The organism is Streptomyces sp. BE303 (assembly GCF_036290945.1).
Classification (GTDB): domain Bacteria; phylum Actinomycetota; class Actinomycetes; order Streptomycetales; family Streptomycetaceae; genus Kitasatospora.
Map to the genome: position 1 here is coordinate 284,876 of NZ_JAQYWZ010000880.1, position 55,763 is coordinate 340,638.

General features: G+C 73.7%; 51 protein-coding genes (2 of these 51 running past the window's edge). 28 read left to right on the forward strand and 23 right to left on the reverse strand.

The features are described 5' to 3' along the window. The 5 genes from PUR56_RS32540 to PUR56_RS32560 all read left to right on the forward strand — a co-directional run. A protein-coding gene (locus PUR56_RS32540) for an LLM class flavin-dependent oxidoreductase (RefSeq protein ID WP_329951579.1) crosses the window boundary here: on the forward strand, positions 1–840 show its 3' portion. 267 nt of this gene lie to the left of the window's left edge; the window shows 840 of its 1,107 coding nt (coding positions 268–1,107); its start codon lies beyond the left edge, outside the window; it ends in the stop codon at positions 838–840. Positions 841–843: 3 nt separating this feature from the next. Beyond that, positions 844–2,436, forward strand: a complete 1,593-nt coding sequence (locus PUR56_RS32545) for a serine hydrolase domain-containing protein (RefSeq protein ID WP_329951580.1) — start codon at positions 844–846, stop codon at positions 2,434–2,436. Positions 2,437–2,545: 109 nt separating this feature from the next. Then, a complete protein-coding gene (locus tag PUR56_RS32550) occupies positions 2,546–3,388 on the forward strand; it encodes a methyltransferase domain-containing protein (RefSeq protein WP_329878914.1) in 843 nt (280 codons plus the stop codon). 7 nt (positions 3,389–3,395) lie between these two features. Next, positions 3,396–4,253, forward strand: a complete 858-nt coding sequence (locus PUR56_RS32555) for an SAM-dependent methyltransferase (protein WP_329951581.1) — start codon at positions 3,396–3,398, stop codon at positions 4,251–4,253. A gap of 4 nt (positions 4,254–4,257) precedes the next feature. Beyond that, positions 4,258–5,622, forward strand: coding sequence for a cytochrome P450 (locus PUR56_RS32560; protein WP_329951582.1), 1,365 nt, complete (start codon positions 4,258–4,260; stop codon positions 5,620–5,622). 106 nt (positions 5,623–5,728) lie between these two features. Here PUR56_RS32560 and PUR56_RS32565 read toward each other — a convergent pair whose 3' ends face one another. Together PUR56_RS32565 and PUR56_RS32570 are read right to left on the reverse strand one after the other, a co-directional pair. Further along, on the reverse strand, positions 5,729–6,130 hold the full coding sequence (locus PUR56_RS32565) for a PPOX class F420-dependent oxidoreductase (protein ID WP_329951583.1): 402 nt from the start codon (positions 6,128–6,130) through the stop codon (positions 5,729–5,731). 8 nt (positions 6,131–6,138) lie between these two features. After that, on the reverse strand, positions 6,139–7,173 hold the full coding sequence (locus PUR56_RS32570; RefSeq protein ID WP_329951584.1) for an aldo/keto reductase: 1,035 nt from the start codon (positions 7,171–7,173) through the stop codon (positions 6,139–6,141). Positions 7,174–7,308: 135 nt separating this feature from the next. Between PUR56_RS32570 and PUR56_RS32575 the strand changes: the two genes are divergently transcribed. Continuing rightward, a complete protein-coding gene (locus PUR56_RS32575; RefSeq protein ID WP_443034602.1) occupies positions 7,309–8,256 on the forward strand; it encodes a hypothetical protein in 948 nt (315 codons plus the stop codon). Positions 8,257–8,362: 106 nt separating this feature from the next. Here PUR56_RS32575 and PUR56_RS32580 read toward each other — a convergent pair whose 3' ends face one another. Next, positions 8,363–9,424, reverse strand: coding sequence for a 3-dehydroquinate synthase family protein (locus PUR56_RS32580; protein WP_329951586.1), 1,062 nt, complete (start codon positions 9,422–9,424; stop codon positions 8,363–8,365). Positions 9,425–9,591: 167 nt separating this feature from the next. On the opposite strand from PUR56_RS32580, the gene PUR56_RS32585 reads away from it, so the two are divergent. Beyond that, positions 9,592–12,114, forward strand: a complete 2,523-nt coding sequence (locus PUR56_RS32585; RefSeq protein WP_329951652.1) for an ATP-dependent Clp protease ATP-binding subunit — start codon at positions 9,592–9,594, stop codon at positions 12,112–12,114. A 59-nt stretch (positions 12,115–12,173) separates the two neighbouring features. On the opposite strand, the gene PUR56_RS32590 is transcribed toward PUR56_RS32585, so the two are convergent. Then, positions 12,174–13,067 (reverse strand): metallophosphoesterase family protein, encoded by an 894-nt coding sequence (locus PUR56_RS32590; protein WP_380360327.1) that lies wholly within the window; start codon positions 13,065–13,067, stop codon positions 12,174–12,176. Positions 13,068–13,576: 509 nt separating this feature from the next. Here PUR56_RS32590 and PUR56_RS32595 point away from each other — a divergent pair. The 6 genes from PUR56_RS32595 (at position 13,577) to PUR56_RS32620 (ending at position 20,041) form a co-directional block, all read left to right on the forward strand. Continuing rightward, positions 13,577–14,479 carry a S1 family peptidase gene (locus PUR56_RS32595; RefSeq protein ID WP_329951587.1) on the forward strand — a complete coding sequence of 301 codons (903 nt, stop codon included), beginning with the start codon at positions 13,577–13,579 and terminating at the stop codon, positions 14,477–14,479. A 150-nt stretch (positions 14,480–14,629) separates the two neighbouring features. Then, positions 14,630–16,087, forward strand: a complete 1,458-nt coding sequence (locus PUR56_RS32600) for a S28 family serine protease (RefSeq protein ID WP_329951588.1) — start codon at positions 14,630–14,632, stop codon at positions 16,085–16,087. 154 nt (positions 16,088–16,241) lie between these two features. Then, entirely contained in the window at positions 16,242–16,871 is a 630-nt protein-coding gene (locus PUR56_RS32605; RefSeq protein WP_329951589.1) for a TetR/AcrR family transcriptional regulator, read from the forward strand. Then, positions 16,855–18,489, forward strand: a complete 1,635-nt coding sequence (locus tag PUR56_RS32610) for an acyl-CoA dehydrogenase family protein (protein WP_329951590.1) — start codon at positions 16,855–16,857, stop codon at positions 18,487–18,489. Before PUR56_RS32605 ends, PUR56_RS32610 begins: the two co-directional genes overlap by 17 nt. Further along, positions 18,486–19,433, forward strand: a complete 948-nt coding sequence (locus PUR56_RS32615; protein WP_329951591.1) for an amidohydrolase family protein — start codon at positions 18,486–18,488, stop codon at positions 19,431–19,433. Before PUR56_RS32610 ends, PUR56_RS32615 begins: the two co-directional genes overlap by 4 nt. Before the next feature lie 182 nt (positions 19,434–19,615). After that, positions 19,616–20,041: a hypothetical protein gene (locus tag PUR56_RS32620; RefSeq protein WP_329951592.1), complete on the forward strand. Its 426-nt coding sequence runs from the start codon at positions 19,616–19,618 to the stop codon at positions 20,039–20,041. 4 nt (positions 20,042–20,045) lie between these two features. On the opposite strand, the gene PUR56_RS32625 is transcribed toward PUR56_RS32620, so the two are convergent. From PUR56_RS32625 to PUR56_RS32635, 3 genes are all read right to left on the reverse strand, one after another. Next, a complete protein-coding gene (locus PUR56_RS32625) occupies positions 20,046–20,882 on the reverse strand; it encodes an MmyB family transcriptional regulator (protein WP_329951593.1) in 837 nt (278 codons plus the stop codon). A gap of 45 nt (positions 20,883–20,927) precedes the next feature. Continuing rightward, the gene (locus PUR56_RS32630; RefSeq protein ID WP_329951594.1) at positions 20,928–21,410 is read right to left on the reverse strand and encodes a DUF2269 family protein; all 483 of its coding nucleotides are present in this window, start codon (positions 21,408–21,410) and stop codon (positions 20,928–20,930) included. 140 nt (positions 21,411–21,550) lie between these two features. After that, positions 21,551–22,327, reverse strand: a complete 777-nt coding sequence (locus tag PUR56_RS32635) for a 4'-phosphopantetheinyl transferase family protein (RefSeq protein WP_329951595.1) — start codon at positions 22,325–22,327, stop codon at positions 21,551–21,553. Between the two features lie 210 nt (positions 22,328–22,537). Between PUR56_RS32635 and PUR56_RS32640 the strand changes: the two genes are divergently transcribed. Further along, a complete protein-coding gene (locus PUR56_RS32640; RefSeq protein ID WP_329951596.1) occupies positions 22,538–24,100 on the forward strand; it encodes a choice-of-anchor A family protein in 1,563 nt (520 codons plus the stop codon). A gap of 106 nt (positions 24,101–24,206) precedes the next feature. Here PUR56_RS32640 and PUR56_RS32645 read toward each other — a convergent pair whose 3' ends face one another. After that, positions 24,207–24,836, reverse strand: a complete 630-nt coding sequence (locus PUR56_RS32645) for a TetR family transcriptional regulator (protein ID WP_329878896.1) — start codon at positions 24,834–24,836, stop codon at positions 24,207–24,209. A 62-nt stretch (positions 24,837–24,898) separates the two neighbouring features. Between PUR56_RS32645 and PUR56_RS32650 the strand changes: the two genes are divergently transcribed. Next, positions 24,899–25,852, forward strand: a complete 954-nt coding sequence (locus tag PUR56_RS32650) for a hypothetical protein (RefSeq protein ID WP_329951597.1) — start codon at positions 24,899–24,901, stop codon at positions 25,850–25,852. Between the two features lie 120 nt (positions 25,853–25,972). On the opposite strand, the gene kynU is transcribed toward PUR56_RS32650, so the two are convergent. After that, the gene (kynU, locus tag PUR56_RS32655; protein ID WP_329951598.1) at positions 25,973–27,199 is read right to left on the reverse strand and encodes a kynureninase; all 1,227 of its coding nucleotides are present in this window, start codon (positions 27,197–27,199) and stop codon (positions 25,973–25,975) included. Positions 27,200–27,243: 44 nt separating this feature from the next. Beyond that, on the reverse strand, positions 27,244–28,074 hold the full coding sequence (locus PUR56_RS32660; protein ID WP_329951599.1) for a tryptophan 2,3-dioxygenase: 831 nt from the start codon (positions 28,072–28,074) through the stop codon (positions 27,244–27,246). Between the two features lie 264 nt (positions 28,075–28,338). Between PUR56_RS32660 and PUR56_RS32665 the strand changes: the two genes are divergently transcribed. Together PUR56_RS32665 and PUR56_RS32670 are read left to right on the forward strand one after the other, a co-directional pair. After that, entirely contained in the window at positions 28,339–28,773 is a 435-nt protein-coding gene (locus tag PUR56_RS32665) for an Lrp/AsnC family transcriptional regulator (RefSeq protein ID WP_329878892.1), read from the forward strand. An 88-nt stretch (positions 28,774–28,861) separates the two neighbouring features. Continuing rightward, positions 28,862–29,413, forward strand: a complete 552-nt coding sequence (locus tag PUR56_RS32670) for an NADPH-dependent FMN reductase (RefSeq protein ID WP_329878891.1) — start codon at positions 28,862–28,864, stop codon at positions 29,411–29,413. A 109-nt stretch (positions 29,414–29,522) separates the two neighbouring features. On the opposite strand, the gene PUR56_RS32675 is transcribed toward PUR56_RS32670, so the two are convergent. Continuing rightward, complete coding sequence (locus PUR56_RS32675) at positions 29,523–30,158, reverse strand: MarC family protein (protein WP_329878890.1); 636 nt, start codon at positions 30,156–30,158, stop codon at positions 29,523–29,525. Positions 30,159–30,365: 207 nt separating this feature from the next. Between PUR56_RS32675 and PUR56_RS32680 the strand changes: the two genes are divergently transcribed. The 3 genes from PUR56_RS32680 (at position 30,366) to PUR56_RS32690 (ending at position 34,079) form a co-directional block, all read left to right on the forward strand. Continuing rightward, positions 30,366–30,926 (forward strand): DoxX family protein, encoded by a 561-nt coding sequence (locus PUR56_RS32680; protein ID WP_329878889.1) that lies wholly within the window; start codon positions 30,366–30,368, stop codon positions 30,924–30,926. Positions 30,927–31,212: 286 nt separating this feature from the next. Continuing rightward, the gene (locus PUR56_RS32685; protein WP_329951600.1) at positions 31,213–31,911 is read left to right on the forward strand and encodes a hypothetical protein; all 699 of its coding nucleotides are present in this window, start codon (positions 31,213–31,215) and stop codon (positions 31,909–31,911) included. Between the two features lie 347 nt (positions 31,912–32,258). Beyond that, on the forward strand, positions 32,259–34,079 hold the full coding sequence (locus PUR56_RS32690; protein WP_329951601.1) for a glycosyl hydrolase family 18 protein: 1,821 nt from the start codon (positions 32,259–32,261) through the stop codon (positions 34,077–34,079). Between the two features lie 195 nt (positions 34,080–34,274). Here PUR56_RS32690 and PUR56_RS32695 read toward each other — a convergent pair whose 3' ends face one another. Further along, positions 34,275–34,835: a MarR family winged helix-turn-helix transcriptional regulator gene (locus PUR56_RS32695; protein WP_329951602.1), complete on the reverse strand. Its 561-nt coding sequence runs from the start codon at positions 34,833–34,835 to the stop codon at positions 34,275–34,277. A 193-nt stretch (positions 34,836–35,028) separates the two neighbouring features. On the opposite strand from PUR56_RS32695, the gene PUR56_RS32700 reads away from it, so the two are divergent. The 4 genes from PUR56_RS32700 (at position 35,029) to PUR56_RS32715 (ending at position 39,977) form a co-directional block, all read left to right on the forward strand. Then, on the forward strand, positions 35,029–36,327 hold the full coding sequence (locus tag PUR56_RS32700; RefSeq protein WP_380354221.1) for an MFS transporter: 1,299 nt from the start codon (positions 35,029–35,031) through the stop codon (positions 36,325–36,327). A 284-nt stretch (positions 36,328–36,611) separates the two neighbouring features. Continuing rightward, positions 36,612–38,240, forward strand: a complete 1,629-nt coding sequence (locus PUR56_RS32705; protein WP_380354139.1) for a dolichyl-phosphate-mannose--protein mannosyltransferase — start codon at positions 36,612–36,614, stop codon at positions 38,238–38,240. 3 nt (positions 38,241–38,243) lie between these two features. Next, positions 38,244–39,182, forward strand: a complete 939-nt coding sequence (locus PUR56_RS32710) for an ABC transporter permease (protein WP_329951604.1) — start codon at positions 38,244–38,246, stop codon at positions 39,180–39,182. 210 nt (positions 39,183–39,392) lie between these two features. Further along, the gene (locus tag PUR56_RS32715) at positions 39,393–39,977 is read left to right on the forward strand and encodes a TMEM165/GDT1 family protein (protein ID WP_329951605.1); all 585 of its coding nucleotides are present in this window, start codon (positions 39,393–39,395) and stop codon (positions 39,975–39,977) included. A 57-nt stretch (positions 39,978–40,034) separates the two neighbouring features. On the opposite strand, the gene PUR56_RS32720 is transcribed toward PUR56_RS32715, so the two are convergent. Then, positions 40,035–41,258 carry a peptidoglycan-binding protein gene (locus PUR56_RS32720; RefSeq protein WP_329951606.1) on the reverse strand — a complete coding sequence of 408 codons (1,224 nt, stop codon included), beginning with the start codon at positions 41,256–41,258 and terminating at the stop codon, positions 40,035–40,037. Between the two features lie 412 nt (positions 41,259–41,670). Here PUR56_RS32720 and PUR56_RS32725 point away from each other — a divergent pair, with 412 nt between their 5' ends. After that, on the forward strand, positions 41,671–43,755 hold the full coding sequence (locus PUR56_RS32725; protein ID WP_380354149.1) for an MDR family MFS transporter: 2,085 nt from the start codon (positions 41,671–41,673) through the stop codon (positions 43,753–43,755). 59 nt (positions 43,756–43,814) lie between these two features. On the opposite strand, the gene PUR56_RS32730 is transcribed toward PUR56_RS32725, so the two are convergent. Next, positions 43,815–44,339, reverse strand: a complete 525-nt coding sequence (locus PUR56_RS32730) for a MarR family winged helix-turn-helix transcriptional regulator (RefSeq protein ID WP_380354223.1) — start codon at positions 44,337–44,339, stop codon at positions 43,815–43,817. A gap of 62 nt (positions 44,340–44,401) precedes the next feature. Between PUR56_RS32730 and PUR56_RS32735 the strand changes: the two genes are divergently transcribed. Beyond that, on the forward strand, positions 44,402–44,773 hold the full coding sequence (locus PUR56_RS32735) for a cupin domain-containing protein (protein WP_329951607.1): 372 nt from the start codon (positions 44,402–44,404) through the stop codon (positions 44,771–44,773). A gap of 119 nt (positions 44,774–44,892) precedes the next feature. Here the strand turns inward: PUR56_RS32735 and PUR56_RS32740 are convergent, their stop codons facing one another. The 4 genes from PUR56_RS32740 to PUR56_RS32755 form a co-directional block, all read right to left on the reverse strand. Next, positions 44,893–45,774: a phosphotransferase gene (locus PUR56_RS32740; protein ID WP_329878879.1), complete on the reverse strand. Its 882-nt coding sequence runs from the start codon at positions 45,772–45,774 to the stop codon at positions 44,893–44,895. A gap of 69 nt (positions 45,775–45,843) precedes the next feature. Then, on the reverse strand, positions 45,844–46,329 hold the full coding sequence (locus PUR56_RS32745) for a glycine-rich domain-containing protein (protein ID WP_329951608.1): 486 nt from the start codon (positions 46,327–46,329) through the stop codon (positions 45,844–45,846). A 339-nt stretch (positions 46,330–46,668) separates the two neighbouring features. Next, the gene (locus tag PUR56_RS32750) at positions 46,669–47,511 is read right to left on the reverse strand and encodes a helix-turn-helix domain-containing protein (RefSeq protein WP_329951609.1); all 843 of its coding nucleotides are present in this window, start codon (positions 47,509–47,511) and stop codon (positions 46,669–46,671) included. Further along, complete coding sequence (locus PUR56_RS32755; protein WP_329951610.1) at positions 47,508–47,963, reverse strand: DUF6879 family protein; 456 nt, start codon at positions 47,961–47,963, stop codon at positions 47,508–47,510. The genes PUR56_RS32750 and PUR56_RS32755 overlap by 4 nt, the downstream gene beginning before the upstream one ends. 322 nt (positions 47,964–48,285) lie before the next feature. Between PUR56_RS32755 and PUR56_RS32760 the strand changes: the two genes are divergently transcribed. After that, on the forward strand, positions 48,286–48,618 hold the full coding sequence (locus PUR56_RS32760) for an antibiotic biosynthesis monooxygenase family protein (RefSeq protein ID WP_329951611.1): 333 nt from the start codon (positions 48,286–48,288) through the stop codon (positions 48,616–48,618). Between the two features lie 304 nt (positions 48,619–48,922). Continuing rightward, positions 48,923–49,813 carry a helix-turn-helix domain-containing protein gene (locus tag PUR56_RS32765; RefSeq protein WP_329951612.1) on the forward strand — a complete coding sequence of 297 codons (891 nt, stop codon included), beginning with the start codon at positions 48,923–48,925 and terminating at the stop codon, positions 49,811–49,813. A gap of 46 nt (positions 49,814–49,859) precedes the next feature. On the opposite strand, the gene PUR56_RS32770 is transcribed toward PUR56_RS32765, so the two are convergent. The 5 genes from PUR56_RS32770 to PUR56_RS32790 form a co-directional block, all read right to left on the reverse strand. Next, a complete protein-coding gene (locus PUR56_RS32770; RefSeq protein WP_329951613.1) occupies positions 49,860–50,711 on the reverse strand; it encodes an ECF transporter S component in 852 nt (283 codons plus the stop codon). Further along, the gene (locus PUR56_RS32775; protein ID WP_329951614.1) at positions 50,708–52,318 is read right to left on the reverse strand and encodes an ABC transporter ATP-binding protein; all 1,611 of its coding nucleotides are present in this window, start codon (positions 52,316–52,318) and stop codon (positions 50,708–50,710) included. Before PUR56_RS32775 ends, PUR56_RS32770 begins: the two co-directional genes overlap by 4 nt. Next, positions 52,315–53,601, reverse strand: a complete 1,287-nt coding sequence (locus PUR56_RS32780; RefSeq protein WP_329951615.1) for a CbiQ family ECF transporter T component — start codon at positions 53,599–53,601, stop codon at positions 52,315–52,317. The genes PUR56_RS32775 and PUR56_RS32780 overlap by 4 nt, the downstream gene beginning before the upstream one ends. A gap of 181 nt (positions 53,602–53,782) precedes the next feature. Beyond that, positions 53,783–54,685 carry an SCO2322 family protein gene (locus tag PUR56_RS32785; RefSeq protein ID WP_329951616.1) on the reverse strand — a complete coding sequence of 301 codons (903 nt, stop codon included), beginning with the start codon at positions 54,683–54,685 and terminating at the stop codon, positions 53,783–53,785. Further along, positions 54,682–55,763, reverse strand: the 3' portion of a protein-coding gene (locus PUR56_RS32790) for a hypothetical protein (protein WP_329951617.1). The gene runs 196 nt beyond the window's last position; the window shows 1,082 of its 1,278 coding nt (coding positions 197–1,278); its start codon lies off the right edge, out of view — the gene reads right to left on this strand; its stop codon occupies positions 54,682–54,684. Before PUR56_RS32790 ends, PUR56_RS32785 begins: the two co-directional genes overlap by 4 nt.

The window sequence follows — 55,763 nt, forward strand, 5'->3', positions numbered from 1 at the left end:
GCCGCGGGCCCGCCGCACCGCAACGCGGTGGTCCTCGCCAAACAGGCCGCCTGCGCCGACGTCATCTCCGGGGGGCGGCTGTCGCTCGCTCTGACCACCGCCGGACCCCTCCCCGAGCACGTCGCGGCCGGCACCGTGCCCGGCACCGCCCTGGCCGCGGCCGATCCCGCGGCCGACCTCGTGGCGCACCCCGGGACCGACCTCGCGGCTGATCCCGCGCCCGTGCTCGCCGAGACCATCGGGGCCCTGCGGGCCCTGTGGTCCGGCACCCGGACCGACGCGCCCGGCCCCGCCGTCCCGCTCGCCGGTGCGCACGCGGTACCGGTCCCGGTCCAGCCCCGGCTCCCGCTGGCCGTCCGGGTGGACGCCGCCGCACCGGACGCGGCCGCCCGGCTGCCCGAGGCCGCGGTCCGCGAGTGCGCCGCCGTCCAGTGGCAGGGCGAACCCGAGCAGGTCGCCGCCGCGATCCGGGCCTTCGGCCGCCGCCGGGAGGAGCTCGGCCTGGCCCCGGAACAGGTCCGGCACGCGCTGGTCGCCGAGGGCCGGGTCTTCGACGACCGGGTGGCGCGCGACCGCTGGCTCTCCACCCCGCACGTCGTGGTGTTCTGGAGCCACCACCCCGATCTGCTCGCCCGCCGCAGCCTGTACGGGACACCGGACCAGCTGGTCGAGCGGGCCGCCCGGTACACCGAGGCCGGGGTGGGCGAGTTCCTGCTCTGGTTCCGCGACTACCCCGCGACGGAGAGCCTGCGCAGGTTCGCCGCGGAGGTCGCCCCCCGGGTGCCCGCGCCGCCCGCCCCGGTCCCCGTCCGCGTCCCCGTCCCCGTCCGCGAGGGGTGACCGATGCCGACCGCCGCCCCCGCCCTGCTCACCCCGGACTGGCTCGCCGCCGCCGGCCGGCTCGCCGCCCCCGACCCGGCCCCGCGCAGCACGGTCGCCCTGCGCCTGGCGATCACCGACCCGCCGCCCGGCACCGCCCCGGCCGCCGACCTCCTGGTGGACCTCGCCGGCGGACGGCTCGCGGTGACCGCGGCGGCCGGCGATCCGCCCGGACTCCTGCTCACCCTGCCCTACGCCGCCGCCCACACCCTGCTGCTCGGCCCGGCCCGGGCCCGCGCGGAGATCCTGGAACGCGGCGACGTCACCGTCCTCGGCAACTTCAGCCTGCTGTTCTTCGTCGACGCCGCGCTGCAGCGCGACCGGGCCGGCCAGGTCGCAGCCCTGCGGGCCGGCACCGCCGCACTGCCGCCGGGCGCCGCCCCCGCCGCCGGTCCGGAACCCGTCCCGGTGGGCACCGCCGACCCCGCCCCGGCCGACGTCGACGCCGTCGCCCGGGCCGCCGACGTCCTCCCGCGCACCCTGCGCGAACTGGGCCGCGAGGTCGGCACCTCGACGCCCGGCGCGCAGTTCTACGCATCGCTGCACGGCAAGCCGCTGGCCGACGTCGGACTCGGCCTGGCCCGCCCCGGGGTCGCCATGTCGGCCGGCTCGGCGCCGCTCTGGTACTGCTGCGCCAAGCCGCTGCTCTCGGTCGCGCTCGGCCGGCTCTGGGAGGCGGGCGACTTCGACCCCCACCTCCCGGTGGCCCACTACCTGCCCGAGTTCGGGACCGCCGGCAAGTCCGCGATCACCTCGATGGACCTGCTCACCCACACCGGCCCGGTGCCCACCGGCGCGGACCCGCTGCACGGCGTGGTCACCGGCCCGGACGACGAGCGGCTCCGCCGCGCCCTCGCCACCGTCGTGGAACCGGGCCCCGCCGGCGCCGGGCCCGGCATCAACTACAGCCAGTGGTGGGCCTGGTACGTGCTGGCCCGGCTGCTGCCCGCCATCGACGGGCGGGACTACCCGGCGTACGTCGAACAGGAGATCCTGCGCCCCTGCGGGATGGACCGCACCAGGGTCCACCTCTCCCCGGAGGACTACGACGCGTACGGCGACCGGCTGCCGCTGATCCACGTCAGCAACCTCGGCGACACCCCGCAGCCCACGTACTTCTGGTCGACCCGCGGTGCCACCACCCGTTGCGTGCCCGGGGTGAACACCCGCGGCCCGCTGGGCGATCTCGGGCTGCTGCTGGAGATGCTGCTGGCCGGCGGTGCCGCGCCCGGCGGCCGGATCCTCGCGCCGACCACGGTGGCCGCGCTGACCGCCCGCCACCGCACCGGGCTGCACGACCGCTACGGCAACGCCGACTGGGGCTTCGGCCTGCGGCTCGAATGCCGCACCCTCGGTCCCGCGTACACCAGCTTCGGCACCCACGCCTCGCCCCGCTCCTTCGGCCACGACGGGCTGTGGACCGCCGTCGCGTTCGCCGACCCGGACGCCGGCCTGGTACTGGCCGTCCACCTGAACGGCAAGGTCGAGCACGAGCGGCACCGCGAACGCATCGTCCGGATCGCCGACGCGGTCTACCAGGATCTCGGGCTCACCTGACGCCCCGCCCCCGAAGCCCCGCCCCCCGACGCCCTGCACCCGACGCTCCGCCCCCGCTCTCCCGTCCCGGCCCCGCACTCCGGCCGGCCCCCAGCCAGGAAGGCGCCCGATGGCACAGCAGCCCGCGCTCCCGTTCCTCCCCGACCCCGCCGAGGTGGGCAGGCTCTACGACCGCTACACCGACCTGGGCAGCGCCACCCTGGGCGAGAGCCTGCACTTCGGCTACTGGGACTCCCCGGACAGCCTCGTCCCGCTCGCCGAGGCGACCGACCGGCTGACCGACCTCATGACCGACCGGCTGAACATCGGCCACGGCTCCCGCGTCCTCGACCTCGGCTGCGGCACCGGCGCGCCCGGCAACAGGATCGCCCTGCGCACCGGCGCCCAGGTGACCGGCATCTCGGTGAGCGGACGCCAGGTCGAGCGGGCCAACGCCCTGGCCGACAGGCTCGGCCTGGCCGACCGGGCCCGCTTCGAACACGCCGATGCGACGGACCTGCCGTTCGCCGAGGCCTCCTTCGACGCCGTGATCGCCCTGGAGTCGATCATCCACATGCCGGACCGCGCCCATGTGCTGGGGCAGGTGGCCCGGGTGCTGCGCCCGGGCGGGCGCCTGGTGCTCACCGACTTCTTCGAGCGGGAGCCGATCCCGGAGAACGGCCGGGCCGCCGTGGACCGGTACCTGCGGGAGTTCCTGATGACGATGATCCAGGCCGAGGACTACCCGCCGATGCTGCGCCGGGCCGGCTTCCGGTTCGAGGAGCTGACCGACATCAGCGAGCCCACCCTGCGCCGCACCTTCGTCGAGCTGTCCGAGCGGATCAGCGGCGCGGCCACCGACCTGTCCGCCGCCCACGGCCCGGAGCTGGTCGACCGGTTCAACCCGCACGACATGATCGACGTGGCCGGGTTCGGCCACCTCCTCGTGGTCGCGACCCGGACGGAGAAGTGAGCCGGCGATGACCACCGACCCCCGCGCCGACGACGACCTCGGCACCTTCTACGACCGGGTCAACGACGCCATGGCCGACGCCATGGGCGGCTACCTGCACGGCGGTTACTGGGACGGCCCGGTCGACCCCGAGGAGGTCGAACGGGCCGCCGACCGGCTGACCGACTTCGTCTCCGACCGCCTCCTCCTCGCCCCCGGTCAGCGCGTGCTGGACATCGGCTCCGGCAACGGCAAGGCCACCGCCCGGATCGCCCGCCGCCACGGCGTGCGCGTCACCGGCATCACGCTCAGCCCGCGCCAGGTCCGCCAGTCGACCGAGCTGGCCGCCGAGCTGGCGCTGTCCGACACGGTGGACTTCGAGGTCCACGACATGCTCGGACTCTCCTTCCCGGACGCCGCGTTCGACGCGGCCTACGCGATCGAGTCGATCTGCCACGCCGAGGACCGCACCGGGGCCTTCAGCGGGCTCGCCCGGGTGCTGCGCCCCGGCGCCCTGCTGGTGGCGACCGACTTCGTGCTGCTGCGCCCGCTGGAGACCGACGAGCACCGCAGGCTGGTGGACGGCGCCATGAAGAACTACCAGCAGGGTCCGATGCTCACCCAGGAGCAGTACGAGACCTGTGTGCGGGACGCCGGCCTGGAGGTCGTGGACTTCACCGACATCGGCGAGTACGTCCGGCCGTCCTACCAGGTGGTCGGGCACAACCTCCTCCGCGGCGGGGAGAAGCTGCGGGATCAGGTCACCGAGGAGGAGTTCCGTTACATGGTCGAGGACCTCGCCGGTTTCGGCGACATCACCGAGCTCGGCTACGCCGTGGTCACCGTCCGGAAGCCGTCCGGCACCGCCGCCCGGCAAGGGGGCTGAGCCGATGTCGTCCACCGCGACCAGGCCCGGCGCCGCCGCCGCCGACTGGACGGCGGCCACCGCGCCGGGTGCGCTGCCGCTGCTGGGCCACCTGGTGCCGCTGCGCCGCCGGCCGCTGGAGTTCCTGACCGGGCTGCCCCGCCACGGCGACGTGGTCGAACTGAGGATGGGCCGCCGGACCGTCCACATGGTCTGCCACCCCGAGCTCGTCGGCCAGGTGCTCAAGGACCCGCGGACCTTCGACCGCGGCGGGCCGTTCTACGAGAAGACCAAGCTGCTGATGGGCAACAGCCTCGGCAACTGCCCCTACGCCGACCACCGGCGGCAGCGGCTGCTGGTCCAGCCGTCGTTCCGGCGGGAGCGGATCGCCACCTACCCGCAGGTGATGCGGGAGGAGATGGCCGCCGAGACGGCCGGCTGGCGCCCCGGGGGCACCATCGAGGCCAACGACCGGATGCACGCCGTGACGGCCCGGATCGGCGCGCGGGTGCTGCTCTCGACCGAGATCGGGACCGATCACGTGGACCGGATCCTGCGCTGCCTGCCGATCGTGCTCAAGGGCATGTACAAGCGGATGGTCGCCCCGGTCGGTCTGGTGTACCGGGTGCCCGGGCCCGAGTCGCGGCGCTTCGAGGGCGCCCTGGCGGACCTCCGGGAGCTGATCGACTCGATCATCCGGAACTACCGGGGAGCCGACCAGGACCACGGCGACCTGTTGTCCGGCCTGCTCGGCGCGCGCGACGAGGACGGCCGGGGACTCTCCGACCAGGAGATCCACGACCAGGTGATGAACTTCCTCACCGCGTCCACCGAGACCACCGCGACCGCCCTCGCCTGGGCGCTCCAACTGCTCGGCCGGCACCCCGAGTACGAGCGCCGGCTCCAGGAGGAGGCGGACGCCTTCGCCGCGTCGGGCGGAGCCGACGCGCACGGCCGGGACGGGCTGGACTACACCCGCCAGGTGGTGAACGAGGTGCTCCGGCTCTACCCGCCGGGGTGGCTGGTCACCCGGGTCGTCACCGCCGACACCGAACTGGGCGGCGTCCGGCTGCCGGTGGGCTCGGTCGTCTTCTACAGCTCGTACGCGCTGCACCGCAACGGCGAGCTCTTCCCGGACCCGGAGCGCTTCGACCCGGACCGCTGGTCGCCCGAGCGGGTGGGCGACGTGCCGCGCGGCGCGATGATCCCGTTCGGCGCGGGCAGCCGCAAGTGCATCGGCGACGACTTCGCGATGATGGAGACCACGCTGGCGCTCGCCACGATCGCCGCGCGCTGGCGGCTGCGGCCCACGTCGGACACGCCCGTCCACCCCAAGCCGCGGGCTCTGGTGGGCATGGGCGAGCTGCCGATGGTGACCGAACTGCGCTGACCGGGCTGCGCGTCGGGCCGGGCTGCGTTGACCGGTCTGCGGCGGGCCGGCTGTGGCGGGCCTGCTGCGGCGGGCGCGGGGGAACACCCCGGCGCCCGCCGCCTCCTCACCGGTCCAGCAGGTACTCCACGGCGACCCGCACGACCAGCAGGTCCTCCTCGGCGGGCAGCAGCTCGCCGAGGAATTCCGCGTGCGACTTCCCGGTGTACCGGCGCGACATCTCGTCCATCAGCCCGTCGTGCAGCTTCACCGGCTCGATCGACGCCGTCCCGCGCACCGCCAGGTAGGTGTACGGGGCGTCGGCCGGGTGCAGCAGCACCGAGATCCGCGGATCGCGCCGCAGGTTGCGCTCCTTGTGGCTGCCCCGCTCGATCCCGAAGAGCAGGTCGGTGCCGTCGTGGCCGACCCAGACGACGGACTGGTGCACCGTGCCGTCCGCGCGGAGGGTCGCCACCACGGCGAACACCGGCGCCGCCAGCACGGCCCTGGCGTGTTCGGTCAACGGCACGCGGGCCATCACGCCTCCCGCCGGGGAGCGGTGCGCCGACGGCGCAGCGAGGGGTCGGTCAGCGACTGCGGCACCCAGTGGTGGTCGGCGCGGTTGAGGTCGACGCCGGGCGGCACGATCGCGTCGATCCGGTCGAGCACCTCGTCGTCGAGTTCCACCCCGGCCGCGCCCAGCAGGTCGGTCAACTGCCCCGGCGTGCGCGGGCCGAGGAGGACGGAGGTGACGGCGGGATGGGACTGGACGAAGGCCAGCGCGAGGTGCGCCGGCGACAGCCCCGCGTCGGCGGCCACCTTGCGCAGCTCGGCCACCGCCTTCGCCTTGGCGGCGTTCTCCGGGACGGAGAGGTCGAACTTGCGCTGTTCCAGCACGGCCCGCCCGACGCCCGGCCGGATCTCCCGGCCGGTGAGCCAGCCCGCCCCCAGGGGCCCCCAGGGCAGGACGCCCATGCCGTGCCGCTGTGCGGTCGGCAGGACGTGGGTCTCCACGGAGCGGGCGAGGGCGGAGTACTGCGGCTGCTCGCTGCGGAACCGGACGTGTCCGCGCCGTTCGGAGACCCACTGGGCCTCGACGATCTGGTCCGCGGGGAAGTTGGAGGTGCCGACCGCGCGGACCTTGCCGGAGCGGACGAGGTCGGAGAGCGCGGAGAGCGTCTCGTCGATGTCGGTGTCCGGGTCGATCCGGTGCACCTGGTAGAGGTCGATGTGGTCGGTGTCGAGGCGGCGCAGCGATCCCTCCACCGCCCGCGTGATCCAGCGCCGGGAGTTCCCGCGGTGGTTGGCGTCCGGGCCCATCGGGCTGTGGAACTTGGTGGCGAGGACGACGTCGTCCCGGCGGCCCCGGATCGCCCGGCCGACGATCCGCTCCGATCCGCCGTCGCCGTAGATGTCGGCGGTGTCCACGAGGTTGATGCCCGCGTCCAGGGCCAGCCGGATCGTCCGGACGCCCTCCTCCTCGTCGGTGTTGCCCCAGGAGCCGAACATCATGGCCCCGAGGGCGAATTCGCTGACCGATATGCCGGTGCCGCCCAGAATCCTGTGTCTCATGCGACGTGTGCCCTCCGTCGTCGGACCGGTCGGATGAACGGTTCCACTCTGACCCAGCGGCCACGGGCACGCCAGGGGACGTGTGCGAGATGTCCGTTTTCTCTCCAGGTCGGCTGGTATGGTACTTCTCGCCCGATGGCTGACGCTCCGTCAGTACCCTTTCTGCACAACCTCGGGAGGCCCCGCGTGCGTACCGTCCTCGAACGCGCCGAATGGTTCGTCTGGCTCTCCGCCCGTCCGCTGGAGCAGCACCGCTTCGCCCACCACTTCCTCGGCGGCGGCGCCGACGCCGTGGAGACCGCGCTCGCCGCCTACGTCCGCCCCGACGGCGGCTACGCGTACGCGCTGGAGGCGGACGTGCGCGGGCCGTCCTCGCAGCCGCTGGCCGCGGCCGCGGCGCTCAACGTCCTGGACGAGATCGGCCGGTGCGACGCCGCCCGCACGGCTCGGCTCCGCAGTCACCTGCCGAGTCTGACCTCGCCCGACGGGGGCCTGCCGACGCTCCATCCCGGCATCGCCGGCTACCCGTCCTCGGCCGTCCTCACGGTGCGGCCTAACCCGCCCGGCAGCCTGCTGGCCACCGGTGTGATCGTCGGCCGGCTGCACCGCAACGGCATCGAGGACCCGTGGCTGGACGCCGCGACCGAGTTCTGCTGGCAGGCCGTCGACGGTCTGACCTCCTCCCACCCGTACGAGGTGGAGGCCGCCCTCGCCTTCCTGGACGGCGTTCCGGACCGGGGGCGGGCCGCCAAGTCCGCCCAGCGGCTCGGCGAACTCGTCCGCGACCAGCGGCTGGTGGTGACCGACCCGGCGCGGGCCGAGGAGTTTCCGGTCCACCCCGCGTACGCGGCGGGGGAGTACCACTACGTCACCGACGTCCTGCGGAGCCCCCGTTCGCTCGCCCGGGAGTGGTTCACCGAGCAGGAAGTGGCGCGTTGCCTGGACCACCTGGCCGCCGTGCAGCAGGAGGACGGCGGCTGGCCCGTGCTGTGGCGGCTCTGGGCCCCGGGCTCGGCGGCCGAGTGGCGCCCGATCGTCACCCTGGACGCCCTGCGCACCCTGCGGGCCCACGGCCGGCTCTGACCGTTCCCGCCGGACGGACCCCGGACCCGGACCCCGGATCTCGGATCCCTGATCCCGGACGCCGCCGGGTTCGCCGGTGTCCGGGGTCCGCCGGGTCCGCGGGCGCCTAGGGTCCGTCGGGCGCGGCCGGGCGGCTCCCCTCCGGCTCGCGCTCCATCGCGTCCAGGGTGCGGGCCACCACCTGCTCGGGCACGTCCGGCACCAGCTCGACACCGCGCGGCCCGTCCAGCACGAACGCGAGCGCCGTGCCCGACAGGGCCTTCTTGTCCTGCCGCATGAGGGCGATCAGGGCCGCCGTCCCCACTCCGGCCGGCAGCCGCTCGCGCAGCCCGTACGCGCGCACCGTCGCCAGGTGCTCGGCCACCCGCTCCGGGCCGATCCGGCCCAGCGCACCGGCCAGCCGCCCGGCGAACACCGTGCCGATCGCGACGCCCTCGCCGTGCCGCAACGCGAAGTCGGTGGCCCGTTCCAGGGCGTGGCCCAGGGTGTGTCCGTAGTTGAGGATGTGCCGCAGCCCGCCGTCCCGTTCGTCGGCGGCCACCACCGAGGCCTTCAGGGCGACGCTCGCGGCGATCTGCTCGTGGACGGGCAGCCCGCGCAGGTCGCCGGCGCCGATGAAGTGGCAGCGGGCGATCTCGCCGTACCCGTTCGCCCACTCCACCGGCGGGAGGGTGCGCAGGTGGTCGGTGTCGCACAGCACGGCCCGGGGCTGCCAGTAGGCGCCGACCAGGTTCTTCGCCTCGGGCAGGTTGACCGCGGTCTTCCCGCCGACCGCCGCGTCCACCTGCGCCAGCAGGGTGGTCGGCAGATGGATCACGGCCACCCCGCGGTGGTACAGCGCCGCGGCCAGGCCGACCGCGTCGGTCGTGGTGCCGCCCCCGCAGGAGACCACCACGTCGTGGCGGGTCAGGCCGTATCCGGCGAAGGCCCGGCAGAGCTCCTCCACCGTGGCCAGGGTCTTGCGGTGCTCGCCGTCCTGGGCCGGGACGAGCAGGGACGGCACGCCCGGGTCCGGGACCTCCTCCGGCGGGCGGGCCGACACCACCACGGCCCGGGCCGCGCCGGTGGCGGCCACGACGGAGGGGAGCAGGTGCCGGACCCCGGGGCCGATGTGCACGGGGTAGGAGCGGTCACCCAGCCGTACGTCGATCCGTCGAGGAGTCGTCATGTCCACAGGGTGCCGACTCCGGATGCCCGTGAACAGAGCGCCTCCCGGGCCCCTTCCGAGCCCCTTCCGAGCCCCTCGCCCGACCGCCCGCGCTCGGGAGGCGGGGCCGCACGGCCTGTGTTTGTGTGGGGGCGCAGCCCGCTCGGGAGAGGTGAACCACCGTGACCATGCCGCCGTTCGGATCGAACGACCCGTTCTCCGACCTGCTCAGCCGGTTCTTCGGCATGAGCCCGATGGCGTCCCCACCCAACGTGCAGCGGGTGCCGATCGGTCGGCTGCTCAGCGAGTCGGCGCAGGAGCTGCTCGGCCTGGCCGCGCAGCGTGCCGCCGAGGACGGGAGCAGCGATCTCGACACCGCGCACCTGGTGTGGGCGTCCACCCGGGTGGATCCGTCGCGCCGGATGCTGGAGCGGGCCGGGATCGACCCGGACCGGCTGGCCGGCGACCTGGCGGAGGCGCTGCCGGTCGGCGCGGAGACGCCCACCGGGGACGGCCGGCCCGCGTTGACGCCGGCCGCCAAGCGGGCGCTGCTCGCCGCGCACGCCCGTTCGCAGGCGGCGGGTGCCTCGTACATCGGGCCCGAGCACATCCTCGGGGCGCTGCTGGAGGAGGAACGGTCGGGCGCGGGGGCGGCCCTGCGGAACGTGGCCCCCTCGCAGGAGGCGCTGCGCACGGTGCTGGACGGCCGCAGCTCCGGTGGCGAGCGCAGCTCCGGCGGTGCGCAGCCGAGCCGGACGCCCACCCTGGACGAGTACGGCCAGGACCTCACCGAGGAGGCGCGGGCGGGCCGGCTGGACGCGGTGGTCGGCCGGGCCGAGGAGATCGAGCAGACCGTCGAGATCCTGTCCCGCCGGACCAAGAACAATCCGGTGCTGATCGGCGAGCCGGGCGTCGGCAAGACGGCGATCGTGGAGGGGCTGGCGCAGCGGATCGTCTCCGGTGACGTGCCGCAGAGCCTGAAGGAGAAGCGGGTCGTCACCCTGGACCTCACCGGGCTGGTGGCCGGCTCCAAGTACCGCGGCGAGTTCGAGGAACGGCTGAAGAGCGTGATCGACGAGGTCACGGCGGCCGAGCAGAGCGTGATCCTGTTCCTCGACGAGCTGCACACGGTGGTCGGGGCGGGCTCCGGCGGCGAGGGTTCGATGGACGCGGGCAACATCCTCAAGCCGGCCCTGGCCCGCGGCGAGCTGAGCGTGGTCGGCGCCACCACCCTGGACGAGTACCGCCGGCACATCGAGAAGGACGCCGCCCTGGAGCGTCGCTTCCAGCCGGTGCTGGTGCCCGAGCCGACCGTCGAGGAGACCGTCGAGATCCTGCGCGGCCTGCGCGACGCGTACGAGGCGCACCACCAAGTGCGCTTCACCGACGAGGCGTTGGACGCCGCCGCGACGCTCTCCGACCGCTACGTCAGCGACCGCTTCCTGCCGGACAAGGCGATCGACCTGCTGGACCAGGCGGGCGCGCGGGTCCGGCTGCGCAGCCTGAGCGGATCGACGACGGCGATGCCGGTGCAGGACCGGATCACCAAGCTGCGACGCGAGCTGGAGGAGGCGGTGGCGGACGAGGAGTTCGTCCGGGCCGCCAACCTGAAGGCCGAGCTGCGCCAGACCGAGGACGAGCTGGCCGCGCTCGCCGAGGACCGGGAGGAGGTCGTCGCCGTCACCGCCGAGGACATCGCGCAGGTGCTCTCCCGCCGTACCGGCATCCCGGTGGCCGAGTTGAACGCCACCGAGCGTGAGCGGCTCCTGCGGCTGGAGGAGCACCTGCACGAGAAGGTGATCGGGCAGGACCAGGCGGTCACGGCCGTCGCCCAGGCGGTGCGCCGCGGTCGGGCCGGCATGGGCGACCCGGACCGGCCGACCGGCTCGTTCCTCTTCCTCGGGCCGACCGGTGTCGGCAAGACCGAGCTGGCCAAGGCCCTGGCCGCGCTGCTCTTCGGCGACCCGGACCGGATGATCCGCTTCGACATGAGCGAGTTCCAGGAGAAGCACACGGTCTCCCGGCTGGTCGGCTCCCCGCCCGGGTACGTCGGCTACGACGAGGCGGGCCAGCTGACCGAGGCGGTGCGCCGCAAGCCGTACAGCGTGCTGCTCTTCGACGAGGTGGAGAAGGCCCACCCGGACGTCTTCAACCTGCTGCTCCAGGTCCTGGACGACGGACGGCTGACGGACGCGCAGGGCCGCACGGTCGACTTCCGCAACACCGTGGTGATCATGACCAGCAACATCGGGTCGCAACGGATCCTCGACCACGCCGGCGACGTCGACGAGATCAAGGACGAGCTGATGCGGGACCTGCGGACGCAGTTCCGGCCGGAGTTCCTCAACCGGATCGACGAGGTGATCGTCTTCCACGGGCTCACCCGCAAGGACCTGCTCCAGGTGGTGGGCCTGCTGCTGGACCGCAGCCGGCGCCGCCTGAAGGCGCAGGACGTCCGGCTGGAGGTGACGGACGACGCCAAGGAGTGGCTGGTGAACCGGGGTTACCAGCCGGAGTTCGGGGCCCGGCCGCTGCGCCGGACGATCCAGCACGAGCTGGACAACCGGATCTCCAACCTGCTGCTGGACGGCAGCGTGCAGGAGGGCGACACGCTGGTGGCGAAGGTGTCGGGCGGCGAACTGGTGGTGGTGACGGAACGGCCGGAGCCCTCGGCGACCTTCGCGGAGGCCGAGGAGAAGGCGCCGGAGTAGTAGGGGCGGCAGGGCCGGGAGGCGGCGCGTCGGGAGTGACCGGCGCGCCGCCCGGGCGTTCAGGACTGCGGGAAGACCTCGCGCAGCAGCGGGTCCGGCAGGCCGCGCTTGCCCCACTCGCGCGGGTAGCCGAGCGAGACCTCCTCGAACCTGACGCCGTCGTAGCTGGTCCGCCGGGGGATGTGCAGGTGGCCGTAGATCATCGCGGCGGTGTTGAAGCGGCGGTGCCAGTCGGCGGTCAGCTCCGTGCCGCACCACTGGGCGAACTCGGGGTACCAGAGGATCTCGGTGGGTTCCCGGACCAGCGGGTAGTGGTTGACCAGGACGAGCGGCAGCTCCGGGTCGTGCCCGGCCAGCCGCTTCTCGGTGAGCCGGACGCGCTCGCGGCACCAGGAGTCGCGGTCCGGGAACGGGTCCGGGTGGAGGAACCGCTCGTCGGCGCAGACCACGCCGGACTCGTAGGCGGCGGCCAGCGACTCCTCCTTGGTCGTGGTGCCGGGGGCCCGGAAGGAGTAGTCGTACAGCACGAAGAGCGGCGCGACGGCGACCGGGCCGCCGGCGCCGGTCCAGACCGGGTACGGGTCCTCGGGGGTCACCACGCCGAGTTCGCGGCAGAGCCGGACCAGGTACTCGTACCGGGCGACGCCGCGTAGTTGGACCGGGTCGTTGGGGTGCGTCCACAGCTCGTGGTTGCCGGGCGCCCAGATCACCTTGGCGAAGCGCTCGGCGAGCAGGCCCAGCGCCCAGCGGATGGTGGTGGTGGACTCGGCGACGTCACCGGCGACGATCAGCCAGTCGTCGGGGGATTCCGGGCGTAGCTGCTCCACCAGGTCGCGGTTCTGCTGGTAGGAGACGTGCAGGTCGCTCACGGCGAGCAGGCGGCCGGCCCGCCCGGGCCCGGTGTCGCCGCGCCCGGCGGTGGTCCTGTCGGTCGCTCCGGTCACTTCGGTCACTTCAGCCCCCATGTCGTCACCCGGCCTCCGGCCAACAGTACGGGGGGCGGACGGGTGTGTGCCCGCAGAGTGGCCGGATCTCGACCACCGGAGGCGGGGACCGGACCCCGGAGGACCCCGGTCGGCGCCGGGTCGGACCCCGGAGGACCCCGGCCCGGCGCCGACCCGAGCCCGGTCGACCCCGGCCCGGCGCCGGAGGCCGAACCGCCGGAGCACGCCGTGGTCGGCCGACCCGGGGCGCGAGCCGGCGGGTTGCGGCCACGGCCCCGCCTCCAGCCGCGGCTGATCAGCGTCGGCCGCCGGCACTGGCCGGTGGACGGTGCCGAGGCCAATAGCCCTCAGGGGTAGGCGAGTTGATGCTCCGGCCATTCGGCCGGTGCGTCGGGATCGGTCGGGGCGGCCGAAATCGTCGCCCCGGTCGGGGCGTCCGGATCCGGACGCGGCGCGACTCTTGACAACACGTCATGTCCGCGACAGCTTTGGTGCACCCCCACACCGAGAGGTCTCTCATGAAGAAGCCGCTCATAGGCACGCTCGCCACGCTCCTGTTCGCCGGGGCCACCGCCCTGGCCGGAGCCCCCGTGGCGACCGCCGCCCCCTCCGTGACCGCCCCGACCGCCGCGACCGCCGAAGCCGCGGCCCGGACCGTCGCGGCGGCGCCCGAGGGTCAACAGGCGCTCGCCGCGGTCACCTTCGCCGGTACCGTCGCGCTCAACAACTGTTCCGGCTCGCTCGTCCGGCTCCCCAACTCCACCGCCAACGACCCGGCCCTCGTGCTCTCCAACGGCCACTGCCTGGAGACCGGCATGCCCGGCCCCGGCCAGGTGGTCGTCAACCGGGCGTCCAGCCGCACCTTCACGCTGCTCAACGCGAGCGGCGGATCGCTCGGCACGCTCCGTGCCACCAAGATCGTGTACGGCGCCATGACCGACACCGACGTGTCGATCTACCAGCTGAACACCACCTACGCCGCGATCCAGTCGCAGTACCGGATCGCCCCGCTGACCGTCGCGGCCACCCACCCGGTCCAGGGCACCCCGATCAAGGTCGTCTCCGGGTACTGGAAGAAGATCTACTCCTGCTCCGTCGACGGGTTCGCCTACCGGCTGAAGGAAGCCGAGTGGACGTTCAAGGACTCCGTCCGCTACACGTCCAGCTGCAACGTCATCGGCGGCACCTCGGGCTCGCCGGTCGTCGACGCCAACGGCACCGTCGTCGCCGTCAACAACACGATCAACGAGTCCGGCCAGCGGTGCACCCTGAACAACCCCTGCGAGGTCGACCAGAACGGCGCGGTCACCGTCCGCCGGGGGATCGGCTACGCCCAGGAGACCTACACCATCCCGGCCTGCTTCGCCTCCGGGAACCGGCTCGACCTGACCCTGCCCGGCTGCACCCTGCCGCGCCCCTGACCAGCACGTTCACCCCGATGGGCCATCCGCGACCTGCGGGTGGCCCATTCGGCCGTCTACCGGACGGCCGGTCCGTACGGCAGCCGCCCGCCGGCTGTCGGAGAGTACGGACAGAGCATCGAACAGTTCCGTTGACCCGATGGAGAGTTGATGACCAAGAAGCTCAGAGGGCTGCTGGTGGCCGTCCTGCTGATACCGCTGTTCGGCCTCGGCCTGGCCACCCCGGCGCTCGCCGAGGGTGCCGCCGCGGGCGCGTCCTCCGTCGCCGACGACCCGTCGGCCGACATCAAGGACCGCCTGGCGGCGATCCGCGGACTGACCGTGACCGAGGAACGGCCCACCACCACCGGCCACCGCTACTTCCTGCTCACCTACACCCAGCCGATCGACCACGACCGCCCCTGGCTGGGCAGCTTCCAGCAGCGGCTGAGCGTGCTGCACCGCGGCTACGACCGCCCGACCGTCTACTTCACCAACGGCTACGCGCTGCGCACCACGCCCTCGCGCACCGAGCCGGCCCGGCTGGTCGACGGCAACCAGGTCTCCGTCGAGTACCGCTACTTCACGCCGTCCCGTCCCGTGCCCGCCGACTGGAGCAAGGCCGGCATCCGTCAGGGGGCCACGGACTCGCACCGGATCATCACCGCGCTGAAGCGGATCTACCAGGAGGAGTGGCTCTCCACCGGCGGTTCCAAGGGCGGCATGTCGTCGACCTACCACCGCCGCTTCTTCCCGGACGACGTGGCCGGCACCATCGCCTACGTCGCGCCGAACGACGTCGACGACCGTGAGGACTCCGCCTACTCCCGGTTCTTCCGGAACGTCGGCACGCCCGAGTGCCGGGCCGCGCTGACCGCCGCCCAGCGCGAACTGCTGGTCCGCCGCGACCGGCTGTTCGCCCGCTACACCGCCGACAACGCCGCCGCCGGCTCCACCTTCACCACCACCGGCAGCGCCGACCGGGCGTACGAGTCCGGCGTGCTCGACACGGTCTGGGCGTTCTGGCAGTACAGCCTGGCCGCCGACTGCGCCAAGGTCCCGGCCGCCACCGCCACCGACGACGAGCTGTACGCCTGGTTCGACGCCCAGTCCGGCATCACCGGCAACAGCGACCAGTCGCTCGCCAACTACACGGCGTACTACTACCAGGCCGGCACCGAGCTGGGCGCGCCCAGCTTCGACGTGTCGCACCTGAAGGGCCTGCTGCACTACGACTACAAGGAGCTGTACTCGCCGCGCACCTACGTGCCGAAGAACATCGCGATGCGGTTCGACCCGTCCGCGATGCGCGACATCGACCGCTGGGTGCGGAACTCCGCCGAGCGGATCATCTACGTCTACGGCCAGAACGACCCGTGGGGTGCCGAGCCGTTCCGGCTGGGCCGGGGCAGCGAGGACAGCTACGTCTACACCGTGCCCGGCGGCAACCACGGCGCCAACATCGAGAAGCTGCCGGCCGCCGAGTCGGCGGCGGCCACCGCCAAGGTGCTGGAGTGGGCCGGACTCGGCGGGGACGCCGCGGCCCGTTCGCTGAGCGGGCAGTACCGCGTCCCGCCGATCGGCCCGCTCGACGAGGAGGGGCTGAAGCAGGACCGCGTCCGCCTGTAGGGCACGCGCCTGCCCGCGCCCGCCTGTAGGGCGCGGTGGCCGAGCACCACCCCCGGGGGCCACCCGCCGACCGCGCGTCGGCGGGTGGCCCCCGGTCCGTTCCCGGGGCCGCGCGCCTCTCCCCGAAGCAGTGAATCGGTGCTTCAATTCTTTCATGGCCTACCGACGCACGCCCGCCGTACAAGCCCGCCTGGACGCCCAGCGCGAGGCGGTGCTCCAGGCCGCGGTCGGGCTGCTCGCCGAGCGCGGCTACGGCGGCTGCACCATGGCCGCGGTCGCGGACCGCGCCGGGATCGCCACCGGGTCGATGTACCAGCACTTCGCGAGCAAGGCCGAGCTCTCGGTCGAGCTGTTCCGCCGGGTCGTCACCCGGGAGGTGGCCGCCGTGCACGAGGCCGTCGCCCGGCACGACACCCCCCGGACGCGCATCGCGGCCGTGGTCGAGACCTTCGCCGCCCGCGCCCTGCGTGCGCCACGGCTCGCCCACGCGCTCCTGGTCGAGCCGGCCGACACCGTGGTGGACGCGGAACGCCTGGTGTTCCGGCGGGCCTTCCGCGACGTGATCGCCGCCGAGATCACCGCCGCCCTCGCCACCGGCGACGTGCCCGGCCAGGACCCGGAACTGACCGCCGCCGCGATCGTCGGCGCGGTCGGCGAGGCGCTCGCAGGTCCGCTCGCGGCGGCCCGTCCGCCGGACACCCGGACCGCCCCGCCCGAGGTGGTCCCCGCCCTGGTCTCCTTCACCCTGCGTGCCCTGGGAGGACGCGATGACAGCGACGCATGAGGTCACCAACCAGGTACCCCTGCCGTACGGACACGACACCGCGGCCGATCCGGCCCTGCTCGCCGCCCTGCACCGGGCCGGCGCGGGCTGGGCCGAGCCGGAGCTGCACGAACTCGGCCGGCTGGCCGGCTCCGAACAGGCCGCCGAGTGGGGCCGGCTGGCCAACGAGCACCCGCCGGTGCTCCGCACCCACGACCGTTTCGGCCACCGGATCGACGAGGTCGAGTTCCACCCGTCCTGGCACGAGCTGATGCGCACCGCCGTCGGCCACGGCCTGCACGCCGCGCCGTGGCGGGACGACCGGCCCGGCGCGCACGCCGCCCGCGCCGCCAAGTTCCTCGTCTGGGGCCAGGTCGAGGCCGGTCACACCTGCCCGGTCTCGATGACCTACGCCGCCGTGGCCGCCCTGCGCGCCGCCCCGGCGCTGGCCGCCGAGTTCGAGCCGCTGCTGACCTCCACCACGTACGACTTCGGGCTGCGGGCACCGCAGGGCAAGCGGGGCCTGATCGCCGGCATGTCGATGACCGAGAAGCAGGGCGGCTCGGACGTCCGCACCAACACCACGGCCGCCGCCCCGCGGCCGGACGGCAGCTACCGCCTCACCGGCCACAAGTGGTTCACCTCGGCGCCGATGTCCGACCTCTTCCTGACCCTCGCCCGGGCGCCCGGCGGGCTCAGCTGCTTCCTGCTGCCGCGGGTCCTGCCCGACGGCACCCGCAACCGGATCCACCTCCAGCGGCTCAAGGACAAGCTGGGCAACAAGTCCAACGCCTCCGCCGAGATCGAGTACGACGACGCGGTCGGGTGGCTGGTCGGCGAGGAGGGCCGGGGCGTCCCGACCATCATCGAGATGGTCAACATGACCCGCCTCGACTGCACCACCGGTGCCGCCTCCGGCATGCGGCTCGGCGCCACCCGGGCCGTCCACCACGCCCTGCACCGGCGGGCGTTCGGCAGGGCACTGGTCGACCAGCCGCTGATGCGCAACGTGCTCGCCGACCTCGTCGTCGAGTCCGAGGCGGCCACCACGGTGGCGATGCGCCTCGCCCAGGCCACCGACGCGGCGCTCGCCGGGGACACGGGCGAGGCGCTGGTCCGCCGGCTCGGCCTGGCGGTGGCCAAGTACTGGGTCTGCAAGCGCGGTCCGGCGCACGCCGCCGAGGCGCTGGAGTGCCTCGGCGGCAACGGCTACGTCGAGGAGTCCGCGATGCCCCGGCTCTACCGCGAGGCGCCGCTGGTCTCGATCTGGGAGGGATCCGGCAACGTCGCCGCCCTGGACGCGCTGCGCGCCATGGCCCGGCGCCCGGAGACCGTCGAGGCCCTCCTCGGCGAGCTGGACGCCGCCGCCGGCGCGGACCGCAGGCTGGACGCCGCCGTCGCCGGGCTGCGCAAGGAGCTGGCCGGCCCGGACGACCCGGAGTTCGGCGCCCGCCGGCTGGTCGAGTCGATGGCACTGGCCTTCCAGGGTTCGCTCCTGGTCCGGTACGGGGACCGGGCGGTGGCCGACGCGTTCTGCGCCTCCCGTCTCGGCGGCGACCACGGAGCGGCCTTCGGCACGCTGCCGGCCGGCGTCGACGCGGGCGCGATCATCGACCGCGCCCGCCCGGTGCCGGCATGACGGGTCCGGCCGAGCAGGCCGTGCAGGCCGCCCGGGAGGCCCGGGAGGCCCGGGAGGCCCGGGAGGCCCGGGACGCCGAGACGGCCGGGGTCCGCGCCTTCTGGCAGGGCCTCGGCCTGCCCGGACTGATCGACGTGCACACGCACTTCATGCCGCAGAACGTCCTCGACAAGGTGTGGGCGTACTTCGACGCGGCCGGTCCGCTGGTCGACCGGCCGTGGCCGATCACCTACCGCGAGGCCGAGGACCGGCGGGTCGGGTGGCTGCGGGAGTTCGGTGTCCGGGCGTTCACCGCGATGCTCTACCCGCACAAGCCCGGCATGGCCGGGTGGCTCAACGGCTGGGCCGCCGAATTCGCCGCCCGCACCCCGGACTGCCTGCACACCGCCACGTTCTTCCCCGAGCCCGGGGCACCCGGGTACGTGGCCCGGGCGATCGAGGGCGGCGCCCGGGTCTTCAAGGCGCACCTCCAGGTCGGCGGCTACCACCCGGCGGACGAGCGGCTCGACGAGGTCTGGGGCCTTCTCGCCGAGACCGGTACGCCGGTGGTGACGCACTGCGGATCGGGGCCGGTCCCCGGCAAGCACACCGGTGCCGGGCCGATCGGCGAGGTGCTCGCCAGGCACCCCCGGCTCGTCCTGGTGGTCGCCCACCTCGGCCTGCCCGAGTACACCGACTTCCTCGACCTCGCCGAGCGGTACCCGGAGGTCCGGCTCGACACCACCATCGCGTTCACCGACTTCGTCGAGCGGGACACCCCCTTCCCGCCCGCCGAACTGCCGCGCCTGGCCGGGCTCCGGGACCGCGTCCTGCTCGGCAGCGACTTCCCCAACATCCCCTACCGGTACGTGCACCAGCTGGACGCGCTGGAGCGGACCGGGCTGGGGGAGGACTGGCTGCGCGCGGTCTGTCACGACAACGCGGCCCGCCTCTTCGGCATCTGACGATACGTCAATGCATGGCGCGGGCTGCGGCGCGGCCCTCCCCGGGCGGCCGGGCCCGACCGGCGGGGAGGCCATGACCTCGGAGGTAATCGACGCCTTCCGGGCGGCCCGCCAGAGTGGGCGGCACCGGGTCGCGGGACCGCGGCCCGGGATCCGTTCCGACCACCGGAGGCCGATCCGCCATGTCCGCGAACACCCTTGCCGCCGCCCGTCCGACCGCCCCCGCCTCCCCGAAGGCCCTGCGCGGCTACCTCGCGCTGGACGCCGTCGTGACCGGCGGCAACGGCCTCGCCTACCTGGCCTTCTCCGGCCCGCTCGGTGACCTGCTCGGCGTCGGCCGCTCGACGCTGGTCGAAATCGGTGTGCTGCTCACGGTGGTCGGCCTCGCCGTCGGCCTGCTGGCAGCCCGTCCGCAGCCGCCGCGGCTCGCCGTGCAGGCGGTGATCGAGGTCAACCTGGCCTGGACGGTGCTCAGCGTCCTGGCGATGGAGCTCTGGCTGGAGCCGACCACCGCCGGCCTCGTCTGGATCCCGCTTCAGGCCGGCACGGTGCTCCTCTTCGCCGTCCTCCAGTTCACCGCGCTGCGCCGCCGGGCCGTCGCCCGCTGAGGGGTCACCGCTCCGGTCCCACGGCGGCCTGGAGGAACGCGACCGTCTCCGCGTCGGCCGGGAGGAAGGCCTCCAGGGCGAGTTCGGAGACGGTCACGTCCATCGGGGTGTTGAACGTCGTGATCGTCGACAGGAACGACAGCACCCGCCCCCCGAAGGCGATCCGCAGCGGCAGCGCGAAGGGGAACAGGGCGGTGGCGTCGTCGTCCGCGCCGTCGTCCGCCGCGCCGCCCACCGGGTCCGGATAGGCGCCGACCTCGTCGAGCAGCGCCCGCAGCGGCTCGGAGCGGATCAGTCCGACCTGCCGCTCCATCCGCTCCAGCAGGTGCTGCCGCCACTGCCGCAGGTTGACGATGAGCGGGGCCAGTCCCTCGGGGTGCAGGGTGATCCGCATCGCGTTGAGCGGCGGTTCCAGCAGGTGCGGGGCGACCCCGGCGAGCAGCATCCCGAGCGAGCGGTTGGCCGCCAGGACGCGGAAGGTGCCGTCGACCACCAGCGCCGGGTACGGGTCGTGCGAGGCCAGCAGCCGCTCCATGCCGGAGCGCAGCGCGTCCATCGCGGGGTCGTCCAGCTGCTTCTCGGGGTAGTGCGGCGCGTACCCGGCGGCCAGCAGCAGGGTGTTGCGCTCGCGGACCGGGACGTCGAGGTGCTCGGCGAGCCGGAGCACCATCTCCTGGCTGGGCCGGGCGCGTCCGTTCTCGACGAAGCTGATGTGCCGGGCCGAGGAGTCGGCCAGCAGGGCCAGTTGCAGCTGGCTGAGCCGGCGCCGCTCCCGCCAGCCGCGCAGCAGGACGCCCACGCCCGAACCGGTCTCCGGCCCCATCCCCGCGATGATCGTCATGGGCGGGACAGTAGTACGGAGGCCGTACCGGCGGGGGTGGCGGGGTCAGGCGCCGGTGGTCGATCCCGGTCGGATGATCATCAGGACCACGACCACCGCCCAGAGCAGGTTGAACACGCCGGCGGTCATCGGAAGCAGCTTCAGTCCCCGGACGGCCCTGCCGTGCTCGGCCGTCTCGGCGTCGAGGTCGAGCGCGTCCACCGCGGCCTGCTGCGCGGGCAGGACGAACAGCAGCAGGGACAGCGCCGCGACCGCGGTGAGCACCATCGAGACGATCAGCCAGGACTGGTCCAGCACGTCCATCACCTGGGCGACCCCGATGCCGAGCACCGGGACGGCTATCCCGAGCAGCGCGTAGACCTGGGTGATCCGGTGCAGCATCCGGAGCATGCCGGCGTCGGCCGCCTTGTCCGGGCCGCCGGCGAGTGCCGCCGACGCCCGGCGGGGGAACATGCTGACGGCCACGGCCACCGGACCGATGAACAGCACCGAGGCGAGGACGTGCAGGCTCAGCAGGAACTTGGCCATGGCGGGGCACCCTAGGGACTCAACGGGGGCTGCGCGGGCGATCGCGGCGCGGACAGCCGGGGCGTCCGGTTCCTCCGCCCTGGTCAGGACGCTAACACCGCTTATCCGGAGCCCCTCCGGGCGGGTGGATCCGCGGCCGGTCAGCCGGCCGGCGGCGCCAGCACCACCACGCGGGGCGGCACGGCGCTCACCGCCGCGACGGCCGCGCCGTGCGCGTCGTCCACCCAGTCGAGCAGGTACAGCTCCTCGAATCGGCTGAGCAGCGGCCCGCCGGCGGGCAGGTCCAGGGCGAGGCCGGAGAGGTCGACGCCGGCGAGTTCGTCCAGGCTGGTGCGGCCGATCTTGATCAGCGACTCCTTCCGGACCCAGAACCGCAGGAAGGCCGACGCCGGGTCGGCGTGCGCCTCGACCTGCCGCAGCTCGGCGGCGGTGAGCACCCGCCCGGCCACGTCGAGCAGGCTGCCGCTGCGGGCGTTCAGCTCGACGTCGACCCCGATCGGCCGGTGTCCGGCGGCGGCGGCGACCACGCCCTTGGTGTGCGAGAGGCTGACCGAGACGTCCGGGTGGTCGGGCAGGTACGGCTTGCCGTGGTCGCCCTTGCCGCAGTCGGGGCAGTTCTGCGCCAGGGTCAGCCCGGCGGCCGGGACGCCGAGCAGCCGGGCGGCGCAGAGCCGGACCAGGATGTGCGCGGCGGTGAAGTCGACGCGCGCGGCCTCGTGGCGGAACCGGGCGGCGCGCTCCTTCTCGACGGCGGTGAGCAGGTGCTCGCCGGCCTCGGGGTGGCGCAGCACGTCGGCGCTGGCCGCGACGGTGGCGAGTGCGGCGTCCGTGCCCGTGTCCGCCCCCGTGCCCGTGCCCGTGTCCGCGTCCGGGCGGGTGTCCGGGTTCTCGTGCGTCTGCTGGGGCTCGGAAGTCATGGTCTCAACCTAGCGGGGAGGGGCGGCCCACGGGGCCGGTCGGCCGTTCGACGGATTGTCGGATCGCTGCTGATGGTCTGTAGGGTGTGGATCGTCCGATTTGATATTTGATGTCCCGGATCTGAGGGAATCAGGTGGGATGATCCTGTATCAAACGGAACGAGGCAGGTTGTGCAACCTGCCCTTTTCTCTGCGCGGAGGAATGTGTCGATGGATCAGGGCACCGGTACGCCGGATCACAGAAGAACCGCCGTGGAGCGCGCGCCGGCCGCCGGCCGGCGACGGACCGTCCGGGTCGCGGTGGCGACCGCCGTCGCGGCACTGCCGCTGGCGGCGGTGCTGACGGTCGGCTCCGCCGCGCCGCTGGCTCCGCCGCTGGGCGCCTGCAGCGGGCCGGACTGCCCGGCCACCTGGCCGCCGCCGAACAACGGCGACTTCCCCGGCCGGGACGCCACGATCAACGTCTTCACCGGCGGCGACTACACCGTGAACGGGCGGGCCGCCGAGGCCGAGGGCAAGATCGTCGCGCTCGGTGACTTCACCGTCGACAAGAGCGAGGGCGGTGGCGCCTACAACGCGGGCGTGGTCGGCGTCGGCTCCCGCGTCGTGCCGCCGAACGGCAGCGACTTCCTCACCGTCGGCGGCAACGTGACCATGCTGCCCGGCAACTCGCTGCTGATCGGCGGCAGCGACTCGCAGGGCCAGGCCTTCGGCAACCTGCGCTACGCGGGCACGCTCACCGGCACGGTCTCCATCGACCCGACCGGTCAGGCGATCCAGGACGCGAACGCCGCCGCGCCGTACCAGTCGGTGCTCACCCAGATCGAGGACGTCTCCGCCTGTGTCGGGCGGGCGACGGCCACCGGCACCGTGGCGGTCACCATGACCGAGGCGACCTTCACCGGTGACGGCACCAGCATGAAGCAGGTCTTCAACGTCACCGGGAGCCTGGGCGCGGCGGCCCGGCAGATCGGCCTGGTGTTCAACAACATCCCGGCCGGTGCCACCGTCGTGGTCAACATGCTGTCCGACGACGCGAACATCAACACCTACACCGGGACGGGCCTGCCGGGCGACCCGACCACCGAGATGCGCTCCAAGCTGTTGTGGAACTTCCCCACGGCCACCTCGGCGCAGATCCTCGGCAGCGCGCAGTTCCAGGGCTCGGTGATGGCCGGCAACCCGGCCGGCACCACCACCATCGCCATGCCGGGCATGAACGGCCGGGTCTACCTGGCGGGCAACCTGATCCAGACCGGCAACGGCGGCTACGAGATCCACAGTTACCCGTTCGACGGGGACCTGCCGGACTGTGAGGTGACGCCGAGCCCGTCGCCCACCTCGCCGACCTCCTCGCCGACGTCGCCGACCGCGAGCCCGACCTCCCCGACCGCGAGCCCGACCTCGCCGACGGCCTCGCCCACGTCCCCCACCGCGAGCCCGACGTCCCCGACGGCCTCGCCCACGTCCCCCACCGCGAGCCCGACCTCGCCGACGGCCTCGCCGACCTCGCCCACCTCCTCGCCGAGCTCGTCCAGCGCGGCGCCGACCAGCCACGGGCCGACGAGCCACGGGCCGGGCGGCCACGGATCGGGCAGCCACGGTCCGACCGGCCACCACCCGGCCCCCGGCAAGCCGGGCGGCGGGGGCGGTGAACTGCCGTCGACCGGCGCGGGCAACGGCCCGGTCGTCCTCGGCCTGGCCGGCGTGGGCCTGCTGGGCCTCGGCGGCCTCGCCGTGCTCGCCGCCCGCCGTCGCGGACGCCACAGCTAGCCGCGTCCCGCAGTCGGCCCCGGGCCGCCCGGTCACCTCGACCGGGCGGCCCGGTCCGTTCCCGCCGGGACCGGCGCCCACCCGGGGTGCGCGGCCCGGCGGCCGTTCACCGGGCGGGCGGCCACCCCGCGAGGCCCGACCCCAGCAGGCCGAACCCCGCGGTCACCGCGGCTTCCACCCTCGTGCGGACCGCGTCCACCGGCTCGCCCGCCACCATGCCCCGCCGGATCTCCGCGAACACCGCCCGGTGCGCCCCGGCGATCGCGCCCGCGACCAGCCGGGGGAGCGGGGCGTCCGCGGGTGTCCCGGCCTCCTCGGCCAGTGCCGCCGCCAGCGCCCGCTCGGCGCGCTCGCCCAGATCGAGCAGCCGTGCGCGGAGCGCCGGGCTCTCCGCGACCAACCGCCAGAACACCGCCGCCTGCGGGCTCAGCCCGTACGTCGGCTCGCCCGCGTCCAGCCCGGCCAGCAGGTCCGTCCGGACGGCGTCCACGACGGACGCGCCCGCCGGACGCTCCCGCACCACTCGCGCCAGGTGACCCTCCACCTCGTCCTGCCGGTCGAAGAAGAGGTCCTCCTTGGTGGGGAAGTAGTTGAACACCGTGTTGGGCGAGACCCCGGCGGCCCGGGCCACCTCGACCACGGTCACCTGCTCGAACCCGCGCTCGGCGAACAGCCCCATGGCGGTGTCGGCCAGCAGGGCGCGGGTCCGGTGCTTCTTGTCCTCGCGAAGTCCCATGCCGAAATCATAGTGCCGCACCAAACTTGCAGTGACACCAATAATGTCGGCTACGGTGAGGCATGACCTTCACCTTCGGCATCTATCCCGGCGGCCTGCTCGGCGACGACACCGGCACGGTCGCACCCGTGAGCCCCGACGACCCGGACCGGATCACGGCCGCACTGCGTGACCTCCAGGGCGGGGCGCCCACCCTGCTCGTCCGCGCCTACCGCTCGTACCCGGAGGGGCCGGCCACCCCGCCCACCCCGGCCGGGCCGGAGCGCTACGCCGTCGAGGGCCGCCGGCTCGACCTCGTCCTGCAGTTCCGCGAGCCGACCGGACGGCTGGACGGCTGGCTCGACTTCGTCCGGCGGACCGTCCGCACCGAGGGCCACCGGATCGGCGTGCTCCAGATCTGCGAGGAGCCGAACGCCGACTCGCCGGTGCTCGACGGCTCCGTCCCGAACGTCCGGCAGGCCCTGGTCCAGGGGGTGGTGGCGGCCAAGGAGGAGGCACTGGCCTGCGGCCTCGACCTCGCGGTGGGGTTCAACGCGGTGCTGACCTTCGACCCCGCCGACACGTTCTGGCCGGACCTCGGCGCGCTCGCCGACGAGCGGTTCCACCGCGCGCTCGACTACGTCGGTCTGGACTTCTTCCCCGACGTCTTCCGCCCCGTCCCGGCCGAGCGGCTCGCCGAGGTGGTCGCGGCGGTGCTCGCCGGCTTCCGGAAGGAGAGCGTCGCCGCGGCCGGCATCGGCCCGGCGGTGCCGATCCGGATCTGCGAGCACGGCTGGCCGACCGGGCCGGACCGCTCGGAGGGGCGGCAGGCCGAGGTGGTGGAGGAGGTGGTCCGGACGGTCGCGGGCCTCGCCGCCGAGCTGAACGTCACCGGCTACGGGCACTTCGGCCTCCGGGACGCGGACAGCGCCGGCCCCGGTCCCTTCCACCACTTCGGCCTGCTCCGGGACGACTACACGCCCAAGCCGGCCTTCGGGGTCTACCGGCGGCTGATCGCCGAACTGACGGTGGTCTGAAGCCGGCCCGACGACGGCCTGAAGCCGGCCCGACGACGGTCCCGACGGAGGTCCGGCGGCGGCCCCGGACGGGCGGCGGCCCCTCGCCCGGTCCTGCGGGGGAGGGGCCGCCCGGGCCGGTCAGGTCACCTCGCCGCGGCGGGCGAAGCGCTCGTCCTTCCACTCGCCGCTCTCCAGCACCTCCGCCAGGTGCCGCGCGGCGTCCCACACGTCGGTGTACGAGAGGTAGAGCGGGGTGAAGCCGAACCGCATGAGGTCCGGCGCCCGGAAGTCCCCGATCACCCCGCGCGCGATCAGCGCCTGCACCACCGGGTAGCCGTCGGCGTGCCGCAGCGCGACCTGGCTGCCCCGCCGGGCGTGCTCCCGCGGGGTCGCCACCTCGATCCCGTCCAGCCCCTCCACGAGCGAGACGAACAGGTCGGTCAGCGCCAGGCTCTTGGCCCGGACGGCGGCCCGGTCGACCCGCTCCCAGACGTCCAGCGAGGACTCCAGCGCGGCCTGTCCGAGCAGCGAGGGCGAGCTCGTCAGGAAGCGGCCGATGCCGTCCTTCGGCGCGTAGCCCGGCTCGAAGGCGAACGGGCGGGCGTGTCCGAACCAGCCGCTCAGGGGCTGCTCCGGGCCGGCCTCCAGGTGCCGGCCGGCCACGTAGAGGAAGGCCGGCGAACCGGGTCCGCCGTTCAGGTACTTGTAGGTGCAGCCGACCGCGAAGTCCGCGCCGCTCGCGCCGAGTTCGACCGGGAGCGCGCCGACCGAGTGGCAGACGTCCCAGATCATCAGCGCCCCGGCGGCCTGCACCCGGGCGGTGATCCCGGGCATGTCCAGCAGCTCGCCGGTGCGGTAGTCGACGTGCGAGAGGACGACCGCGGCGACGTCCGCGTCCAGGTGGGCGTCCAGCTCCGCCGGGTCCACCAGCACGCTGCGGGCGCCGGGGACGAGCCCGGTCACGCCCTCGGCGATGTACAGGTCGGTCGGGAAGGCCGCGCCGTCGCCGAGCACCGTCCCCCGCCCGGGGCGCAGCCGCAGGGCGGCGGTCAGCACCTTGAACAGGTTCACCGAGGTGGTGTCGCAGACCACCACCTCCTCCGCAGCGGCTCCGACCAGCGGCGCGATCCGCCGGCCCAGCCGGTACGGCTGCTCGAACCAGCCCGCGTCGTTCCAGCTGCGGATCAGCTCCCGGCCCCACTCCTCCTCGACGACCTGCCGCACCCGCCCGGGGGTGCGGACCGGCAGCGCGCCGAGCGAGTTGCCGTCGAGGTAGACCACCCCCGGCGGGAGGGCGAACTCCCCGCGGAACGCCGCCAGCGGGTCGGCGGCGTCCAGCGCCCCGCACTCCTCGCGCGTGATCATGCCCAGCCTCTCGTTCGTTCTGCCCGTGCCGCCGGCCGCGCCGGTCACAGCTCGTTCCGGACGGTCCACAGCTCCGGGAAGACGTCCTGCTCGGCCGCGCGGCGCAGCCAGGTCAGGCCGCTCGAACCGCCCGAGCCGGGCTTGGCGCCCATCGACCGCTTCACCGACGCCAGGTGGCGCTGACGCCAGCGGGTCACCCGTTCGGCGACGTCCAGCAGCGCCTCGGCGAGCGGCAGCAGCCCGGCGAACTCCGGCTCCGTGTAGACCCGCCGCCAGGCCGCCGTCACCGCCTCGTCCTCCTGGTACCGCTGGTCGGACGCCTCGTGCGGCACCACCAGGCCGCGCCGGGCCAGCAGCGCCAGCGCGTCGTCGTACAGACCGGGAGCGTGCAGCGCGCCGGTCAGTTCGGCGAGCGTCTCCGGGGTGTCCCGGTACATCCGCAGCAGCGCGGCGTTCTTGTTGCCGATCAGGAACTCCAGGTGCAGGAAGGCCGACGACTGGAAGCCCGAGGCCTCGCCGAACACCGAGCGGAAGGCGTTGAACTCCTGCGGGGTCAGTGCGGCCAGCAGGTCCCAGGACTCCACCAGCACGTCCTGGGCGTGCGTGCCGCGCCGCAGCGCGGCCAGCGCGGTCGGCAGGTCGTCCTCGCGCATCGCCTGCTGGGCGAGGGTCCACTCGTGCCGCAACAGGTCGAAGAGCAGCTCCATCACCTGGGTGGTGACGATGAACGACAGTTCCGCCGGGACCTTGCTGAGCGGGTGCTGCAGGCTGTGCAGTTCCTCCAGCCGGGCGTAGCGGGCGTACGGGGTGCCCCGACCCGGCTCCCCGCCCCGACCGAACGACAGGCTGGGTGTCTCCACCGTGTCGTGCCCCATGCGGATCCCTTCTGGTTCTGCGGCGACGGACATCCAGGGGTCCGACAGCCGGACGGCCGATAACCGGACGGGCCCGGAATTCGGTCCTGCCGCCCCGGGCGTCGCCGCGGCCCCATTGTGCGGCGGCCCCGGCCCGCATTTGAATGGGTGGCGGGCACGGCAACCGCGACCGGGCCTGTCGTACGAGAGGCGTTTTCCCGATTCTCCTCACGATCGCAAAGCAGCGGGATCCAGCCACTCGAAACCGATCCGCGAGGAGCCGTGATGGACGCCGTCGACCGCCGTCTGCTGGCCGAGCTGCAGGCCGACGCCCGGCTCTCGTACAACGAACTCTCCCGCCGTGTGAGCCTCTCCGCACCCGCCGTCGCCGAACGCGTGCGCCGTCTGGAGGCCGACGGGGTGATCACCGGCTACCACGCCCACGTGGACCTGACCCGCTCCGGGCTGCCGATCACCGCCCTGGTGCAGATCCAGTGCTACGGACCGCGCTGCCTGCTGCGCGACCCCGCGGTGGCGGCCTGGCCGGAGGTGCTCCAACTGCACCGGGTGACCGGAGGGGCCTGCTGCGTCCTGCTGGTCGCGGTGCCGACGATGGCCGACTTCGAGGCGCTGACCGACCGGCTCGGCGGTTACGGGCAGCCGTCCAGCTCGATGATCCTCTCCAGCCCGGTGCCCTGGCGGCCGGTGGAGGTGCCGTAGCCCGGGGCGGAAGCGGTGCGCAGGCGGCCGGGCGGCGTGGACGGCCCGGCGGCGGACCGGGGCCGGCGGAGGGAGTAGGTTCCTCGCCATGCCGAACGACCCGAACGACCGTCACATCCTGCTGCTCCCGGGCAGCCTGCGCGCCGGATCCGCCAACGAGACGGTGCTGCGCACGGCCGCCGCCGTCGCGCGCTTCACCGAGGGCATCACCGCCACCTACTACACGGGTCTGGGCGGGCTGCCGCACTTCAACCCGGATCTGGACACCGACCCGCTGCCGGAGCCGGTCACCGGGCTGCGGGCCGCGATCGAGGCCGCCGACGCGCTGCTGATCTGCGCCCCCGAGTACGCGGGCACCCTGCCGGGCGCCTTCAAGAACCTGCTGGACTGGACGGTGGGCGGCATCGAGATCGCGGAGAAGCCGGCTGCCTGGATCAGCACGGCCGGGCCGGGCCGGGGGCTCGGTGCGGAGGAGGCGCTCCGGACCGTGCTCCGGTACACCGGGGCGGTCGTGGTGGAGGAGGCCTGCGTGCGGGTCCCGCTGGCGCGCGGGGACGTCGGGCCGGACGGGCTGGTCGCGGACCCGCTGGTGCGGGACCGGATCGGCGAGGTGATGGTCCGGCTGACCACGGCCGGCTGAGCGGGGCGGGCCGACCGCGGCCCCGCCCGCCCGCCCGGCCGGCGCCGTGCCGGCCGCCTCCCACGCCGGGCCGCTTCCCACGCCTGGCCGCCGCCCTGCCCGTCGGGGCTCAGTGCCCGTCGGGCAGGTGCAGGCCCAGCCCGGCCAGTCCGTTCAGGAACAGTTCGACGCCGACCGCCGCCAGCAGCAGGCCGAGCAGCCGGGAGACCACCTCCAGCGAGGTGCGGTGGGTGTGGCGCATCAGCGGGGCGAGGACGGACACGCAGACGTAGTTGATCAGCACGACGGCGAGGTACGCGCCGGCCACGGTGACCCGCCAGCCCCAGTCGTCCTTGGTGAGCGAGCCGACCAGCACCGCGGTGACCGCCAGCGGGCTGGCGATGTAGGGCAGCAGCAGTTCGCGGATGCCGTCCACCATCGGGTTGGCGAGGTGCTCGTCCTCCTCGTCGGTGCCCCCGCCCAGGTGGACGCCGAAGACCAGTGCCATCGCGTAGGTGAAGAAGATCGTCCCGCCGGCCAGCTGCAACGACTGGTCGCTGATGTGGAACAGCGACGTGACGAAGTCGGCGCTGAAGGCGAGCACCACGCCGATCACCGCCGAGATGATCGTGCTCCAGGCGGCCAGCCGACGCAGCTCCGCGGTGGACCGGGTGCCGGCCAGCCGGGCGAAGGACAGCAGGACCTTCGGCGGGCCCACGACGGCGAAGAAGGCGATGAAGGCGCTGCTCAGGTTGAAGACGAACATGGGCCAAGCATCCCTTCGGCGGTCGGCGCGGCCCGGCCGCCACGCCCCCGGGCACGGTGTCGTCCGGCGCCGGCCACGCCGGTGGCGGTTCATTCCCGGCCGGGCCTGAAATCGCCCGGATGGCGGTCCCGAGTCGAGCCGTCGGGCGTCGTCCGGTGCTATGGAAACCGGATCGTCCCTCCGCTGGTGACTGGAAGAGGATGCGACATGGCTCTGAACCGTATCGACCTGGGCCTGCTGGCCCTGCGCGGTGCCGTCGGCGGGGTGTTGATCGCCCACGGCACCCAGAAGCTGTTCGGCTGGTTCGGCGGCGGTGGCCTGGACGGCACCGCCAAGGCGATGGAGGCGATGGGCTTCCACCCGGCCCGGCAGAGCGCCCTGGCGGCGGGGCTCGGCGAGGCGGGCGGCGGCGCGCTGCTGGTCGCCGGTCTGGCCACGCCCGCGGCCGGCGCCGTGGTCGCCGGCACCATGGCTGGCGCGGTCGCCGTGCACGCCCCGGCCGGGTTCTTCATGACCTCGGGCGGCTACGAGTACCCGGCCTTCCTGGGGGCGGCCGGTCTGGCGCTGGGGCTGGCCGGCCCCGGCCGGTACTCGCTGGACCACCTGACCGGGCACGTCTTCAACCGGCCGTGGGTCGGCGTGCTGGCCTTCGCCGGCAGCGCGGCCTCGGCGTACGGGGTGGTGGCGCGGCGCCGGCACGTCGTCCGGTTGCAGGAGGAGCGGGCGGCGGTGGAGGCGCAGGAGCAGGAGGGCGCGGGGCTCTCCTGAGCACCTGCGGGCGCTCCCCGGGGGTGTGCCGGGCCGACCCCCGGCCGCCCTCCGGGGCGCGCCGGGCGCCGTTCCGGCCTCCCGCCCGGGCACCGCGGCCCCGGGTCTGCGGCCCCGGGTACCGCGGCTCCGGGCACCGCCGGGCTCCCGCCCGGGTGCCCCGGGGGCGGCTCCGGAGGGTGCTCACCCGAACGCACCAGCCCTGATGGCAGGCCCGCCCCGGCCCCCGGAGGGTGGGCGGGAGGCGTGCCGGGCCCTCCGGCGCAGGCCAGAATCGAGGACCCCGATGGATCGCCAGCCGCTCAGCCGCACTGCGGCTCCGTCCCGCCGGACCGTCGCCCGGCCCGGGCCGACCGCGCGGGACCGGGCCGCCCCGCCCCGGCCCACCGTCCAGGACCAGGCCGCGCCGGCCGTCCGCCGTCCGCGCCGGGCGCTGGCGGCGGTGCTGGGCGCCGCGGTGCTCGGCGGGGCCGCACTGGCCGGCTGCTCCTCGGACTCCGCGCCGAGCAGCGCCGTCTCCTCGGCCGCCGCCGCGGTGCAGTCGGGGATCGCGGGCGCCGCCTCGGCCGCCGCGTCGGCGGCGAGCTCGGCGCTGTCCTCGGCGGCGGGTGGGCTCTCCTCGGCGGCCGCGTCGGTGGCGGGCGGGCTCTCGTCGTCCGCCGCGTCGGCGCAGGCCGCGGCGTCCTCGGCGATCGCCGGGATCAAGGGCGGCCTGGATGCCAAGGGGGACACGTCGCTGGGTGCGGTGACCACCGCCTCGGACGGCAAGGTCGAGGTGCCGGTCACCGTGAACAACCACGAGCAGCAGGCCAACCGGTACGTGGTCCAGGTCAACTTCACCGACGACTCCGGCAACGTGCTGGACGCGGCGGTGGTCAACATCTCGGACGTGGCGGCCGGACAGAGCGGCCAGGGGACCGCGCGCAGCAACCGGGACCTCACGGGCTCGGTCAAGGCCGTAGTCGCCAATGCCGTGCGGTACTGAGCCGCCGGCGGCCGGTACCGGTCGCCTGCTCCGGCCCGGCCGACCCCGCTGACCCGCAGGTCAGCGGGGTCGGCCCGGTCACGGGGGAACCTTAAGGGCGGCTCAAGCCTCAACATCACCCCTTGACGGGGTAGTTGGTCTAGTCCATTTTAGTGCCCAGGTGCAGGGAGCCCCTGAACCGGCGTCAGTGGTTCGCCACTGGCGCCGGTTCGGCTTCTCCCGGCGTCCGTCGAAGGCATGCTCTCGCTCGATTCCCCATCCCGTTCTGTCATGTCCTGGTCGTACGGCCCCACCCCGTACGAGCGCCCGGGACGGACGGAATCCCCCACACCAGGAGTCACGCACCCATGCTCCGTTCACGCATCGAAAGGGCCGGGGCCCCGGTTCAGGAGGGCGGCCGTCGTCGGCGGTCCAAGAGCCTGACCGCGATCGCCGCCGGTACCACGGCCTCCCTGCTGCTCGGCGCGGGCCTCGCCCTCTCCGGCGGGACCGCGGCCAACGCCGCCGTCACCAACACCACCGGCGCGCCCGCCACCAGCGGCGGCATCAAGGTCGCCTACTTCGACCAGTGGTCGATCTACGCGAACGCGTACTACCCCAAGACGATCCAGGACACCGGCGTGGCCGGGAAGCTGGACTACCTGGTCTACTCGTTCGCCAACATCCACCCGACCAACCTCTCCTGTTTCCAGGCCACCAAGGCGGCCAACCAGGACGACAACAACCCGAACGCCGGTGACGGCGCGGGCGACGCGTTCGCGGACTACCAGAAGAGCTTCGGTCCGGACATCTCGGTCGACGGCGTCGGCGACGCCTGGGGCCAGCCGATCGCGGGCAACTTCAACCAGCTGAAGAAGCTGAAGGCGAAGAACCCCAACCTCAAGATCCTGATCTCGCTGGGCGGCTGGACCTACTCCAAGTTCTTCTCGGCGGCGGCGGCCACGGACGCCTCCCGCAAGAAGCTGGTCTCGTCCTGCATCGACATGTTCATCAAGGGCAACCTGCCGGTCGACGCCGGCTACGGCGGCCCGGGCTCGGCGGCCGGCATCTTCGACGGCATCGACATCGACTGGGAGTACCCGGGCGGTGGCGGTCACGCCGGCAACCTGGAGAGCCCGAACGACAAGCAGAACTTCACCCTGCTGCTGAAGGAGCTGCGTGAGCAGCTCGACGCCCAGGGCAAGGCCGACAACAAGACCTACGCCACCGCGGCGGCGGTCGGCGCCGGCCAGGACAAGATCCGGAACGTCGAGACCGACAAGATCGGTCAGTACCTGACGTTCCTGGACATCATGACCTACGACATGCACGGTGCGTGGGACGCCAAGGGCCCGACCAACCACCAGGCCCCGATCTACTCCGGTCCGAACGACCCGATGACCCCGGCCAAGCCGGGCAACGGCAAGTACTCGGTCGACGCGGCGATCAAGGCGTACACCGCGGGTGACCCGGACTACGGCATCCCCGGCGGCTTCCCCGCCAAGAAGATCAACGTGGGTGTCCCGTTCTACTACCGTGGCTGGACCGGCGTCCAGAACAACGGCAAGAACGGCCTCTTCCAGCCCGCCACCGGCCCCGCCGCGGGTGCCGCGCTCTCGGGCAACGTCCCCGGCATCCAGATGTACAAGGAGCTGGCCGGCTTCGTCGACAACCCGGCGAAGACCTTCTGGGACGACACCGCGAAGACCACGTACTTCTACGACGGTTCGACGTTCTGGTCGGGTGAGGACGCCCGTTCGATCCAGGCGAAGATCGACTACGCCCACTGCAACGGCCTCGGCGGCTCCTTCGCCTTCTCGCTGTACGACCTGGGCACCAAGACCGCGCTGTTCGACAAGATGGTCGAGGCCACCAACGGTTCCGCCGCCGCCTGCCCGGCCGCGCCGACCACGCCGCCCACCACGCCTCCGACCACCCCGCCGACCACGCCGCCGACGACGCCTCCGACCACCCCGCCGACGACTCCTCCGACGACGCCGCCGACCACTCCGCCGACCACCCCGCCGGGTTGCGCCGCTGCCCCGAGCTGGGACTCGGCCACCACCTACGCCACCCCGACCAAGGTCTCCTGGAAGGGTCGCTACTACACCAACAAGTGGTGGACCAAGGGCGACGACCCGTCGCTGGCCGGCCAGTGGGGCGTCTGGACCGACAACGGTCCCTGCTGAACCCCCCGGTTCGACCACCTGAGCACCTGAGCACCTGAACGCCCGTGCACCTGGAGATCCGCGGAGCGGAGACCCGAGTGCCCGAGTGTTCGAGGGCCTGACGGACCCTCGCACCGCAGTGCACCGCAGTACACAGCAGTCCGGCCCGCCGGGGGAGTCTCCCCGGCGGGCCGGACTGCTGTCGTTCGCGGGCCGTCAGCCCAGGTCGGCGGTGCGGCCGAGGGCGTCCGGCTGGCTCTCCTCGATCCGGCGGAGCATCCGCGCCAGGATCCCGGAGAGGACGGTGCGGTCCTCGCCCACGACGTCCTGGAGCAGTTCCTCCTCGAAGCCGGCGGCCATCCGCATCGACTCCAGCCACTTGTCGCGGCCGAGGTCGGTCAGCTCGATGATCACCCGGACCCGGTTGGCCTCGTCCCGTTCCCGGGTGACCAGGCCCTCGGTGACCATCCGGTCGATCCGGTGGGTCATCGCGGCCGGCGTGAGTCCGAGCCGCTTGGCCAGCTCGCCGGGCCCCAGCTGGTACGGACTGCCCGAGACCACCAGCGCCTTGAGCACCTCCCACTCCGCCGAGGTGATTCCCAGCACAGTGAGCTGCCGGTCGTAGGCGACGGTCATCCGCCGGGCGACCCGGGAGAGCGTCTGCACGATGGTCTCCACCTGCGGATCCACCATGGGGAATTCCCGCTGGTAGACGGCCACCTGCTCGGCGATGCCCAACTCGCGGTCGGTGGCCGGCGCGGGCTTCTCTGCAGTCATGCCGACCAGTGTCGCATGAAGAGGTGCACTCCTTAAGCCTTTGACTCAGCACTCTTCCAGTGCTAAGACTTTAGGGTCAAACTTTAGCTCTTAAGTCTTCCGGCCTTAAGAGTATCCAGTGAAAGCCAACGGACCCTTGACGGATCCGGCCTTGGCGGAGCTCGACGAAGGGGTGTGCACGGTGACCGGCACGGTGAAGCAGCAGAGGCAGCAGCGTCGCGGGGCGGGCGGCCCGCTGCGCCGCGTCCAGATCGGCAACGCGCTCAGCGCGTTCGGCAGCGGGTTCACGATGCCGTACATGTTCGTGTACGTGGACCAGGTGCGGGGACTGGGGTCGCTGGCCGCCGGGATGGTGTTCACCGTCTTCGCGCTGGCCGCGCTCGCCGTCCTGCCGTTCACCGGCCGCGGCATCGACCGGTACGGCCCGCGTCCGGTGCTGCTCGCCGGTGCCGCGCTCGCCGCCACCGGCGCGTTCGCCTTCGGTCACGCCACCGACACCCCGGCCCTGCTGGTCTCCTCCTTCCTGTTCGGCGCGGGTGTCACCACCTGCCAGCCGGCGCTCGCCACGATGATCGTCCGCTGCTCGACGGCCGCGACCCGTTCGCACGCCTTCGCTCTGCAGTTCACGCTGATCAACCTGGGCATGGGCATCGGCGCGCTGGTCGGTGGGCAGATCGTGGACGTCGCCGACCCGGCCAGCCTGACCCGGCTCTTCACCATCGAGGCCGCGACCTTCCTCGGCCTCGCCCTGGTGACCGGCACCGCCCGGATCCCGAACGCCGCGCCGGTGGCGGTCCAGGAGAAGGCCGGCGGTCCGCAGGGCCTGCGCGCCCTGGTCGCCGACAAGGCGATGTTCCGGCTCTGCCTGCTCGCCGGGCTGATCTTCTTCACCTGCTACGGCCAGTTCGAGTCCGGCGTCGCGGCGTTCGCCACCGACACCGTCGGCACCGCCCCCTCCACCCTGGGCATCGCGATCGGCGCCAACGCGCTGACCATCGTGGTGCTGCAGATGTTCGTGGTGCGGATCACCGCCCGCCGCCGGCGGACCACCGCGATGGCCGCCGCCGGAGTGGTCTGGCTGGGCGCCTGGACGATGGCCCTGGTCGCCGGTCTGATCCGGACCGAGACGATGGCGGCCACCGTCGCGATCGTCTCGATCTACGCCCTGTTCGGCGTCGGCGAGTCGCTGCTCGCGCCCACCCTGGGCCCGATCGTCGCGGACCTCGCCCCGGCCCGGCTGCTCGGCACCTACAACTCCGGCTACGCCCTCGTGAAGCAGATCGCGATCGCCGTCGGCCCGGCCGTGGGCGTGCTGCTGGTCGGCTCCGGCACCTGGCCGCTCTACCTGGCGGCGATGGCCGGCTGCACCGTGCTGATCGTGGTGATGGCGCTGCGCCTGCGGCCGTACCTCACCGCGGCCCAGGACAACGCGGCCCCGGCCGTGGTCCGCACGCCGGTCCCGGTGGTCCGGGAGCTCCAGACCGCGGCGTGACGCCGGGCGCGCGACCGGCGTCCCGACCGCGGGGCGCGGGCCGCGCGCGACGGCAGCGGCGACGGGGGCGGGCGACGGCAGCGGGCGATCACGACGGGTGACCGCCGGGGGAGCCCGCCACCGGGTGGGACAGGTGTACGAAACGGGCGCCGGACCAGGATCGAGCAGGTCACCTGGACGGCGCCCGTCGCGCTTGGCTTCGCGACCACCGGCACATAGTGTCAGTGGCTGTTGACCGCCCGGCCCCGGCCGGCACAGGCGAGACAGGCGAAATCGGCGAGGCTATGACGCAAGTGGCGCTCACGCACCCACCCGCACCACCAGCCCCCGCAGCCCCGGAACCGGGGCGGCGGGGGCTGCTGCGCAAGGCGGCCGACCGGGCCGACTGGCTCGGCCCGATCGGTGTGGCGCTCTTCGCCGGACTCCTGCGGTTCTGGAACCTCGGGTACCCCAACGCCTTCGTCTTCGACGAGACCTACTACCCCAAGGACGCCTGGTCGCTGCTGCGACAGGGCTACGAGGGCACCTGGCCGGAGAACGCCAACTCCGAGATCCTGGGCGTCCCGCAGCACATCCCGCTCACCGCGGCCCCCGAGTTCATCGCCCACCCCCCGCTCGGCAAGTGGGTCATCGCCCTCGGCGAGTGGGCCTTCGGCCTGCACCCCTTCGGCTGGCGGTTCATGACCGCGCTGCTGGGCACGGTCGCCGTGCTGATGCTGGCCCGGATCGGCCGCCGGCTCTTCGGCTCGACCCTGATCGGCTGCACCGCCGCCCTGCTGATGGCGGTCGACGGCCTCCAGCTGGTGATGAGCAGGGTCGGCCTGCTGGACGGCGTCCAGATGTTCCTGGTGCTCGCCGCCTTCGGTTCGCTGCTCGTCGACCGCGACCACGCCCGGGTCCGGTTGGCCGCCGTCCGGGACACCTACGGCGGTGACGCCGTCCGGCTCGGCCTGCGCCCGTGGCGGATCGCCGCCGGCGTGTTCCTCGGCGCCGCCTGCGGGGTCAAGTGGAACGGCGCCATGGTGCTCGCCGCCTTCGGCCTGCTCACCGTCCTCTGGGACCAGTCCGGTCGGCGCTGGGCCGGCGCCCGCCGTCCCTGGCGCTCGATGCTCCGCCGCGACGCGCTGCCCGCCTTCCTCTCCACGGTCGGTGTCGCCTTCGTCGTCTACGTCGGCGGCTGGGCCGGCTGGCTGTTCACCGGCGGTGGCAGGGGCGGCACCGGCGGAGGTTTCGACCGGCACTGGGCCGACGACCGGGCCGGGCTCTCCGCGGACAGCTTCCTCGGCGTCCCCCTCCCGCAGGTCCCGATGAGCTGGGTGCCGGCGCCACTGCGCAGCCTCTGGCACTACCACGCCCAGATGTACGACTTCAATACCGGCCTGAGCACCCCGCACACCTACCAGTCCAACCCGTTCAGCTGGCTGGTCCAGGGCCGTCCGGTCTCCATGTACTGGGAGCAGGTGCCGAACGGGCAGCGCGGGTGCACCGCGTCCGGCGGCTGCGCGTCGCAGATCCTCGGCCTGGGCACGCCGCTGCTCTGGTGGGCGGCCTGCTTCGCGCTCCTCTACCTGCTGTGGCGCTGGTTCTTCCGCCGCGACTGGCGGTCGGGCGCGGTGCTCTGCGGCGTCGCCGGCGTCTACCTGCCGTGGTTCCAGTACCAGGAGCGGACCGTCTTCTCCTTCTACATGGTGGTGCTCGTCCCTTTCCTCTGCCTGGCCGTCGCCCAGATGCTCGGAGCGATGCTCGGACCGGAGGGGTGCACGCCCGAGCGGCGACGGATCGGTGCGGCCGGGGCCGGGGTGATCGTGCTGGCGATCATGGCCTGCTTCGCCTTCTTCCACCCGCTGTACACGGCGGAGGTGATCCCGATGACGTCCTGGCAGGACCGGATGTGGTTCACCAGCTGGATCTGATCCGTGGCGGCGCTCGCGGCCGCGCAGGACCAACTGCTCCCGGTCACCCCGGTGCTCGGGGTGGTCACCGCGCTGCTGCTGGCCGCGGCCGTCGCGGTCGCGGGGTGGGGTCGGCTCGGGCACGGGTCCGCGGTGCTCCGGGCCGGGCTGCGCGCGGTGGTGCAGCTGGCTGCCGTCGCCGTGGTGATCAGCTGGGTGGCCGGCTCGCTCGGGTGGTCGGTGCTCTTCGTGCTGTTGATGTTCGCGGTCGCGGTGCGGACCGCCGGGCAGCGGATGGTGGACGGCCCGCGCACGGGCGGCGGGCGGCGCGTGCGGAGCGGTCCGCGGGCGGCCGTCGGTCGGGGGATGCCCGGCGGTCGGCGCACGGCGGGCGCGGGCGCCGAGGAAGCGGCGGGCGGAGAGGGGGCGGCCGGTGGAGAGGGGATGCCCGGCGGGGGCGGTCGCGCCTGGATGTGGGCGGCCGCGCCGATCGGGGCCGGGGTGCTGCCGGTGCTCGCGCTGCTGCTCGGCACCGGGCTCCTGCCGCCCGAGGGCCTCTCCGTCATCCCGGTCTCCGGCATCCTGATCGGCGGTGCGCTCACCGCCACCTCGCTCTCCGGCCGGCGCGCCCTGGACGAGCTCCGGCAGCGGCACGGCGAGGTGGAGGCCGCGCTGGCGCTCGGTTTCGAGGAACGGGACGCCCGGCTGGAGATCTGCCGCAGCGCGGCCGCCACCTCACTCGTCCCGGCGCTCGACCAGACCCGGACGGTCGGCCTGGTCACGCTGCCCGGCGCCTTCGTCGGCATGCTGCTCGGCGGGGCGTCACCGGTCCAGGCGGGCGCCGTGCAGCTGTTCGTGCTGGTCGGGCTGCTGGTGGTGGAGGCGGTGGCGGTCGTGGCGGTGCTGGAGCTGGTGGGCCGCGGTCTGGTCCGCGCCGGGCGGCCGGGGGAGGGGATCGGGTAGGGTGGGTGCCGTTGAAGGGGAGTAGCCCTCCACCGGACCGTCGACATACTGGCCCCCTGCGGGGCCCGGCGCCCGGGGCACACCGCACAGGGGTGCCGGCGAGACCTTCGGCCGCAGTGCTGTGATGTTCCAACCAGCGCTGTCGGGCCGAAGCGTCCCCTGACGGAGCTGCGGGAGTCCGGCGGCCCGACCCGAGGGACCGAACCCCCGATGAGCCTGACCGTAGCCGCGATCACCTTCGGCATCGTCTTCCTGTCCGAACTGCCGGACAAGACCGCCCTGGCCAGTCTGATGCTCGGCGCCAAGTACCGCGCCGGCTACGTCTTCGCCGGCATCGCCGCCGCCTTCGCCCTCCAGGTGGGCATCGCCCTGGTCGCCGGGCACCTGCTCTCGCTGCTGCCGCACCGCTGGGTGGAGGGCGTCACCGGCGTGCTGTTCCTGGCCGGCGCGGCGATGCTGCTCTTCCACGGCGGTGGCGACGAGGACGGGCACGAGACCAAGGAGCCCACCGCCAACAGCTTCTGGAAGGTCGCCGGAGCCAGCTTCGTGGTCGTGGCGATCGCCGAGTTCGGCGACCTCACCCAGATCATGACCGCCAACCTTGCCGCCAAGTACGCCGACCCGCTCGCGGTGGGTCTGGGCGCCTGGCTGGCGCTCTGCGCCGTCGCCGGGATCGCGATCCTGGGCGGGCAGAAGCTGCTGAAGCACGTCCCGATGAAGATGATCATCCGCGTGGCGGCGGGTGTGATGGTGCTGATGGCCGGGTTCAGCATCTTCCAGGCGATCACCGGCTGACGCCCGGAGTCCTGCCGCAGCCGGCCCGGCCCCCGACCGACGGGGTGCCGGGCCGGTTCAGCAGGTGGTGCGCTTCGCCAGGGCGGCGGCCGTGTGGGGCCCGTAGACCCCGCTCTCGTCGCCCTGGACCCCCTGCAGCACCTGGAAGTAGGCGACGGAGCTCTCGGTTCGACGGTCGAAGTTGCTGGTCGTCGGGACGCTCATCCAGCACATGACGACGGCCAGCTTCTTCTGCAGGGTGAGGACCTCCGGCCCGTTCATCCCGTACTTCAGTGGCTGGAAGGTGGGCGTCGGGGTCGAGGTGGCCGTCGAAGCGGGCGTCGGGGTGGGGGTGGGCGTCGTGGCCGGCGGCGTCTCGGCGGAGGGGCTCGGCGCCGGGGCGACCGGGTCGGGAGCCGGTGCCGGAGCCGGGGGAGCGGCGCTCACGGGCGGGGTGATCGGCGCGGGCGCCGCGGTGGTGGCCGTCGACCGGGTCGGGCTCGGCTTGGCGGTCGTCCTGGTCGGGCTCGGGGAACTGCTGGTGGGCGCCGGCGCGCTCGGGCTCGGCTGGGCCGGGGTGGTCGGGTCGACCGGGGCCGGCACCGCTGTCGTGGTGGGGACGGGCACCGCCAGACGCTCCGGCTCGGCGGAGGGCGTCACCGCGTACGCGATGCCGACGGTGACCGCCAGCAGCGCGGCGCCGGCCGCGACCAGCACCCCCCTGCGCCGGGCGAGCGGGACCGGACCCGCGTCCTGCTCGGCCGCGCGCCGGGCGGCCCGGCCGCCGGGGGCGGGCGCGGCGCCGTCGGCCGCGGCGGAGTGGGACGCGGAGCCGTGGGCGTCGTGGGCGAACGGGAAGACACCGAGTTCGCCGGTCTCGGGAGCGGCGGGCTCGGCGGGCGGGAGCCCCTCGGGCGGCGACGCGGCGTACGGCTGGTGCTGCGGGGGGAACGGCGGGGGGAACTGGGGGGCCGACGCGAGCGGCGGGAGCACCGTCGTCGCGTAGGCGTCGGCGTCCGGGCCCAGCGGTGGGGCGACCGGAGGACGGTCCGGCGGCGGGGGCGTCGGGGCCGTCCGGGGCCGGGCGGCCGACGGCGGCACCGTGGTGGCGAACGGATCGCCGGCGGTCCCGTCCGACGGGCCGTCCGAGACCTGCCCGACCGCCTGCGGCACGTACGGGCGGACCAGCGGCGGGCCCTCCATGTGCGGCAGGACGGTGGTCTCGTCGAGGGCGCGGTCCGGGAAGCACCTGCACCCGGCGGAGCGCACGGTGCCGCACGTCGGGCAGTGCTGGTCCGGCATCGGCCGGCCCTCCTCGGTTCTCGCTCGGTCTCCCGGACTCGGACTCGTGTTCCAGGTGGCGGACGGGCCTGATTATGCAGGACGTCCCTGAGACGGGACAGGGGCGTCCGGCCCGGTGTGGGGGCCTTGTGCCGGTTGGTGTCGGTTGGGAACTGATGAACGGTCGGTGTGGCAGGCCCGGCGTCCACATGTCGGGCGCATGGCGGTGCCGCTTACGTTCGGCTCAACTGAACGGAGCAAATCCGGGCATTTCTGACAGCATGGTGAATCGGGAGTGATCATCCGAACGGCGCCCCCGGGCGCACCGGGCTGCCGTGACCGCCGCCACCGCTGCCCCCGGCACCACCACTGCCGCCGACACCGCCGACACCGCCGACACCGCTGACACCGCTGACACCGCTACGGAGACGCCATGACGGATCCGATCGCCGCGTCCGACCGAGGCCCCGACCGGGCCCCGGTGAGCGAGCCGGGCCCTCCGGAGGCCAACGCCCCCAACCTCTGGGTGCCGATCGGCGCCCTGCTGCTGGCGATGCTCCTCGCCGCGCTCGACCAGACCATCGTCTCGACCGCCCTGCCCACCATCGTCAGCGACCTCGGCGGCCTCGAACACCTCTCCTGGGTGGTCACCGCCTACATGCTGGCCTCCACCGCGGCCACCCCGCTCTGGGGCAAGCTCGGCGACATGTACGGCCGGAAGGTCTTCTTCCAGGCCTCCATCGTGATCTTCCTGCTGGGCTCGGTGCTCTGCGGCATCGCCCAGAACATGGGCGAGCTGATCGCCTTCCGCGCGCTCCAGGGGTTGGGCGGCGGCGGCCTGATGGTGCTCTCCCAGGCCATCGTCGGCGACCTGGTCGCCCCCCGGGACCGCGGAAAGTACCAGGGCCTCTTCGGCGCGGTCTTCGGCGTCACCAGCGTGCTCGGTCCACTGCTCGGCGGGCTCTTCGTCGACAACCTCAGCTGGCGCTGGGTCTTCTACATCAACGTGCCGGTCGGCGTGGTCGCCCTGGTGGTGATCGCCACCGTGCTGCACGGCTCGGAGGTGAAGCGGAGTCACCGGATCGACTACCTGGGCACGGTACTGATCGCGTCCGTCGCGACCTGTCTGGTGCTGATGACCTCGCTCGGCGGCACCACCTGGGCGTGGGGCTCGTGGCAGATCGTCGGGCTGGGCGTGCTCGGCGTGCTGCTGCTGGTCGCCTTCGTCCTGGCCGAGCGGGCGGCGGCCGAACCCGTCCTGCCGCTGCGCCTCTTCAGGTCCCGGACGTTCAGCCTGGTGGCCGTCATCTCCTTCGTCATCGGCTTCGCGATGTTCGGCGCGCTGACCTACCTGCCCACGTTCCTCCAGGTGGTCATGCAGGTCTCGCCGACCATGTCGGGCATCCACATGCTGCCGATGGTGCTCGGCATGCTCGCCACGTCGATCGGTTCCGGTCAGATCGTGGCCCGCACCGGCCACTACCGGGCGTTCCCGATCGCCGGGACGGCTGTCACCGTCGTCGGCCTGCTGCTGCTCTCCCGGCTGGACGAGCACAGCAGCACCTTCGAGATGAGCTGCTACTTCCTGGTCTTCGGCCTCGGACTGGGCCTGGTGATGCAGGTCCTGGTGCTGATCGTGCAGAACTCGGTCGGGTACGAGGACCTGGGCGTCGCGACCGCGGGCGCCACCTTCTTCCGCTCGATCGGCGCCTCCTTCGGCGTCTCGATCTTCGGAACGATCTTCGCGTCCGGGCTGAACGACCGGCTGCGGACCGCCCTGGCGGGCGCCACGCTCCCACCCGGTTTCAACCCCGACGCGATCACCTCGGACCCGCGCGTCATCAGCGGCCTGCCGGCCGCGACGCAGGCCGACATCTACCACGCGTACGCGGAGTCGATCACCCGGGTCTTCCTCTACGCGGTGCCGGTCGCCGTGGTGGCGTTCGTGCTCTCGCTGTTCCTGAAGGAGCAGAAGCTGCGGACCACCGTGACCGCCCCCGACCTCAGCGAGTCGATCGGCCTCAACCCGGTGCAGCGCTCCTCGCTGGACGAGATCAGCCGGGCGCTGTCCGTGCTGAGCAGCCGGGAGGCCCGGCGCGACCTGTTCAAACGGATCACCGCCACTGCGGGGCTCGACCTGAAACCCGCGTCCAGCTGGCTGCTGCTCCAGATGCACCACCAGGGGTCGGTCGAGCCCGCTGAACTGGCGGAGCGTCGGATCGTGCCGTTCGCGGTGGTCGAGGAGGCGGTGCGGGAGGTCGAGGGCAACGGCCTGGCGTCCCGCACCGGCGGCCTCCCGCTGCGGCTCACCGAGCCGGGCGAGGAGGTGGCGCTCAAGCTGGTCGCCGCCCGCCGGGAGCAGCTCGCGGACCTGTTGGGCGACTGGGACGAGAAGCAGTTCGACGACCTCGCCGCACTGCTCACCCGGCTCTCCTCGACGCTCTGCGCCGACCGCCGCGACCGCCCGGACCCGGTCGGGCACGAGCTGCCCTACCACGGCGAGGGCCGCTCCTTCTGACGCTCCCTCTCCTCTCTCTTCTTCCTCCCCTCCTTCCCCTCTCTCCCCGTCGCCCCTCGCTACGGGGCCCCGAACCAGCGCGGGGTGTCCAGCCGGAACGGGTCCCCGGGCGCGAGGGTGCGCAGGGCCGCCTCCAGGGCGCGCAGGTGTTCCTCGCCGCCGAGGGTCGCGGACCACTGTCCGCGCAGCTCCTCGAAGATCCGGGCGGAGCGGACGAGGCAGTCGACACCGCGGGGGGTCAACCTGACCACCTTGCGCCGGGCGTCGGCCGGATCGGTCCCGCGTTCGACGTAGCCGAGCTGTTCGAGGTGCTCGACGGTCTTGCCGGCGGCCTGCTTGGAGACGCCGAGGCGCCGTCCCAGCTCGACCGCCGTGGTGCCTTCCGGCCCGATCGCCTGGAAGACGAAGCCGTGCATCGGCCGGAGGTCCGGGTGGCCTTCGCGGGCGATGCGCTCGTGCAGCTCGTCGATGATCACCCGGAAGGCGAGCAGCAGGCGGAGCGGCAGCTCGTAGCCGGGCTGCGCCCGGGATTCGGGCGTGGTCCGGGGGGCCTCGTCCTGCTGCGGGTCGTTCTCCCTTGACACGATCGACAACCTCATTGACCATATAGACAACTTGATTGTCCATTGTAGGGGGTCAACCGCTCTTGTCCGTCATCCGCAGTACCGAGGCCCGTCGTACCGAGACGCCCAACGCCGTCATGACCACCTTCGCCTCGCCCGCCCAGGGCGGTACGGGCCTCGCGCTCTGGAAGGTCGAGATGGCACCCGGGAGCTCGGGCCCCCGCCACGCCATGGACACCGAGCAGGTGTGGACCTTCCTCACCGGCTCCGCCGCCGTCGACCTGGCGGGTGAAGCCCTGGCGGTCGCCGCCGGGGACACCCTCGTCCTGCCGGCCGAGGTCGTCCGCCGGATGAGCTCCGAGGGCGGCTTCACCGCCGTGGTCGCCTCCCCGACCCCGTCACGGGCCGTCAACCCGGAGACCGGCGACCACGTCGTCCCGCCGTGGATCGCCTGACCTGCGACGGCGATCGACCGGGGTGCTCGCCTGCCGTGCTCGGCCCGCCTTCCCCGACTGAGGGTGCGGAGGTCCGGCTGCTGCGCGGAGGCGTCGGCGGCCGGACCTGTTCCGGGCGGCTACCCGAGACGGTGGCGAAGCCAGGCGAGTCCGTGAGCGCCCAGGGCGTCCCACTGCCGCCCGGGCGTCTCGGCGGCGCGGAGGGTCCACAAGCCGGTGAGGATCGCGACGAAGGCCGTGACGGACCGGTGGGGCGCGGCACGCCACAGGGAGACGCCGTCGGCCCACCGCTCGGCGCGCTCGGGAGTGTGCCCTGCCTCGATCAGCCGGACGACCACGTAAGCCGTGTCGGCCCATGCGGCGCCGGGGGCGGGGAAGGCCCAGTCGACGACGCGCACGGCTGCGCCGTCCACGAGGAGGTTCGGGCCGGTCAGATCGGTGTGGACCAGGGTCCTGCCGTCGATCAGGTCGGGTGCTTCGCGTTCGGCCAGGACCAGCGTGTCCAGCCGTGCCACGGTCCACGGATCGAGTCGGTCCCGGTGCCGGTTACCGAGGTGGTGCCAGAAGTCCTGTCCCGACCACCGATCGGCCAGGCTGAAGGCGCGCAGGGGCGGCGCCGGGGTCAGTGTTCCGGCGAGCGTCTCCAGCGTCCGGGCGACCAACGGCAGGTCGGCGGACCCCGGAGAAAGATCCGCGTGCCTGCCGGGAACGTGCTCGAACCCCAGGGCCAGCCACCCGCCGGCCTCGACCTTCCAGAGCATGCGGGGCGCGATGTGCGGCGGCAGCACGGAGTTCACGACGGACTCCAGGCGGTGCATCCACGCCTTCGGGTTGTCCTCGCGCACTGCCTTGCAGAAGACCGGCCCGCCGGTCGTCTCCAGCGTGGCGGCGAAGTCGGACACCGTTCCCGCCGTGGGAGGCACGGCGGCGGTCACCGTGCCGGTCCGCCCTTCGATGCTGATGCGCAGGGCGTCCGGTAGCTGCTTCCAGATGTCGGCCATCGGGGGTTCCTCGGGGTCGGGCCCGCCCGGTCCCGGACCGCAGGGCTGGGCGGGCGATCTGATCGGCTCCTAGCTGCTGTGGCAACCGCGGTGGCACTGCGAGCAGTTACCGCTGCCGCTGGTGTCGCTTCCGTCTCCTCCGCTGCCCTCGGAACACTCGGCGGACATGCTCCACAGTTCGGGGTCCACGGCGTACCCGCTCGCCCCGATGACGGCCACCGTGGTGGCGATGCCGACGCCTTCGGCGGACTCGCCCGCGCCCTCGGTCGGCACGTGGTGGAGGAACCGGCCGGACAGCGAGCGGCAGAACTCGGCGTAGTCGGTGGTGTGCAGGATGAACGTGTGCCATCCGATGTCCACCAGGCTCGACGGGGCGAGCCTGGCGCCGGGGTTGACTGCGCACGCTCCCAGGAAGGCGAGGGCCTGGTCCATGACTCGCTCGGCGAGAGCGAGGTCCATCTCCTCCTCTCCGGCGATCCGGGTGACCATCCGCTCGAACAGGGCCGGGTCGACGAGGGACCGGCCCGTGATCCGCTCCGTGCTGATCGACATCATGTGGACTCTCCTGACTCTGAGGTCGGACCCGATCCGCTTCTGCGGCCATGGATCCTGCAGTCCGCCATCGGGGACGGACGGGCGGGGCTCTGCGCGGCGGCGGTCCGAGCGGGTCGGCAGTGCCGCCCGCCGTTGACGCTGCTCGGTCGTCAACGGCGCATCGCCGAGCCCTTCGTGGGTGAGGACCGGCCGGGGGCGGCGGGTCCTTCAGGGGGGTACGGGTGGGCCTTCCGCGTCGGTCGAAGCTCCTTGGCCGGCACGCTATGCCTGCGGGAACCACCGATGGGCCTGTGATTCTCGAATATTCCAGGGCTCGCGGGCCGGATGCGCGAGGATTCCTCAGACGGCTCCGAGTGCCCTACGGCACCGCGCCAGAACCCTGTGGGCGTCCGGTCCGAAGACGGCTGCGCCGGCCATCGTTTCCCAGGCGCGCGCGTACAGGGCCACGTTCTCCGCCTGGTCCAGCCACAGTTCCGCGTGCCAGTCCTCGACAATGACAAGCCGTTCGTCATATATCCAGAAACCGTTGGCGGGCGGAAGGGCGAGCTGGGCCTCGAACGGCACGATGCCCAGGGTGACGGTGTCCAGACCGATCACGCCGCTGAGCCGGTCCAACTGAGCGGCCATGACGGCGGGCGGGCAGAGCCGGGCACGCAGCGCGGCCTCCCACATGACGATGCGGTACTGCTTGCCCGGCCGGTAGAGGGTTTCCTGCCGTCGAACGCGGGCTCGTACCGCCTCCTCGACATCGCGCGGCGACCAGTGGAGGTCCACGTACGCGTTGAACACGTGTCGGGCGTAGTCGGCCGTCTGGAGCATGCCGACGATCATGGAGCCTTCCCAGGCGCGCATGACCGTCGACCGCTCGTACTCGATCGTCAGCGTGTCCTGCACCGGCCGGTGTCCGGCCGCGAGGTGCCGTCGCCATGACCGGGACTGCGACTCGAACGCCCGCAACCTGGCCGTCAGTTCGGGCCCCGCGCCAGGCCGGCCGACACCCGTTGCCCAAGCCCTGAGGTCGTCGTGGGTGGCGGTCTGTCGGCCGGTCTCCAGCTTGCTGACCTTGGACTGGGTCCAGCCCAGGTGCTCGGCCAGTTGCCGGCCCGTGAGACCGCCCTCGGTGCGCAGCTCGCGGAGCCGTAGGCCGAGGGCGATTCTCGCTTGTCGGAAGTCGGTGGTCACACGCCGGACGGTACCCCGGCGACGAACGCCCGATGCGGCGTGGCGAAGTGCCGGGCAGCGTCCCGGACCTGGCAGGCGCGAGCCACCTGGACCGGGTCGGTGATCAGCTCCACGCCGGTCAGATCGTCGTCGGGGTCGAAGCGCAGCAGGGCGATCACGCGCGAGTCGAACAGCCAGGTGTCCTCCGCCGGAAGGCCGAGACGATCGGCGTCGGCGCGCCAGAGGTACCGGATGTCCTCGCCCACGGCACTGTTCCGTTCGGCGTTGTCGAGCAGGTACCGCTGCCCCGGGGTGGGCGGGCTGTCCATGACGTTGCGGAGCTGGGCCACTTCGTCGGGGTCGGTGACGGCGTCGCCCTGCACCAGCACCTCTCCGGTCTCGACATCCTCGTAGAGCGTCGGGCATCCGTTGTTCCCCGAGTTGCTTCCGATGTACCGCAGTCGTCGGCTCACAGCCGCTCCCCTCGCTGTCGGTCAGGCCGAATCAGGATGCCGTGGAATCGGTCCGAGGACGGCGTTGATTCTCGAATATTCCCCTGAGGCGACAGAAGACCCCGTCCGGCCGGTGAAGGCCGGACGGGCACGGGCCGCTGCTCGTCGGCGATCCATGGAGACAAGACCGGTGGCGCGCGCCGAACCGGCGACCACGTCGTCCCGCCGTGGATCGCCTGACCTGCGACGCTTCGTCCGCGTGAGGTGTAGCAGACTGCCTTCTCAGTGAACAGGGCCCGCACCCCGACCTTGCTTCGGGGGCGGGCGGACGAGGAGGTACGGCGTGTCCGTCGTCAAGATCAATGTCCTGACCGTCCCCGCTGAGCAGCGGGAGGTGCTGGAGAAGCGCTTCGCCGCCCGGGCCGGTGCGGTGGAGAACTCGGACGGCTTCGAGTACTTCGAGCTGCTCCGCCCGGTCGAGGGCACCGACCAGTACCTCGTCTACACCCGCTGGCGCGACGAGGAGTCCTTCCAGGCCTGGCTCGCCGGGCCCATGCAGGCGGCCCACCGCCAGGGCCCGCCGGCCGCCGAGGGCGAGGCCCCGCAGCGCCCGGCCGCCAGCGGCTCCACCCTGTGGTCCTTCGACGTGGTGCAGTCCGCCGGCCCGAAGGTCTGAGGCCGGCTGCTCCTGACGGTGCGCCCCGGACGGCTCGTCCGGGGCGCACCGTCGTCGGGTCCCGCTTCGCGGCTGCGGGCGAGGTGCGTGTCGAGCCGGTCGGTGCCGGGGCAGGGCGCGTTGTGGGGTGTCGGCGTGCGCCGGGGTGAGTGCGCGTGCGCCGCCCGATCGGGTGATCCGGATGGGGTTTCCGGGGCGGTCTGCTGGATTAGCGTGATCATTGCGCTCAGCAGCAGCGTTCCAAGGAAAACCCCGGCGGTGCGCCAACACCCCGGGGAACGGCACCAGGAGAAAGCGCTCCACGATGCAGATCAATCGTATCCCCAAGCACGCGCCCGGGTACACGATCCTCGACAACGGGCATGTCGTGCGCAAGCACTCGCTCAGCTGGGCGGCCCGTGGGCTGCTCGGGTACCTCCTCAGCCTGCCCGACGGGGCGCGGGAGGACGTCCGGACCCTGGCCGCGAAGAGCGTCGAGGGCCGGGCGACGGTGGCCCGGGCGTTGCGCGAGTTGGAGGAGGCCGGGCACTACGTCCGCCGGACCTCGCGCGATCCCCTCTCGGGCCGGGTCCGGACGCTGGTCTCGGTGCACGAAGTCCCGGTGGTGGGAAAGGCCGTTCACACGGTGCCGCCGGTTCCCGCGTCCCCGGCCGCCGGGCCCGCCGGAGCCGGTGCGGCAGGTGCCGGGAAGGCGGGAGGCCCTTCCCCGAAGGCAAGGACGACGAGGGAGAAGGAAGCCGGGAAGCCTTCCGTCCTTCCGTCCGGGACGGGCAGGCCGGTCGCGGCGCCGCCCCGGAGGACCGAGGGCCTGGGCCTGTTGATCGAACTCGGCCGCCGGGATCCGCGGTTGGCGCTGGCGGGGAAGCCGTTGACGGACCAGGCCGCCCGGGTGGAGGGCCTGCTGGCGGGCGGCTGGGCGCCGGACGCCCTGGCGGGAATCCTGTCCGCCCCGCTGCCGGAGAAGGTCACCCGCAGCGTCGGGGCGATCCTCGGCGCCCGGTTGCTGGGTGTCCCGCCGGTCCCGCCGGTCCCGCCGGTCCCGACGGTCTCAACGGGCCTGCGGACGGCGGGTGTCGGGGTGGCCGTGGTCCCGGGTCAGAGGCGGCACCACGAGTGTCCGGGGCGGGGCGGCATGTGCGGGCGCCATGTCGGCGGAGCGGGGAAGCTCTGCGCCGGTTGCCGCGGCTCCCGGTAGCGCGGATCCGCCCCCGGGAGAACCCCGATGCCCTGGGGCGCCGCCGTCAGTCCTCCCGCGGCGGGTGGAAGGCGACCGGGGCGGCGAAGGCTGCGCGGCGGGTGGCCCGGCGCAGGGCGCGCAGGACGGGGGTGCCGAGGGTGAGGCAGAGGGTGACGGTGAGAACGGCGCGGGGGAGGTCCCACCCGAGCGAGGTGGTGAGGCAGTAGACGGCGAACCGGACCAGGTTGTCGGAGAGCGGATCGCCCGGGACGAAGGAGATCGAGCTCGCGAGCCCGGCGATGTAGGGCCAGCCCTGGAGGTTCATGATCATGCCGTAGAGGAGGGACGCCCCCGCCCCGTAGACGGCGAGCATGACGAGCTCGCGCCGGCCGCGCACGCGGTCCGGGCCCGGGAGGAGCCCCGCGCCGAGGCTCACCCAGCCCATGGCGAGCATCTGGAACGGCAACCAGGGCCCCACCCCGCCGGTCAGCAGGGCGGAGGCGAACATCGAGAGCGCGCCGAGCACGAAGCCGAAGCCCGGACCGAGGACCCGTCCGGCGAGCACCATCAGGAAGAACATCGGCTCCAGCCCGGCCGTGCCCGCCCCGAGCGGCCGCAGGGCGGCGCCGGCGGCGGCCAGCACGCCCAGCAGGGCGACCGCCTTCGCGTCCAGGCCGGGGGTGCCGCCGCCCGCCGTGCGGCCCTCGGAGATCTGGGCGACGACGACGGCGAGGAGCAGCGGGAGGAGCAGGGCGAACAGCCAAGGGGCGTCGGTGGAGTGGCCGACCAGGGCCGATTCGGCGGAGGCGAGCAGCGGCCACCCGAACGCGGCCACCCCGACCAGCGAGGTGAGGAGGAGGGCCGTGATCGAGCGACGACCGAGCGGGACGGGACGGTTCAGGCCGTTCTTGCTCATTCCGCGACCTCGGCGAGGGCGCGGGCGACCTGGGGGACGGTGAGCCAAGGGCCCGGAGCGAGCACCTTGGCGACCTGCGGGGCGAACGCCGGTGAACCGAGTACGACTTCGGGCGTCGGGCCGTCCGCGACGATCTCGCCCTCGGCCAGGATGGCCGTGCGGTGGGCGAGTTCGGCGGCCAGCTCGACGTCGTGGGTGGCGAGGAGGACGGCGTGGCCGTCGGCGGCCAGGTCGCGCAGGATCTCGACGAGCCGGGCCTTGGCCGCGTAGTCCAGGCCCCGGGTGGGTTCGTCCAGGAGGATGAGCGGCGGGCGGGCGGTGAGCACCACGGCCAGGGCCAGGGTGAGGCGCTGGCCCTCGGAGAGGTCGCGGGGGTGGGCGGCGTCGGCGAGGCCGGGCAGCAGGCGTTCGACGAGGGCGCGGCAGGTGCCGGGTTCGGCGCCCGCGTCGCCGTCGGCGGCGGCGCACTCGGCGGCGACGCTCTCCCCGTACAGCAGGTCGCGCGGGTCCTGCGGGACGAGGCCGACGTGGCGGATCAGGTCGGCGGGCCGGGTGCGGTGCGGGGTGCGGCCACCGACCGTCACGGTGCCGGAGGCCGGCGCGTGCAGGCCGACCAGGGCGCCGAGCAGGGTGGACTTGCCCGCCCCGTTGCGCCCCATCAGGGCGGTGATCTCGCCCGCGTGGAGGGTGAGGTCGACGCCGCGCAGCGCCGGGACGAAGCCGCGACGGACGGCCAGACGGCCGGCCTCGGCCAGGACCGTGCCGAGGGGGGCGGGGGATCCGGTGGGGTGGTGGCCGTCCAGGCGGGTGCGGAGGCCGGCGGCCCGGCGGCGGGCGTCGCGGACGGACAGCGGGAGCGGGTGCCAGCCGGCCAGCCGGCCGAGTCCGACCACCGGCGGGTGGACCGGCGAGTGCGCCATCACCTCGGCGGGTTCGCCGAGAACGGGCGGCGCGCCGGGGGTCAGCAACAGGACCTGGTCGGCGTACTGGACCACGCGCTCCAGCCGGTGCTCGGCCATCAGCACGGTGGTGCCCAGGTCGTGGACCAGCCGCTGGAGCACGGCCAGTACCTCCTCGGCGGCGCTCGGGTCCAGGGCGGAGGTGGGCTCGTCGAGGACCAGGACGCGCGGGTGGACGGTGAGCACCGAGCCGATGGCGACGCGTTGTTGCTGGCCGCCGGAGAGCGAGGTGAGCGCCCGGTCGCGCAGGCCGGCGAGGCCGAGCAGGTCGAGGGTCTCCTCGACGCGCCGCCGCATCACGTCCGGAGGGAGGCCCAGCGACTCCATGCCGTAGGCGAGTTCGTCCTCGACGGTGTCGGTGACGAAGTGCGCCAGCGGGTCCTGGCCCACGGTGCCGACCAGGTCGGCGAGTTCGCGGGGGCGGTGCTCGCGGGTGTCGCGCCCGCCGACGGTGACCCGGCCGTGCAGCACGCCGCCGGTGAAGTGCGGGACGAGGCCGCTGACCGCACCCAGCAGGGTGGACTTGCCGGAACCCGACGGGCCCACCAGAAGGCAGAGTTCGCCCTCGGGAACGGTCAGGTCGACGCCGCTGAGCGCGGGCGCGTCGGTGTCGGAGTACTGGACGGTGACCTGCTCGAAGGTGATCACGAGGCCCTCCGGGGCGGGGTCGGTGCGTCGTTCGGGTCGGTGCCGGTGCCGGTGCCGGTGCCGGTGCGGGTGTCGGTGCTGGTGCGGGTGTCGGTGCGGAGGCCGGGGCGGGTGCGGGCCCCGGTGTCCGTCCCGGGATCCGGTGGCGGCCCGGTGTCCGCACCGGTCGGGCCGGTCGCCGTGGTGGGGCGGGGCACCGGGGTGACGAACGCCGGCACCAGACCGACCAGGACGGCCAGGACGGCGGTCAGCGGCAGGACGGGGACGGTCGGCGGCACCACGGTGGGCGCGAAGGCGGCCGGGTAGCCGGCGGCGAGCCACGTCGTCAACGCGGCCACGGCCGTGCCCGATCCGGCGGTCAGCCACTCGGGCAGCGCCCACGGGTCCGGGCGGTAGCGGGTCCGGACGGAGCGCCGGCTGCCCAGCAGGAGTCCGGTGAAGGCGGCGGCTAGGCCGAGGAGGAGCACGGGCGCCGCCCAGCCGGCGCCGCCCGCCGTCAGCAGCCCGTACGCGGCGAGGCAGATGCCGAGCAGCCCGGCCAGGGTGAGTGCGGCGGTGGCCCGGGCCAGCCTGCGCGGAACGTCGGCGGTGCGGCCGAACCCGCGGGTGTCCATCGCGGCGGCCAGCGCCACCGAACGCTCCAACGCCCCCTCCAGGACGGGCAGTCCGACGCTCAGGACGGCGGCGACGCCCCGGTCGCTGCGCCCGCGCAGACGGCGGGCGGCGCGCAGTCGTTGGATGTCGGCGACCAGGTTCGGCGCGAAGGTCATCGCCACCACGACGGCCACGCCCGCCTCGTAGAGCGCACCGGGGAGGGTGCGCAGCAGACGGGCCGGGCTGGCCAGGGCGTTGGCGGCGCCGACGCACACCAGCAGGGTGGCCAGCCGGAGACCGTCGTACAGCGCGGCGAGGAGTCCCTCGGCGGTGACCCGGCCGCCGATCCGCACCCCCTGCGCCCAGACGGGAAGGGGCACTTCGGGGAGGGTGAACAGGACGTGGGTGCCGGGGACCGGCGAACCGAGGAGGACGGCGAAGACGAGGCGGATGCCGAGCACGAGGAGGCCGAGGCGGAGGAACGTGCCGTAGGAGCGCGACCACGGCGCGTCGGTGCGGCGGGCGGCGACCACGTAACCGGCGACGGCGGCGAGGAGGAGCAGGAGGAGGGGGTTGGTGGTCCGGGTGGCGGCGGCGCCCAGGCCGAGTGCCCACAGCCACCAGGCCCCGGGGTGCAGTTGGCGGGGGCCTGGCGCCGGTCGGCGGCGGGCGGCACGGGGTGTGGGCACGGTGGGGTCCTGGGGAGCGGGGGTCGGGGGAGCCGGGGCGGGGTGGGACGGGTCGGCGGGGCGGCGGGGCGGGTGGCCGGTCCGGTCCGGTCCGGTCCGGTCCGGACCGGACCGGTCGGCGGACGTCGGTCGGTCTACGGGGCGGGGCGGCGGTGACCCGGTGCGCGGACGGCCGTCGTCCTCATCGGCGGCGCGTCCGGTGGACGGCGCCCGCCACGAGGATGGCGATGAGGGCGACGCCGGCGATCACGCCGAGGTCGGGGCCGCCGATGCCGGACGAGGCGTCGTCGTGCGAGTCGGTCCCGGAGCCGCTTCCGGCTGCGTTCCCGGACCCGCCGACCGGCGTGGTGCCGGCGGCGGACGGCCGGTCGGCGTTGCCGAGCTGCTCGCCGCAGCCGGTCCGCGGGTAGCCGGCGATGGCGCAGAGCAGCCCGTTGCCGTCGTACCGCAGCGGCGGTGCGACGGTGGCCAGCACCTCCGCCGAGGTGGCCCGGGCGCTGACGACGGCGCAGGCGGTGCGCGGTTCGGGCGGGGTCTCGCGGGCGGGTGCGTCGGCGGGGGTGCCGAAGTCCAGTACTACGGCGACCCGCTTGCGCCCGCTCTGTTCCGGGGTCGCCCCGCAGACGGTCGCGAAGTCCCCCGGGGTGCCGGGTCGCGCGGCCTCCTGGCCGCCGTCCGGGCTGACGGCGAACCGCCAGCCCTCGACGGCGCCGTCCGGCGGGACGTGCACGGCGGGCCCCTGCTGCTGGTAGGCCCAACCGCTGCCGGACCACTTCCAGAACGACCAGTACCGGTACCCGGCCGCCTGTGCGGGAGCCGCTCCGAGCACCAGCAGGATCAGCACTCCGGTGACCAGCCCGGCGAGGAACCGGACGGCCGCGGGCGCCACCCGCCGCCAGCACCGCCGTCGTCGCTCGGCGGCCGAGAGCCCGGCAGCGGGGCCGCCCGCGTCGCCGGACGCACCCGGGCCGGACGCACCCGAGCCGGACGCACCCGAGCCGGACGCACCCGAGCCGGGCGCATCCGGTGACGGGGAGGAGCCGGCCACCCGGGGGTGGCCGGCCAACGGGGCGGGGTCGGTCACGGCCTGGCGCCGCGCTTGCGCTGGAGGCTCAGCAGCAGGCCGCCGCCGATGCCGATGAGCAGGCCGATGCCGAGCACCCAGTACGTGCTGAGTCCGCCGCCGTCGTCCTTCTTCGCGGTCTCGGACGCGGACGCGGTGGGCGACCCGTTCGCGGCGACGGCCTTGGGAGCCGGGCCGAGGGCGGTCAGCTGGGCGACCAGGTCGCTCCCGCCGAACGTCGCCGGGTCGCGCTGCGCCGCCTGCGCGACCAGCAGCAGCGTGGCGGTGGCGGCGGCGTCGGTGCCGCCCTTGGTCCAGGTGCCGCCCTCCTTCGCCAGCCAGTCCACCGCACCGGCGGCCTGCTGCGGGTGCCCGCCCTGGACCAGGCCGAGCACCGCCCAGGCGGTGGCGGTGTAGTCGGGCGTCGGCGTCGCGCCGGCCAGCTTCAGCATCAGGTGCTGCCCGTCGGACGCGAGCTGCGTGGTCAGGTAGGCGGCCACCGCCTCGCCCGAGTCGGCGCGCGGCACGGGCGCGGCCGTGGCGCCGTCGGTGCAGGTGAGGGGCTTGGGGGCGGCGTCGGTCCGGTTGGTGTTGGTGACCGGGAGCTTCCCGCCGGCCGCGGCGAGCGAGGCCTGGCCGGTGGCCAGGGCGTTCGCCTCGCCCGCGGCGTCCGGGGCGGACTGGTAGACGAAGGCGCCGCGCTGGTCGGCGGGGGCGGCGCAGCCGAGCTGGAAGGTCGCCAGTCCGTCGAAGGCGTTCTTGCCGGCCTTGGCGACCCCGGCCGGGTCGGCCTTGGCGGCGAACAGGGCGTTCACGGCGAGGCCGGTGGAGTTGGCGTCCCCGGGGTTGCCGGGGTTGTAGGCCCAGGTGCCGTCCGCGTTCTGGTTGACCTTGAGCCACTGGACGCCCTTGTCGACGGCGTCCTGGTGCCCGCCGAGGGAGACCAGCGCCTGGATCGCCGCGGCGGTCGCGTTGCTGTCCGCCTGCGTGGGGTCGCAGGCGGCCGAGACGTCGGCCCGGTAGGAGAGCCAGCCGCCGTCGGCGCACTGCCGGCCGGTGAGCCAGGAGACGGCGGAGTCGGCCGGGGTCACCTTCGCGG

Excerpts from the sequence above, each read along its gene's own strand:
- PUR56_RS32545 (WP_329951580.1), top strand. The coding sequence starts at position 844 with ATGCCGACCGCCGCCCCCGCCCTGCTCACCCCGGACTGGCTCGCCGCC.
- PUR56_RS32550 (WP_329878914.1), top strand. The coding sequence starts at position 2,546 with ATGGCACAGCAGCCCGCGCTCCCGTTCCTCCCCGACCCCGCCGAGGTG.
- PUR56_RS32555 (WP_329951581.1), top strand. The coding sequence starts at position 3,396 with ATGACCACCGACCCCCGCGCCGACGACGACCTCGGCACCTTCTACGAC.
- PUR56_RS32560 (WP_329951582.1), top strand. The coding sequence starts at position 4,258 with ATGTCGTCCACCGCGACCAGGCCCGGCGCCGCCGCCGCCGACTGGACG.
- PUR56_RS32570 (WP_329951584.1), bottom strand. The coding sequence starts at position 7,173 with ATGAGACACAGGATTCTGGGCGGCACCGGCATATCGGTCAGCGAATTC.
- PUR56_RS32575 (WP_443034602.1), top strand. The coding sequence starts at position 7,309 with ATGGCTGACGCTCCGTCAGTACCCTTTCTGCACAACCTCGGGAGGCCC.
- PUR56_RS32580 (WP_329951586.1), bottom strand. The coding sequence starts at position 9,424 with ATGACGACTCCTCGACGGATCGACGTACGGCTGGGTGACCGCTCCTAC.
- PUR56_RS32585 (WP_329951652.1), top strand. The coding sequence starts at position 9,592 with ATGCCGCCGTTCGGATCGAACGACCCGTTCTCCGACCTGCTCAGCCGG.
- PUR56_RS32595 (WP_329951587.1), top strand. The coding sequence starts at position 13,577 with ATGAAGAAGCCGCTCATAGGCACGCTCGCCACGCTCCTGTTCGCCGGG.
- PUR56_RS32600 (WP_329951588.1), top strand. The coding sequence starts at position 14,630 with ATGACCAAGAAGCTCAGAGGGCTGCTGGTGGCCGTCCTGCTGATACCG.
- PUR56_RS32605 (WP_329951589.1), top strand. The coding sequence starts at position 16,242 with ATGGCCTACCGACGCACGCCCGCCGTACAAGCCCGCCTGGACGCCCAG.
- PUR56_RS32610 (WP_329951590.1), top strand. The coding sequence starts at position 16,855 with ATGACAGCGACGCATGAGGTCACCAACCAGGTACCCCTGCCGTACGGA.
- PUR56_RS32615 (WP_329951591.1), top strand. The coding sequence starts at position 18,486 with ATGACGGGTCCGGCCGAGCAGGCCGTGCAGGCCGCCCGGGAGGCCCGG.
- PUR56_RS32620 (WP_329951592.1), top strand. The coding sequence starts at position 19,616 with ATGTCCGCGAACACCCTTGCCGCCGCCCGTCCGACCGCCCCCGCCTCC.
- PUR56_RS32625 (WP_329951593.1), bottom strand. The coding sequence starts at position 20,882 with ATGACGATCATCGCGGGGATGGGGCCGGAGACCGGTTCGGGCGTGGGC.
- PUR56_RS32630 (WP_329951594.1), bottom strand. The coding sequence starts at position 21,410 with ATGGCCAAGTTCCTGCTGAGCCTGCACGTCCTCGCCTCGGTGCTGTTC.
- PUR56_RS32635 (WP_329951595.1), bottom strand. The coding sequence starts at position 22,327 with ATGACTTCCGAGCCCCAGCAGACGCACGAGAACCCGGACACCCGCCCG.
- PUR56_RS32640 (WP_329951596.1), top strand. The coding sequence starts at position 22,538 with ATGGATCAGGGCACCGGTACGCCGGATCACAGAAGAACCGCCGTGGAG.
- PUR56_RS32645 (WP_329878896.1), bottom strand. The coding sequence starts at position 24,836 with ATGGGACTTCGCGAGGACAAGAAGCACCGGACCCGCGCCCTGCTGGCC.
- PUR56_RS32650 (WP_329951597.1), top strand. The coding sequence starts at position 24,899 with ATGACCTTCACCTTCGGCATCTATCCCGGCGGCCTGCTCGGCGACGAC.
- kynU (WP_329951598.1), bottom strand. The coding sequence starts at position 27,199 with ATGATCACGCGCGAGGAGTGCGGGGCGCTGGACGCCGCCGACCCGCTG.
- PUR56_RS32660 (WP_329951599.1), bottom strand. The coding sequence starts at position 28,074 with ATGGGGCACGACACGGTGGAGACACCCAGCCTGTCGTTCGGTCGGGGC.
- PUR56_RS32665 (WP_329878892.1), top strand. The coding sequence starts at position 28,339 with ATGGACGCCGTCGACCGCCGTCTGCTGGCCGAGCTGCAGGCCGACGCC.
- PUR56_RS32670 (WP_329878891.1), top strand. The coding sequence starts at position 28,862 with ATGCCGAACGACCCGAACGACCGTCACATCCTGCTGCTCCCGGGCAGC.
- PUR56_RS32675 (WP_329878890.1), bottom strand. The coding sequence starts at position 30,158 with ATGTTCGTCTTCAACCTGAGCAGCGCCTTCATCGCCTTCTTCGCCGTC.
- PUR56_RS32680 (WP_329878889.1), top strand. The coding sequence starts at position 30,366 with ATGGCTCTGAACCGTATCGACCTGGGCCTGCTGGCCCTGCGCGGTGCC.
- PUR56_RS32685 (WP_329951600.1), top strand. The coding sequence starts at position 31,213 with ATGGATCGCCAGCCGCTCAGCCGCACTGCGGCTCCGTCCCGCCGGACC.
- PUR56_RS32690 (WP_329951601.1), top strand. The coding sequence starts at position 32,259 with ATGCTCCGTTCACGCATCGAAAGGGCCGGGGCCCCGGTTCAGGAGGGC.
- PUR56_RS32695 (WP_329951602.1), bottom strand. The coding sequence starts at position 34,835 with ATGACTGCAGAGAAGCCCGCGCCGGCCACCGACCGCGAGTTGGGCATC.
- PUR56_RS32705 (WP_380354139.1), top strand. The coding sequence starts at position 36,612 with ATGACGCAAGTGGCGCTCACGCACCCACCCGCACCACCAGCCCCCGCA.
- PUR56_RS32715 (WP_329951605.1), top strand. The coding sequence starts at position 39,393 with ATGAGCCTGACCGTAGCCGCGATCACCTTCGGCATCGTCTTCCTGTCC.
- PUR56_RS32720 (WP_329951606.1), bottom strand. The coding sequence starts at position 41,258 with ATGCCGGACCAGCACTGCCCGACGTGCGGCACCGTGCGCTCCGCCGGG.
- PUR56_RS32725 (WP_380354149.1), top strand. The coding sequence starts at position 41,671 with ATGACGGATCCGATCGCCGCGTCCGACCGAGGCCCCGACCGGGCCCCG.
- PUR56_RS32740 (WP_329878879.1), bottom strand. The coding sequence starts at position 45,774 with ATGGCCGACATCTGGAAGCAGCTACCGGACGCCCTGCGCATCAGCATC.
- PUR56_RS32745 (WP_329951608.1), bottom strand. The coding sequence starts at position 46,329 with ATGATGTCGATCAGCACGGAGCGGATCACGGGCCGGTCCCTCGTCGAC.
- PUR56_RS32765 (WP_329951612.1), top strand. The coding sequence starts at position 48,923 with ATGCAGATCAATCGTATCCCCAAGCACGCGCCCGGGTACACGATCCTC.
- PUR56_RS32770 (WP_329951613.1), bottom strand. The coding sequence starts at position 50,711 with ATGAGCAAGAACGGCCTGAACCGTCCCGTCCCGCTCGGTCGTCGCTCG.